The following is a 44,073-nucleotide window of genomic DNA, read 5'->3' as shown; positions in this document are numbered from 1 at the left end:
GGCTTTGTTGCGTAATTCGGACAGAAAAACAAACCGCCCGAAATTGTGCAATTCTTAAACAACAAACTGAGTTTCAGGCATACCAAGCCCTGTAAGCTTGTTCAGCGCTTTAATCATGGCGTAGGTTTCGCCAACCTGAGCATTGTAGTTTCGCAGGCTTAACCTCCCACCTAGCAACTGCTTCACTCGATACATGGCTGTTTCTGATAGTGAACGTTTGTGATAACCATACCGCTTTTTCCACTTCTTGTTGGAGCCGTAGAGCTTTTGGCAACCCACTGCTAAATTGCGAGGATGTCCTTGTTCCCAGAAGGCTGCCCCTTCTCTTGGTGGGATAAGCGGAATAGCTCGCTTAATCCGTATGGCATCATGGCAGTTCCTTGTGTCGTAAGCACCATCTCCAGATATCTCGATGATTTGTCGACGTGTTTGCTTGAGCAAATTAGGAAGGACTTCTGAATCAGTGACATTAGATAAACTCAGTTCTGCTGCTACTATCTCGTGAGTACTGGTGTCGACTGCTAAATGCAGCTTTCTCCAGACTCTACGCTTCCCGTCAGTACCGTGCTTCTTGACCTTCCATTCACCTTCGCCATAAACCTTGAGACCAGTGGCATCAATGGCCAGATGCTGTATCGCACCTCTGGTTTTAGTTTTAAATGAAACCTCAACCTGCTGGGCTCGACGGCTTATACAGGTGTAATGCGGACAAACAAGCGGTATGTTAGCCAGCTTAAATACTGAGTCTAGAAAACCTTGCAGCGCTCTCAATGGCATAGAGAAAACGCGTTTTACCATCAGTGCGGTAGTAATGGCTAGGTCGCTGAATCGACGAGGCCTGCCGCGCTTACTCTGTTTGCTTTGCTTCCACTCGCGTATGGCTTCCTCATCAATCCAGAAAGTGAGTGAACCACGGTTGATTAGGGCTTTGTTGTACTGTTTCCAGTTAGTTGTTTTGTAACGAGGTTTCGGCATAAGGCTACGATGATTAACTGATGTAGCCGATCAGATCGTAACTTCCTGATTTAGTTCCATCGAATTACGCAACAAAGCCCCTAAAACATCCAGAACTTCAGCGCCATCACTTGCATGAGACACTTGATAACCTTGCTTATTGAGCAAAATAGTAGTCAGTTGACGCATTGATACATTGTCATCGGCAATCAGAATCCGTTTGCCAACGCTCGTAGTTTTGCGAGGTATTTGCGTTCTATCAGCTTCACAACGGCCAAACATAAGCTTAGCAAAAACGTCACTGGTATGCTTCAAAACCTGTAATTTTTCAATCGCATAGATGGACAGAAAGCGGCTAAATTTGGTGTGATAGTGGCTATTCTTGTCATACAGAACGACCAGTTTCGCTTCCGTAAAGTGCAATTTTGACTCAAGTTTTAGGTACTCAGACTCGCTGCAGGTATCTAGGTCAATCAAAATTAAGTCATACTCAAATTCATACTCTTCTTTCTGATACGCTTGCTCTAGATTTATATCTGAAAGATCCGTACCCATATAGAAGGCAAACTCATTCAGTTTACGCTGCACCATTGGGTCACTGCCTATGTGCAGTATCGATTTAGTACGTAGAATTTCCTGTTTGATGACACTGATTGCTTGGGAATGTTTGTGAGGGAACTTGAGAGTAAACTGCGTCCACTCTCCTAATGCGGACTCACATTCAATCGAGCCTCCAAACGAATGCATCACTCGTTGGCAAAATGGTAGCCCCAAGCCATAACTGGATGCTTTGCCTGATGTATAAAAATCTTCAAAGATATAGTCAATCTTATCCGGCTCAATACCAACACCGTTATCTTCGAAATAGAGGTAGTTTGCCTTTTCGTCTGCATTAACAGTAATAGAGACCTTAAACGCATCATCATTTCGGTAGTACAACGCATTTTTCAGCAAATTATACAGTGCGTATTTCAATAAGGTATCACTACCAAAGTATTCAAAATCTTGACCAATGTTGAGCGTGACATACTTGCTAGCATCAGTGCCACGATAGGCGTAAGTCGCCAAAGACTCCTTCACTACTTCCCCTGCTGAGTGAAGTTTGAATGTTGACTGGGAGACTCGGTTCTCATCAATAGAAGTCAGTAGTAGGTCGATCGCTTCATTACCATTATGAATGACCTCATCTGCACTCGCGAGCACCTCTTTCATTCTCGTCAAATCTTGGCGCGGCAGTTGGACAGAATCACTCAGGTTAGACTTTTCTGAAGGCAACGAGGAACTCAATACGTCCAATGATGTTTGCAAAGCACTTAATGGGTTTCGCATTTCATGAGCAATCCCCGCCCCAAAAGATTTGGCGATGGATACCTTTGCTTCATGTTCAACCTGATTTCGGAAGTAAAAAAGGTTACCGAATATATAGGTGAAGAGGAAAATCGGGATGTATGGCCAAATGATAGGAACACCACCATCAAGCAGTCCATCATTGAGCCCATATGCAAACAAAAAACCTAGGACAATCGCCAACGTCGCTTGAGCAATCATGACCCGGGTTTGGTGAACTAATAGAATATGGAGGAAGATCGAGCTCATAAAGGACATCGCCCAAACGGTCGACCAGCCATTCATAAACATCATGAACGAAAAGAAGAACGGCAGACAAATCGTCACTGTCGCTAAATAGTAATATGGCAAAAAGCGTTTCAGTACCGTCGGGACGTAATGCCTTAGAGCCAACCCAAGCAACAGCAGAGCACAGAATACTCTTAGAGACGCATTCTCATAAGGCTGCGGATAGATCACTGTCCACACAAAATAGTAGGCAGGGAAACCAATACACCCCATCCAACCTACTAATGAAAGGTTAGGGTCTGCATACTGGTAAATCTTCTTAACTACATCCATTTACTACAGCCGTTATTGGTTTATCTATATTCTCTAAACTGCCTGCAAGGCTCATTACTGCAACCGCTGAAAAATAATATACTCATCATTACAATATGAGCAAAGCCATGTTAGGCGCTCAACTACGCTACTCATATCACGTATAAGAAACTTGCTGCATTTTGATAATTCTAGCCGCTAATCTAATCAGTGGACACCTGCTAGGCGAATTGTACTTCCCACTCTAGATGATTCCACATCTAACCGAAGTGACATTTGTTCTTTAAGCTCTGAAATATGCGAGATAACGCCTATTGTACGACCACTTTGTTGCAGATCTATCAAGATCTGCATCGCAAGGTCTAACGATTCAGGATCTAAGCTACCAAAGCCTTCGTCGATAAATAACGTATCAAGCCTAATCCCACCGCTGTATGACTGAACAACATCAGACAGACCTAGTGCCAAGGCCAAAGCAGCCATGAAAGACTCCCCGCCAGATAGAGTCGCGACGTCACGCACTTTACCTGTATAGCCATCTTCGACCGATAGATCTAAGCCTCGCCCTGCTGCCCCCTTAAACCCTTCGGTCTTACGTACAAGTTGGTATCGCCCGCGACTCATAATACTCAGTCGTTGCGAAGCTTGAATCAATACATCATCGAGTAAGACACCAAGTACAAAGCGATGCAGGCTTACACGGCTACCGGTTTTCCCGCTCGCCACATCGTAAAGTGTGCCATAAACCTTGTATTCAGCTTCTAACTTGTGGTTTTTCTCATGCAATTGAGCAATATCTTGAGCCACCTTTTCTAAGCGATGCAGGGTTGACTGAGCACTATCCAACGCCATTCTTGTTTGCTGATATTCACTTTCTTGCTGCTGTACAGACAGGTGTTCCTGTTCTAGATTTGGCGGCTGCATACCGACAAGTGCTTGCTCTAGGTCGTTGATCGTCTGCTCTAACTGAACACTGGTACGGTTAAATTGAGTTATCTCGTTTTGCCATACTTCTAGCTCTGAAGGTGTAGAACGAGATGCCAAAAACTCTTGCTCCGAAGCAATCGAGGTGGTTTGAAGCGCGCTGTGCCATGCTTGTTCATTAAGCTCGCGTTGCTTTACCGCTTGGCCAAGTAATTCACGGTGAGTCACCATTTGCGATTCTAGGTTCGACTGCCTCATCGCCGCTTGTTGTGCCTGACCCTGCGCGGTTTCTAACGCCTGCTTAAGCTGCGACATTACCTGTTGCGTTTGTATTCGTTTCGCTTCAACTTGCTCAACGCTATTGAACTCACCATTGATAGCCATCGTAAGTTTTTCGAGTTGTTCAATACTAAGCTTCAGCGCGGTATCATTGGCAGAGATTTCTTCTTTAAGCTGATTGATTTTCACTTCACCATCAATGCAACGTTGGTTTAGATCAACAACCATCTGTTCCATTTTAATTAAATCAATCGCCGAAAGGTGCTGCAAACGAAGCTGGTGTTGGCTAAGTAGCTCCTCAACCTCGGCAATATTAAACGTTGCCTTGTCACCCAACTCAGCTTCTGCTGACGTCACCATGGATTTCTTTTGCTCGCATAGCGCAAGATGTTGTTCAAGCACACTGCTCGCGTGATTAAACTGATCAAGTGCCGCACGTTCGACTTGGCGAGCGCTTTCTACCTGCTGCTTTGAAACTTCATTGCCAACAAAGCTCGCTGGCGACGGATGTGTGCAGCTACCACAAACCGGACAAGGTTGATCCTTTTCAAGCTTCTGAGCAAGCACTGCCGCCTGAGCATTATGCCAATCAAGCTCTGTTTGATCGGCGAATTTCTGTTTAGTAGCCAGTTCAACTTCAAGGGCTTGCTTTGTGGCTTGCTTCGCGTCAGTTTGTTTATCTAGAGTGGCTTGCTCACCCTTAGTTTTCGCCAGTTTACGCAGATCAGAGGCCAATCGTTGTTTGTTAGCAATCTCTGCTTCGAGCGTCACCTTTTCATTAATATCCTTACGCGCCTGCTCTAAATCTTGGCTACCTTTGAGAGCATCACTTTCGAGCTTTTGTTTGAAAGCGACGTATTTATCTAACGTTTGTTGCTGCTCGATTTTTTTTTGCTGTAAGGCATTAACATTAGATTGCTGTTGAGCGCGTTCCACCAGCTTCTGCTGAGTTTGGTCTAGCTTGAATAGTTGCTCATTCAAAGCAGGGAGCTGTTCGGCTTCTGAGGAAGCTTTTTGATGCTGAGCCTCACTCTGCTTTAGCATCACTTGCGCTTGCTCTTGTTCCGAGTTTAACGTAACAAGCTTTTGTTCAAATTCCGTGACTTGCTTTAAACTCGCTTGCCACTGCGAATATGGCGCTTCTAATTTGCTTGCTTGTGTGGCGCGCTCTAATGCTAGGTTACGCTCAGCGATAACAGCTTGCTGCTCTAAGTGAGCTTTTAAAGCCGCTTTACCCTGCTCTAATTTCACAAACTGTCCATTGAGTGCGATCATCTGCTGTAGCTTGGCTTTCGATTGGCTAAGCTTTTCTGAACTTATTTGCTCGGCCATTTTAGCTTGAGCTGACTGTTCATTCGCTTGAGTAAGCTTATCGCTCAACTCATGCTCAGTACTGACCTCACCCACCTGTAGGGCACCACGGATTTGGTTGTCGAACTCGTCTTTCGATTTACTGATTGAGAGCGCACGATCTTTTAGAGCAAATTCGATTTTTTTATAGATGTCAGTTTGAAACAGCTGGCCAAATATCGCTTCTCTATCTTTCGAACTGGCCAGCAGTAGTTCACGGAATTTACCCTGTGGCAATACCATCACCTGACGGAACTGACTTTCGTTCAGCCCTAATAGCGCCGTTACCTCTGTTTTGACTTGTGCTGTTTTACTGGTAATCAAACGCTCTTCATCAGTGATCTCATACAGTGAAGCCGTGTGTTTCTTTGTCGTTGTTCCTTCGCCGCGTGCTTTCGGTGCTTCTTGCTCAGGGGCTCGAGTCACACGGTACTGTTTATCGTGCAGAGCAAACTCAAAGATTATTTCAGTTGGTAAGTTAGCAGCAGACTGATCGCAGCGCATTTGTATGCCTTGGCGTTCATCTCCTGTGGTTTCACCATATAGCGCAAAGCAAATCGCATCTAAGATCGAGGTCTTACCGGAACCTGTTGGGCCGTTAATTAAGAACAGAGGATTACTACCAAGTTGAGTAAAGTCTACTTGTTCAGTCTTAGCAAAAGGACCAAATGCTTGCAGCGTAAGTTTTAATGGTTTCATTGCTGTTCCTATTGCTGACTTAGTTGCTTGATAATGTCGGTGATGGCTTTGTCTTGTTCCTCACTCAACTTAGCGTCTTGTGCCTCTAAGAAGAAATCTCGGAACATATCTGCTTCACTGCGAGCTAGCTTAGCCACCGCCATTTCTTGTTCTGTGCCAATCAGCATGCCTGGCTTTTCTAAATGCAAAACATTGGGGTAGACTGCTCGTAACTTATCCATTGGGTTTAAGATGGCGTGCTTGTCCATCAAACGAACCAAGAGGTAGTCTTCACTATTCGGGTCGGTTTTCCCTTGCAATAAGATGTCATCTAATTCACCTTCAATAATACGCATCAGATGAGGTGCCTTCAGGTCAATATGGGTGGCAGACTTAAAACCACTTTCATCTAACTCAACAAGCGTCATACCTTTCTTCTGATGTTGTTCTGAAAAGCTGTATTTCATCAGCGAGCCTGAGTAGCGAATGTGCTCCTCGCCTTTTTTTTGCGGCTGGTGCAAGTGACCAAGTGCCACGTAATCAAAGTCGATAAAATGTTCATGGCTAACACGATCCGAACCACCAATAGACAATGGACGTTCAGACTCTGATTCAATCGCGCCATCAACAAAACAGTGACTAATCAACACATTCTTAGCGCCATCCACGAAGGTCTTTTTGATCTCGTCACATAGATGCTGATGAGCTTCGTCATGCGTTGAAACTGGCTGTTTGAAATGGTGACGGACTCGCTCAGGATCGTTGTATGGCATGCCATAGAAAGCCACTGGGCCTATATCGCTATCCAAAACTATCGGTGTCACCATGTCTCTAAAATTTGAAATGATATGCAGGCCAGATTCTTTCATCTGCTTGGAAGCAAAACCCAATCGCTCAGCACCATCGTGGTTACCCGGGATCAGAATGACTGGAAGTTTGAGCTCACCACACACATGCTCAACAAAATGATTCATTAACTCAATCGCAGCAGTCGGCGGTACAGAGCGGTCATAGATATCCCCCGCAATCACTAGCGCATCGACAGGGTGCTGCTGCAAATAATCGGTTATCTGCTGCAATACAGCTTTTTGATCATCAAGTAGAGAAACATTGTGGAATTGGCGACCTAAGTGCCAATCAGATGTGTGAAGAAATTTCATGCTAGCCCAGCGGAGTTCTTATCGTAAGGCCAATATAATAATCTCAAAGGTAGGTGATAGATATAAAAAGTCGCACTTAAAGTGCGACTTAAATTGTTAATCTTTTCAATACGTGACGAGGTTATGCGCCTTTCTTGCAATGCTCAATAGCGTTAGCAAGTAATTCTAGCGCAGAGCTCTCACACTCAGGTAAAGCTGCGTCACTTTGGCCAAGAGCCGTTACTCGTTCGCCCCATTTGATATGACCAGCGCCCCACGTGAGACCAGCACCAAATGCAGCGAGTAATAGATCATCACCCGGCTTAACCTGACCTTGCTCAAGAGCTTCACAAAGAGCGATTGGCACTGTTGCAGCAGAGGTATTGCCGTAGTTTTGAATGTTCACGAATGCTTTATCTTGGCTAATGCCTGATAAATCACACAGAGTCTGGATGATACGAATGTTCGCCTGATGAGGAATCACCACATCAACGTCATCTGTCGAGAGTTCACTGCGTGCAAGCACACTTTGAGCAGCGGCACCCATACCTTTCACGGCACGCTTAAAGATCTCTTTACCAACAAAATTGAAATCCCAATGACCATTGTCAGCAGCAAAACGATCCATTGACGTACCAAATTTTGGTACTGCTAGAATATCGCGCCCCGCTGAGTCACAGCCTAGCTGAGCTTCTTGTAAACCAACTTGTTGCTCTGTACGGCTAAGAACAGCAGCTCCAGCGCCATCACCGAACAGCACAGCCGTATCACGCTTAGTCCAGTCGATAAAAAACGACAGGCGCTCTGCACCAATTACGATGGCATTTCGGTAATTGCCTGACTGTATTAGTCGAGTAGCGGTTTCTAATCCGTACAAGAATCCAGTACATGCCGCATTAAGATCAAAAGCAGCTGCCGCTTTGATACCTAGGTTTTGCGAGACTTTCGATGCCGTATTAGGAATCAGTGAGTCGGGCGAACAAGTCGCGACAATAATTAAATCAACTTCTTCAGCCGTAACACCAGCACATGCTAATGCGTGCTTTGCTGCTACCGTCGCCATGTCAGAGGTATTTACGTGACTAATACGGCGGTTTTCTATACCTGTACGAGTACGAATCCACTCATCAGAGGTATCTAAAAAGGTGCTTAGGTCTTCATTGGAGAGCGTCGCTGGAGGTAGGCATTTGCCCCAGCCGGTAATTTCCGCATAGAAATTTTTCATTTTGAGCCTTTGAATTAGTTATTTGTATCACTCGTTCGTTTCAGAGTATAACTATCTCCGGTAATCACTGTCACCTAATTGAAAAGAAAACAACGAGAGAAAAGTCATGTCTACCTTTAACACTCGATGCCCATCTTGCTCTGGCGTCAACCGTGTTCCAGCTGAACGCATTTCAGAATCCCCAAATTGTGGCAGATGCCAAACGTCGCTATTAGACGGCGCACCTATTGAAGGTACAGAAAATAATTTTGACGCGATTCTCAATAGCCCAGTCCCTGTTGTGGTCGACTTTTGGGCAACTTGGTGTAATCCATGTGTTGGCTTTGCCCCTGTGTTTTCAGACGTTGCTGCTGAGAGAGCAAAAAATGTTCGCTTTGTAAAAGTAGACACCGAGGCTCAGCAAAATCTTGCTGCCAAATACCAAATTAGAAGCATTCCAACTATCATGGTTTTCAAAAATGGTAAAAGAGTTGATGTTATCAATGGCGCCCTGCCAAAAGGGCAGTTTGATCAATGGCTTAATCAAGCATTATTGAAATAACCTTCTTAGTAAAATCACCCCAAAATTGCAGCAATTACCGATGTTTTTGCTGCAATTCACCTGCTCTTTCTCACCTCTCATCTGCATAAATAATTTTTGTCGTCATAAGAAAAACTTTTCGTTTTACCCGAAACCCATTTAGCTACATAGTCGCGCCCGAAATTGCTTACCATTTATTCACTTTAAGAGGCCACGACATTGGAAAATACCCTTGCACCAACACCGAAAGCTCGCATTTCTGTACCTGTAATTGCGTTAGCTCTATATGCGGTCGCATCAGGGTATTTAATGAGTCTGATCCCTTTAATGCTTGGCGAATACGGCCTAGATAATTCTCTTGCAAGCTGGCTTGCGAGCGTGTTTTACGCTGGTCTTCTTATCGGTGCGGTAGGCGTAGAGCCAATTGTTAAAAAAGTCGGACACCGTAATGCATTCGTCTGGTGTTTAGTGGCATTCATGGCAACCATCATGATTTTGCCTCTAGCGCCTTATTCAGCTGTGTGGATTATTGCGCGCTTAGTAGCGGGCATGGCAGTCGCTGGCGTGTTTGTTATCGTTGAATCTTGGTTGCTTCATGGTGATGAGTCTGCACGAGCAAAGCGCTTAGGTCTGTACATGGGCGCACTGTATGGTGGTAGCGCATTAGGACAACTGGGTATCGGCGTAATCGGCATTTCTGGTGGCGTTCCTTTTATCACCATCATTACCTTGTTGATTTTAGCTGTCGTAGTACTACTGTTTGGCGAAAGTGATCAGCCAGCAAGCGAGCACAGTGAGTCTTTATCACTAAAACAGATCAGTAAACTGAATCACGCAGCGATCATCGGTTGTATTGTTTCAGGTTTAACCTTAGGCGCTATCTACGGATTAATGCCAGTCGAACTGTTCGCTCGCGGTATTGCTCATAGCGACATTGGCGGCCTAATGGCAGTGGTTATCTTAGGTGGTATGGCGGTACAGCCTGTCGTTCCTTGGCTATCTAAATACTTAGGTCGCACCTTACTGATGGCACTGTTTTGCCTACTTGGCGTCGCTGCAATTACATTCACGACATTAGTCACTGGCATCCAAGCACTTGCGGCTGGGCTGTTTTTCTTAGGCGTTGCAACATTTGCGCTTTATCCTGTCGCAATCAACCTCGGTTGTGACAAGTTGGATGCGAGCTACATTGTTTCAGCTACTCAAGTTATGCTGTTTAGCTACAGTATCGGTTCTGTTGCTGGCCCTGTGGTGGCAGACAGTTTTATGTCAGGCGCACAAGGTTTGATGGGCTACTTATTTGCTGCTCTACTAGCAACGTGTATCTACATGTTGATAGCAAGTATTAAGACCAAGCGACAAGCAATCGCTGGAGAATAATCAAATAAAAGAGGCACACTAGGGAGTATACAGTAAAAACTATGTCTATTTGCGTGTGAGTGAGTGACAGACCTTTACTGGCAATGCTTCTTTGGGGTCTATAAAGCGTACATACTATGTATAATGGTGTGTACGCTTTTTTATCCCTGACGGTTTTAAGCTCAGTGCGTAACTTCCCTCGGAGAATGTCCGATACGATGACTTCACTCACTACGCAGACTCATTTGATATAACAGTAAATCCACTGTATCACTTATTGCGTCTTGAACTTTGGCATAAGTAAAGCCGAGTTTCGTTAACAGAGCTTGGCTAGCTAGGTTGTCTGAGGTTGTGATCGCGACCAACTCATCGATTTCGGGCTGTTGGCGCGCATATTCGATGACAGCTTGCCCCGGTTTAAAGCCGTAACCTATGTCGTAAGCCGAGAGCTCTGGGCGCTTTATCAAACCACATACGCCGAGTTTCTCTTTCGTGTCGCTACGCTCCACCAGCATAAGGCAAACACTGTATTTTTCGTGCATATCGAGAATGTTGTTTTGAATGTACAACTGAGCATCATCGACCGTTTTAATGCCTTTATCACCAACAAAGCGGATGAAGTCTTCACTGTTGTAGAGTCCGAGGATAAATTCGGCATCCTGTTGCTTCACCAACCTTAACGTTAGTCGCTTACTAGACAATCTGCGCATTGACCATTTCCATCTGTTTGTTTGGCTATGTGAGCTTAACATCTACACTTAACGTAGAACACATTATGATGATCCCCACCAAAGAGAGGAAGCTATGCGTTCCACATTGATATTCATTATTGCATTGCTATTTAGCGCAACGGCGTGGACATACCCGGCTTACTCATCACATTGGCAACACCGGAGTGTCATCTATTTCGCACCAACTAAGGATGATCACGTAAAACAGTTTTTGCTCGAAACATTAATCAACGACTGTGAGCTGCAAGAACGCGACTTGGTCACTTTAGTGGTGACAGAAGATGGCTTTACCGACCCTGTTTGGGTCAAATATGAGTTTAATTTGGGCGCTCTGTTTGATGTTTACAAGGTAAAACCCGGCAGACATACCGCGGTATTAATTGGTAAAGATGGGACAGAGAAACTACGTTGGGGGAAACAAACTAACTGGGAATTGATTAAAGAAACGATAGACACTATGCCAGTGCGACAATATGAGATGGAGACACAAGGAAGTCCGTGTTCGGCTTAGTGTTTGAATCTGTCGAATGGAGGCGCCTCCCGGAATCGAACCGAGGTCCACGGATTTGCAATCCGCTGCATAGCCACTCTGCCAAGGCGCCTTTATTTGTTGCTTGTCTCTTTTCTTGCAGTTTGAGGGATGGTGCCCCGGGCCGGACTTGAACCGGCACAGCGCGAACGCCGAGGGATTTTAAATCCCTTGTGTCTACCAATTCCACCACCAGGGCAACGCATAAAGCGATGGTACACCATCATTCTCGCCACAAGATCTGCGATAACGAGGGGTACTCTAACGGATAATAATCTTCGGTCAACTAATTAATTTCGTTTTCAGTTCAATTGGTTAAAAAGTCTACCTGTATGTTTAACATCTAGGCTAAACGCTCTGTTTCTGATCACTCATTCAACGTGACAATCACGTGCCTATCCTCAACTGAAACCAGATAGACGTGCAGCTTCACGTCGTCATTTTCGATACGCTGACCCGACACATACATGGCAGTAGTATCTGCGACGTGATACTCAATTGCCTCACTATACGCGTTTGCAATCAAACCCGTCACAGCATCCCAATTTGTTTCCTTAACTTTGGGATACAGAAGTCGAGATGGTATATCTAGACTCTCAGCCAACACCACAATATGGGCACGCGGTTATTGTACATTCCTTTGTCATCACAGCTCCTTAAAACAAAAAAGGAGCCGATTAAGCTCCTTTATTCATCTAACGTATCAGTGGCGTATTACCACTTTTTCATCAAACGTCCGACAAGATTTGGGTGATAAGCCCAGCTATGATCAAACATCGACATTAGCTCTGGATTACCATATTTAGACAGACTAATCGCATGGAAGCGGTTTTTACTCTTCTTAAGTTGCTCTACTTTTTCCAGCATATCTTCTGACTGCTTCGGAGCAATAAAGTCTGAAATCACCACCATATCCGCGTTGCGGTATTTATCACCACTCATAAGGTCAATCGACTTCATTAACACGGGTTCAAGATCGGTACCGCCGTGGAAACTGTAGGTGAGGAAATCACTCGCTTCACGAAGACCATCTTGCTTGGTTAGCTCATAGGTAATTTGCTCAGTAGAGAAGAGAATCACGTAGCAATCACGATCTTCCGCCAATGCAATTTGCATCAACGCATAGGCCATCGCTTTAGCACACTGCTCCGGGAAGCCACTCATTGAACCTGATGCATCAACACAAACAATAAACGGCCCTTTTTCAACATCTGCTTGGGCATTATCTGGGCGCTGGGCACTCACTTTACGTAAAGTCCGAGACTTACCTTGCATCTTGTAGTTCATTAAGCGCTTATCAACTAGGTGTTTGTAGAACACAACTTCAAGTTCTGGATAAGCCAAAAACATGGTTTCATTCGGTAGAAGCTTATTTAGGTCATCCCCTTCATGAATACCGACAATATCATCCGTCGCTTGGTCGGATTTCTCTTCAACAACTTGCGGCTCTTCTAACGGTGCTTTGTTTAGATCAGGGTCGTTGACCTGACTCGCCATGCGACCAAGTTTCTCAGCGATCTCTTGCAAGCCTTTGTTCTTAGATAAGAATTCAGCATGGCGCTTCATCACCGTCAAATCTGTCTTGCTTAACCTTGCCGAAGCCATATCCCACAAGCGACCAACACTATCTTCATCACCACTTTTCGTCACTTTATCCATGTTTTTCATGGTTTCCATGCGTTGATAAAGATCTTTAAGTACTTTCTCTTTGTTGGCTTCGAGTTCGGTAAGCTGCGCTTGGCGAATCGCATCTGAGAGGCTTTGATACCATTGATCGCAGAAGTAATGCGGGAACATAGGGTTATTTACCCCTTTGTTCTTCTCCATAAGCCGGCGCGCTTGTAGATAAAAAGCGGAGTGCCATTCAAGCTGCTTGATTACTTCGGAGATTTTGTCGAAGAACTCCGCTTCGTTCCAGTGAATGACTTCTTGGTACAGTGACAGTTCTTGCTTAAATCGATCAGTTTCGCACACCTTAGTAATGCGTTTTTTCACACTACCACGCCATTTTAGCAAATGATTCTTGACCGAGGACTTTACCCCTCTGTTTTCAGTCACCGCCATCATTTGTGAGCGCGCCATAAGATCATTGACCGCGGAGTCAATCATGCCAGAGTCGGCAATCATTAATACAAGGTTAAGTCCGTCAGCACCTAGCATTCACTTCTCCTATGCAAAGAATTGATCTAAGGTTTTGAAACGGAAAACAATGCGTTCACATTCCGCTTTGGTAGATTCAAGTACTTGCTGCAAGCTCTGCAGGCTAGACTCCATCGCGCGCGGCAACTCTTGATCGATAAACCCATGAGGGAGCGCACCATGGAAGTTAGAACGCACACGCAGTAAATGATGTTCTGCATGCTCAAGCTGAGCCATCGCTTGCTGAGATTTTGTTAGCCACTCTTGGTAAAGCTCTTCATCTAAGCCTTTGGTTGTCACAATTGAAACCAGTACAGCACGGTTAGCAATATCTTTGATGACTAGGTTATTTGCAGCATCCATGTCAAAACGTAGGCGAACCAATGTGGTATTGGTGTTCACGTAGCCATAAACGTCACCGTGACCTTCTTTGATCACTCTCTCTAGCTCGTTCTTAGGTACATAAACCCAGCGGCTATCGCCCTTCTCAGATTCAGTGACCGACATATTACTTTGTAGCAGTGCCAATTTAACCAAATCAAATGCACTGCCCACTTTGTAGCTCTTTGCATCAGAGAGATCGTAGCTGTGCACTTGCTTCTTGATCAGACCTGTCGTCGACTCCATCGACAGCATGGTGCCAAACTCTGACTCAAGCTCCTCTTGAATGTCAGTGAGTTCTTCACGACATAAGGTGATTTGCTGTTCAACTTCTTGCTGATCAAATGCATGATTAAGTGCAAAATCTTTGATCACTTTACGCACGATGTCGCGAGACTCGGGGCTGTTCCATAGACAGTCTTGTAAAAGCAAAATATCTAGTGGGTTAATTGAATCACGGCCATTAAAGAATGCGCTCGCTTTAAGCAGCTTAACAGCTTTCTTCCAACGACGGTCTGATACGTACATATCCGTATCTTCCGCATCTAAGCCACTTTCGGTAGTAACGGCAGATTCTAGTAACGTTTTTAATTCGTAGAGCTTTTCAAATACGTCATTGCTAAGTTCAAGTTGCTCAAGCTCTGACTGCCACTGGTGATACTCTTGATCGGTAATTGCCAGACCTTCAGGAATTGTCGCCTCTTGCGGTGTACCAACGGTCAGCATAGATTTGAAGTTTTGCTTGTCTTGAATTCGGTTAACAAACACGCGTACTAACATACGGTCATATAGCGCTTCTAAACCACTGTCTTCATCTGGTAGCTCGTTCGATGCTGACACCAATAGACGCATTGGAACACGCTCAATCTCATTACCATTTTTGAAGGTTTTCTCATTCACAACGGTCAATAACGTGTTTAGAATTGCAGGGCCTGCTTTCCAAATTTCATCAAGGAAAACAACCTGAGCTGTCGGTAGATAACCGTCGGTTAAACGAACGTAACGACCATTATCTTTTAATTCTTGGATACTAAGCGGACCAAACACCTCTTCTGGCGTCGAGAAACGCGTCATTAGGTATTCGAAATAAGATGAATTATCGAAAGCTTGGATAAGACGCTTAGCAATTAAGCTTTTTGCAATACCTGGAGGTCCCAGTAAGAAGACGCTTTCACCCGCAAGGGCTGCTAGCAAGCAGAGTTTGATTGTTTCTTCACGTTCATACACACCATCAGATAGGGCTTGAGCGAGTTTATTGATTCTCTCAGACAATAACGCTTTTTGTGAGTGAGTAACTCGACTCTGGTTTATCATCTATTGCGTTCTCCTAACGTGTTAAACAACATGCGCGTATGAATAGGTTTATACAATTGTTAGTACTTTGTTACAAGTACAATTTCAATTCTGACAGACTTTTATATCAGAAGACTTATTCACGTAACGCACTGAAAACAATGTTTGCACTTTTGAGATTTTCATCACTAATCGTACGAGGTAAAGTTATTCGCTTGTTACTGATATGCTTTAACTACAGGGGTATTGCCTGTAAGGTAATGAGTGTCAATTGTCAGGTCACTAATAATAACAATGAACTCCAAGATAAAAAAACTTCATAGCTGGAAGCGTATCTCTCTCATCGAAGAAGAGGTTGATTTACCAAATGGCAAAAAAATCACCCACACTACGATTTCCCACCCTGGTGCCGCGGTGATCCTACCTATCGAGGAAAATGGCAATATCATTGTTATCAATCAATTCAGACCATCACTTAAGAAATGGTTATTGGAATTACCTGCAGGAACTTTAGAAGATGGCGAAGCGGTCGAAGTCTGCGCCAATCGCGAGCTTGAAGAAGAGACTGGTTTCAGTGCTAACACCATGATATCTCTGGGACAAGTAACGCCTTTGGCTGGTTTTTGTGATGAATTACAACATCTCTACGTAGCTAAAGACCTGACGTTGACTCGTCGTTACGATTGTGATGAAGACGAGGTGATTGAAGTAGTTTCACTGTCTGTTAAACAACTTGAACAAAAAATAGTTAGTGGCGAAATCACAGATGCCAAAACCATCGCATGTTTAGGTAAAGCTAAGCTGTGCGGCTATATTTAGGAGAGAAGATTATGGATTTTCGTTCTGATACGGTAACCAAACCGACAGAAGCGATGCGCAAAGCAATGGCAGAAGCACCTGTCGGTGATGATGTCTATGGTGATGACCCAACAGTCAACGAATTAGAACAGTGGGCAGCAGAACGTCATGGCTTTGAATCAGCTCTGTTTACTACGTCTGGAACTCAAGCAAACCTGCTCGGCCTTATGGCTCACTGTGGTCGCGGTGACGAATACCTGTGTGGGCAGCAAGCTCATAACTATAAGTACGAAGCAGGTGGCGCGGCTGTGTTAGGCTCTATTCAGCCTCAACCTATCGAAAACAACCCTGATGGCTCGCTTGATTTTAGTAAGCTGAAAGCCGCGATTAAACCTGATGACAGTCATTTTGCACGAACTAAGCTACTCAGCCTTGAGAACACTATCAACGGTAAGGTTCTTCCTTTAAGCTATCTTGCACAAGCGCGTGAGTTTGTCGACCAACACAACCTACTGCTGCACCTAGACGGGGCACGTGTATACAATGCTGCGGCGGCTCTTGATGTTGACGTTACAGAAATTGCACAATATTTCGACTCAATGACAATCTGTCTATCAAAAGGCCTCGCAGCACCAATCGGTTCATTGCTATTAGGTGATAAGGCCTTTATCCAAAGAGCAAGACGTTTACGTAAAATGGTAGGCGGCGGTATGCGTCAAGCTGGTATACTGGCAGCTGCAGGCAAGCTTGCGTTGACGGAGCAAGTGCCTCAACTGAAAGTTGACCATGCGAACGCGAAGCTACTGGCTGAACGCTTGTCTGATCTTCCAGGTTTCAACGTCAATACCGACTTTGTTCAGACCAATATTGTATTTGCCAAGCTGGATGACAATGTCGATATCACAGCTATTGCAGGTAAGCTTGCTGATGATGGGATCACGATTACCCCAGGAAACCCAATCCGCTTCGTGACTCATAAAGACATTACGCAACAAGATATTCTGTTGTTTATTGAGAAGCTAGGAAAGCTGCTTTAACGATCAGTAAATTGATCTCGACCATTGAGCTTCCCCTTAGGGGAAGCTTTATTCTAATCCGTATCAAAGTTGGTAGATTTAGGTTTCTCTATGATACGCGTGCTCGTTTTTCTTGCTCTTATTCCTTCATTAGCTTTTGCTAACACTTCTTTTGGCGACGCTCAACTCGGCAAGGTAAAATCCCCTAGCTGTATCTTTTGCCATGGCAAAGATGGCACTGCAAGCAATCCAAGCTACCCGAACATTAAAGGGCAAAATGCTCAATATCTGTTTCAATCAATGAAAGACTACCAGAATGGTAACCGACAAGGCGCGCTGGCGGAAATGATGAAGGCTCAACTTTCACGTCTAAACGATCAAGACTTGAAAGACATAGCGGCGTACTTTTCTAGCCAAAATTAGTCGATACAAACAAAAAAGCCTTCGACATTGTCGAAGGCTTTTTCAATCGAATCCGATTAAGTGCGATATAGCACCTTCACTACGTGCCAACCAAACTTTGTCTTTACTAGGTGTGGTACTAGTGTTTCACCAGAGAAACACACTTTATCGAACTGAGGGACCATCTGGCCACGACGAAATTCACCAAGATCACCACCCTTTTTGCCTGATGGACAAGTGGAATATTTCTTAGCTAAAGTCTGAAACTTCGCGCCTTTCTTTAGCTGCTTGATGATATCTTCGGCTTGCTCTTTGTGCTTAACTAAAATGTGAAGAGCCGCTGCTGTGTTAGCCATGTTTGATGCCTCTTGAAATATGACTGAGTTGGCGCGGATTGTACCGGATAATCGCAAAATCTTCACCCAGCCAAATAATAAATCAAAAAACATCTAGTACTTATGTATTAACCTACCGAATTTGATCAACATTAATTGAACATCAACCCAATTCCGCTACCATTGAATTAAGACACCAAAGAGAACACCTTCATGGCAAAATCGGTAAGTAAAGCGAATCAATCCCAAGGTATGTTGATGTTTACATTAACTCAAAGTAAACAGCTATTTGCCATAGGTACGCTAAAGGTGAGAGAAATCGTTCCTTTTCAAGTAACGACGCAGATCCCCTACTCCCACCACCATGTCGTTGGCACCGTATCGTTACGTGGTAAAACCATTCCAGTGATAAATATGCCAGCTGCAATTGGCTTTCGTCCAATACAGCCAGATGAATACCAATCTTGCTATCTGATCGTTACCGACTGTCTACGAACTGTCGTTGCCTTTATGGTTCGCTCAATAGAAAAAATTATTGAGTGTGATTGGAAATCGATCGAGTCTGCACCTCAAACTGTTGGTAACAATGTGTTTGTCACAGGTATTACGCGCTTTGAAGAAAAAATCGTTCAAATGCTGGATGTCGAGTTACTACTCTCAAAGATCTACCCTCAATATGAGTCGACCAAAATCCCTATGTTGACAGATATAGAACGCGAGCGCTTAAAAGCACTGAGCATCCTATTGGTCGATGATTCCTCTATTGCTAGGAAACAACTTTCGGATGCGTTAGATAGCATCAATATCCCCTATCAGATATGTAATAACGGAATTGATGCCCTTCAATTGATGCGCCACGATGCACAGCAAGGTAGACCTATAGAACTACTTGTAAGTGATATCGAAATGCCAGGCTTAGATGGTTATGAATTGGCTTTTGAAACACAAAACGAACGTGACCTTAGCAATAGTTACATTATCCTACATACGTCTCTATCGAGTGAAATTTGTATTGATCGAGCTAAGCAAGTAGGTGCGCACGAAGCATTGGAAAAATTTAACGCCGGAGACTTAATCAAAGCTATGCTAAGAGGAGCAAACCAGCTTGAACATGGAGAACAACAAGCAACCGTTTTATGAGCCACCGGGATGACTGAACAATTTCCATACAGCGCCTAAGGTAAAGTTATGATATCTTGCGTAACCATTAATCAATTAATGGATATAAATTGATATAGAATCAAGCATCTACAGCTAAGATCCACTAATCTTATTTGTAGGATGTCTAAACAAGAATGTTTATAAGAAATGACAGACGACGACTTTAAAAAATCGACAGCTAACCTGAGAAAAGCTGTACCGCTCATGATGAAGCATCACGTAGCTGCAACACCAGCGAACTATGCGTTATGGTACACATACGTCGATAACGTAATCCCTCAATTAAATCGTGAACTTGACGGGGTTATTGAGAACTACGGAGTGTGTCCACCAGCCGCCGGAGAGCAGTTGTATAACAACCACATTGCGAGTCGAGCAGAAACTGATATGCACGATCTGCGTGCCAATATCGAAATTCTGGTCAACGAAGTCGCGAGCTCTGTCTCTGACACGCTAACCGACACTTCTCAATTTTCGCAAATGATCGATAAAAGCTTCGATAACTTAGAAAGAGTCGAAAACGAATCGATGTCACTAGAAGAAGTGATGAAGGTCATTCGCCAGTTAGTCGTCGAGTCACGTGAAATCAGACACTCTACCCGTTTTCTAAACAGTCAATTAGAGAATGCGACCAACGAGATCCAACAACTTAAAAGTCAGTTGGCAGAAGTTCAGCAAGATGCATTATTTGACTCTCTCACCAGTCTATACAACCGTAGGGCCTTTGATGGCGACCTAAATACCTTATGTCGTTCGGAACAAAAGATGTGCTTAATCTTAGCTGATATCGACCACTTTAAGTCCTTTAATGATACCTATGGCCATTTATTCGGTGATACCGTCATCAAGGCGATTGCACGACGTATCCAACTAAACTGCCGTGATGGCATTCATGCTTATCGTTTTGGTGGAGAAGAGTTTGCCTTGATCGTGCCCAATAAATCACTGCGAATCGCTCGTCAGTTCGCTGAGAGCTTACGCCGCGCGATTGAAAAATTATCGATCAAAGATCGACGAACGTCAGAGCAAATAGGCAATATCACTATCTCATTGGGTGTGGCTGAGCTACAACCCGGAGAGCCTGCCAACGCCTTAATCGAACGTGCTGATAAGTTGTTGTATGAGGCAAAAGAGCTTGGCCGCAACCGCGTAATGCCGCTTTAGACTATTCCACTCGATTGCATATTAAAAAGCCCCTGTAAGTGATTGCAGAGGCTTTTGCATTCGTTTAGGCGTTTTCAATTAGCCATCATTCGTAATGGCCGTGATCAGCTCTTGCTGTACTTGGTTAGCTTTATCATTGTCAATCTGACACGTCCCCGCCGCTTTATGGCCTCCGCCGCCATACTTTAGCATTAGCTCACCCACATTGGTCTTAGAGCTGCGATCAAAAATGGATTTACCCGTCGCAAATACCGTATTTTGCTTCTGGAACCCCCACATCTTGTGAATAGAGATATTGCAGTTTGGGTAGAGTGCATAAATGACAAATCGGTTACCAGCAAAGATCACCTCTTCATCAGTGAGATCCAAAAGGACCAAATTGTCATGGACGGTCGCGCATCGCTGAATCTGATCTTTGAACAAGTTTTCATGCTCACGGTACAGTTCAATACGCTCTTGCACATCAGGAAGGTCTAGAATCTCTTCAATTGAGTGGCTCTTACAGTACTCAATAAGATCCATCATTAAGTTGTAATTGGAGATACGAAACTCTCTAAAACGGCCAAGTCCAGTACGAGCATCCATCAAGAAGTTCAGTAGATTCCAACCAGTCGAATCCAGCACTTCATCACGGCTAAACTGAGCTGAATCGCCTTTATCCACCGCTTCCATCATACCTAACCAATCACTAGGGAAAGTATTTTCACCTCCGTAGTGTTCCCACACGACACGAGCAGCCGATGGCGCATCAGGATCGATAATGTGATTTTTCCTCTCACCTTGATTGCGAATCATTTCAGATAGGTGATGGTCAAACACCAAGTAGGCATCTTTTACATACGGCAAATTAGTAACAATATCATTAGAAGTAATCTCAATTACTCCGTCTTGCATATCTTTGGGGTGAACGAACTTGATATCATCGATTAGGTCAAGTTGCTTAAGCAAAACTGCACACACTAAACCATCAAAATCACTACGAGTTACAAGTCGATATTTTTGTTCCGACATCAGGCACTTCCTATGCTAAGTCTGACTAGGTTAAAGTATACGATACTTTATTATAACTAACGCAAACCTTTCAACGCTGTTCCATTACAATGTGAAATATCTCTTTATAATTTTAGACAGCAGCGACTTTTTGACAAACCTAACAGGGATCTTTTCATTACAGGACCTATAATCGATGAGTTAATGATTGATCCAAGTAAGGAAATTTTATGAAAAGAGCATATATCGTGATGTCTGTGATCAGTGCTGCTGTATTGGCTGGTTGTGCGAGTGAGCCTGATGAATACGAAGTAAAAGAGTACACTTCTATGGCTAACCCAGCAGCAGTTTACTGCGTTCAACAGGGCGGAGAGCTTGAAACGGTCAATGAAAACGAGATGCGTGTGACTTACTGTGTTCTATCTGCTGATGAACGCGTTGAGCAGTGGGAATACTACCGAAACAGCCAAAAGAATGAACAGCAGTCACAAGGCTAATCACCTATCGGACATCATTTAGGCAGTAATGGGTGACAACTGCCAAAGAGAAACTAAAAATCTCTTAGAGGAAGCGACGGAACTAATGGCTTATAGCCTTATTACATTCACGGCGATCAAGACTAACTTACTGGTCACCCGCGCTGACGCTCTGGGTCAAGATGACGATTCAGCCAAGTAAGATTGGCATCAAGTATGTCTAATTGTTCGATAAAAACTTGATCGCACACGCAAGGGGGAGTTTTCTCGACTGCCCTTTCTATTTTCTCTATCGCCAACGCACTCTCTACATCCAGTGGCATCGCTTTTAAACCCTCAAGTGCATCTAACGCGAATCGCAATGGCAGCTCCCTAACATCTGCTAACTCACGCTGAAACACCCTATTCTTTACCCCTTCTAAATACACGCGGTAAGTCGTCAGTTCATCGACCAATAAGAAAGCACGACCTGCCTCACCGAGATGAGGGTAAGCCACAGCGCAATGCTGGCGAAGATCAAGCGATATAGAAAGCAATAGCCCACTTTGCTCGCAGCGCTGGTTCAGCACTCTTAGCAGACCTTGTTCATCCATTAATGCCTGAATCTCAAATATTCGTTTTAGATGGTAATCGTTTGAGACAAAAGTGACATCTACCCTTTGACCAACACAGCAGAGTTGGCTTTCCACTAACTTATCCGCTGCATTTCGGATGTTTTCGATGGTATTGGTCGACTGACTTTCAATTAGGATATGAGGAGGCACCGTTTCACTAGCTGGAAGCAAGCACAAGAACTGCTGGTACATCGCTTCAGCTTCAGATGCCGTTTGACCGTCAGTGACACCACCGCAAAAAACAAATGCGGTTTCTTGTACGTTAACTTGTTCCAGCAGTTTCAAAAGTCCTTGCACACGGCTTACACCTTCCGGTGTTAGTCGGTTGCTTCTCAACCTCTTGCCTAGAATAAGTACCACGTTAGAAATGTTCATTATTTACTCATGTCTCAATTATTCCTACTGAATTACTCAGGTACTGTACATACATCGTCTTTGCCGCTAGCTTAGCATAGGTTAAAGTTTTGTTATTTTGGTTTTGATAAGTCGAAGTTTCGGTCAGATGCCATACTAGTAATTACAAGAGTCTGTCTGACGGGCCAATTCACAGGAAGTAAAGTTTATGCTGTCAATATTTGATATTTTTAAGATAGGCGTTGGGCCTTCCAGCTCTCACACTAATGGTCCGATGCTCGCAGGGTATCATTTTACCCGTTTACTGGCTGCATCGATAACTAAAGTACACCGTATTCAAGTCGACCTATACGGCTCCCTGTCTTTAACCGGCAAGGGTCACCATACCGACCGCGCAGTTATTCTCGGCCTCTTAGGTAATAAACCTGACACCATCAAAATGAATAGTGCCAAACAAGCGCTCGCCAATACCATTGATCAAGGTTACCTGGCTCTTGCTGGCGCTCATACGGTCAATTTCAGCTATGAGAGTGATATCTTATTTCAATCAGACAATCTTCCTCTGCATGAAAACGGTATGACCATCACCGCTTACGATTCGCTAGGCACGCAAATCGGGTTTGAAACCTACTACTCTATCGGTGGTGGATTCATTGCCACCGCGAAAGAGTTAGAAAACGGTGGTAATGAAAGCAACGTTGATGTTCCTTTCCCATTTTCTAGCGCTGACGAAATGCTCTCTATGGCGGAGAAGAACGGCCTTAGCCTAGGTGGGATGATCTTACAAAACGAGCAATGCTTCTTTAACGACGACGAGATCACTCGCAAAACAGAGCAAATTTGGAAAGTCATGTCACTATGTATGCAGCGCGGTTTTGAAACCGAAGGTGTACTGGAAGGAGGACTTGAAGTCACTAGACGCGCCCCTAACCTGCTTAAGAAACTCGAAGCCAACGCTGCGATTGAAAACGATCCAATGGAAATCATGGATTGGATCAACTTGTTTGCCTTTGCTGTCAGTGAAGAGAATGCAGCGGGGGGACAAGTGGTTACCTCTCCTACTAACGGAGCAGCAGGTGTTATCCCAGCGGTACTCATGTATTACCATCGCTTTATTAGAGAGCTCGATACCAAGCAGCTAAAAGACTTTATTGCCGTCGCTGGCGCAATTGGCATCCTATACAAAACCAACGCCTCTATTTCGGGAGCTGAAGTTGGCTGCCAAGGTGAAGTGGGTGTCTCATCGTCGATGGCTGCCGCAGGTCTTACGGCACTGCGTGGTGGCAGTAACGAACAAATCTGTATTGCCGCTGAAATCGCCATGGAGCACTCACTTGGGATGACCTGTGATCCGATTGGCGGCTTAGTTCAAGTACCGTGCATCGAGCGTAATGCCATGGGGGCGATGAAAGCGATTAACGCCTCACGAATGGCACTCAAACGTACAAGTAAGTGTCTAATATCGTTAGATAAAGTGATCGCAACCATGTATCAAACAGGTAAAGATATGAACCGGAAGTATCGCGAAACTTCTCTCGGTGGACTTGCCGTTATCCATATCTCTCCACCTTGTGAGTAAACATCGCCTACTTTAACCAAGTGACAGAGACTTCCGCACTCTCTTTTGCCGGATTATGACATGCGAGTGTACAATTAAAATTCTGCAGCATCGTTAAAAATACTAACGAAAAAGCGCGGGCAGTCCCGCGCTTTTTTTACTCTTAAAAATGATTAAACCTTATCAACCACAGCCAGCGTCGCGGCTAGCATATCATGACCAAATTTCACGCTACGCTCTGGTGACCAGCCGTACAATGGGTCAGGATAGTCATTGTTATCTTTAAACGGCATTTCAATCGTGTAAGAAAGGCACTTAAACTGCTCACCGACCCAGTTTGAACCGACAGTTAAGTTTGCTTTGCCTGGCTCATCTTTATCGTAACCATATTCATCTTGGAATTCTGGTGTCACCGTAAGCAGAGCTTGTTTAAACGCATTTTCCAAGCTAGCTAAACGCTCATCATATGACGGGATACCTTCAGAGCCTGCCGCAAAGTTATATGGAATCGCTTCGTCGCCGTGAATGTCTAAGAACATATCAACACCAATTTCTAGCATGCGTTCGCGAACTAAGAAAACTTCAGGGCTTCGCTCCATTGACGGCGTTTGCCATTCGCGATTCAAGTTCACGCCAACCGCATTACAGCGTAAGTGACCACGAATACCACCATCAGGGTTCATGTTTGGCACAACGTAAAGTACTGCATTTTCTAATAACGCACGTGCCGTAACATCATCTTCATCCAACAAGCGTTGAATTAGGCCTTCCATAAACCATTCTGCCATGGTTTCACCTGGATGCTGGCGAGCGATCAACCAGATTTTCTTCTTGCCTTCTTCCTCTTCACCAAATTTAAGAAGACTCATATCATTACCATCAAGTGTATGACCTAAGGTTTCTAGTTGGCAGTGGTGAGACGCTTGAGCCATATGAAGAAGATCAAGATGGCGGTCATAAGTATAAGGCGCGAAATAAGCGAAGTAGATTGAACCGCGTTCAGGGATCACGGTAAACGTCAGCGTATCACCATCAAACTCTGCAGGAATACGGAACCACTCTTCGCGATCATACGATGCAACTACATCGTAACCCTTCCATCCCTCAGGGTAAGCTGAACCTTTTAGATCCAACAAAGAGATAGTGTGTGATTGCTCAGCCTCAGTTTCTAAACGAAAGTGAAACCACTGATAAAATTCCGACTGATTATCGTTTGGAATCTTTAGTTCGATGTGATCTTTACTCTCAATACTGACGACTTCAATACTACCACTATCGAAATTACTAAAAATCTTCATTGCGTTACATTCCTTATACATTTGTACAGCATTGCGCGAGGCTAACACAAAGATAAACCTTAAAAAATCGATTTACCGCTTAGATTTGTCAGCATTGTTTAAAAGATATATCTAGCGCAAACGTTTTAGATCAAGTTCATTATAAAAATTCATGCGATATTGAGAAAAAATCGTGCATAAAAAACGATTTATGCGATAATTGTTTCAATTTATAACATACCACAAATGACATTATACATAGATGTTAATTCTGTGATAAATTAAAATAAAGAGACGATTATGTGGAATAAACTCAATAAATCAATGATGTTTTGCCAAGCGATGTTTGGCTTATCATTCTACGGCGTGATGGTAATTTTGACCCGTTTCTTCTTAGAAGATCTAGGGTATAGTGAAGCAGATACCATGATGGTTGTTGGTGCTTTCTCTTCTATTGGGCCTCTGTTTGCAATTGCCGGCGGCTTTATAGCAGATAAATTCCTTGGTGCCTACCGTTCTTTAACTATTGCCTACGGTACATTCGCAACAGGCTACACACTACTGGTTCTTGGCGCATCAGCCACTAACATACCTATGGCTTTAGTTGGTATCGCGCTGGCTAGCTACGCTCGCGGTTTGATGTCTCCTTCTTACCCAAGTCTTTACAAACGCACTTTTGCAACAGAAGAAGATTTTGAAAATGGCTACCCTGTAAACTATTCAGTAAACAATGTCGGCGCGCTATTAGGTCAATACCTGTTCCCTATGTTCGTTCTTGTTATTGGCTTTCACGGTAGCTTCATGCTATCTGGGGTCATGGCAACATTTGCCTTTGCAGTCCTTGTGATTTTCAACAAACAATTGGTCAATGTTGGTGCTGAGATCGACCAACAACCAGTCAGCGCAAAAAACTGGGTTGCTTTCCTCGGCCTTTCGGCAGCGATGGTTGGCTTGGTATTTTTCATGTTCTCTAACATGGATATTGGTCAAAACATCGTTTATGCGATTGGTGCAGCGGCGATCTTGTACTTCATTTCGTTGATGTTCAAATCTGGCAAGTCTGACGCACTTAAAATGGGGACTATCCTAATCATGACAGTGCTGACTACCTGTTTCTTCGTTTACTACGGTCAGATGATGACTTCGATGACGATGGTAACAATCAATACAATGCGTGGTGACCTATTTAACCTCATTCCAATTGCACCAGAAGCATCAATGGCGATGAACCCACTATGGTGTATTGTTGCTGGTCCAGTGATCGCTTACACATTCTCTTCTCTAGAGAAAAAAGGTATCAACTTCTCAACAGCAACTAAGATCGGCTTTGCCTTCATTTTCACAGCGATTGCCTTTGGTATTCTTACTATGGCGGTAATGAACATTGGTGAAGATGTGATTATTCGTCCAGAAGTTTTTCTAGCAATTCACTTCTTCCAAGCATTTGCCGAAGTAATTGTAGGTAGCTTAGTTGTAGCATTCATTCTATCGGTAACACCGAAGCATATTGAAGGCTTTTCAGTATCACTATTCTCTGTTGCGATGGCATTAAGTGGCATCGTTGGTGCTGTGTTCTCTACTTCTATCGCTTTAGAAAAAGGCCAAGAGATCACCCAAGAAGTGGTACAGACGGTATATGGTGGTTACTTCCAGTTGCTAACCATCCTTGCTGTCGTTATGGTCGCTATTGCACTGGTTTCCTCAGTTATCATTCGTAAGATGCTTGAAACTGCACGTGCAGAGCAACAGCCTGAGCTTGTTAATGCAGAAAGCTAAACTCGCCGACTAGCGGAAAATAGAAAACCCAAGCAAACGCTTGGGTTTTCATATTAATTGCTAGCAAAAACAGTTGTTCAATATAATTAATCGCGTTGACGAGCTTTATATTCGTAGCCCACATTAATCACTGGTTGATAAGCCTTCGTATCATATTAAAATTTGCCATCACCCTACAGAACTGTCAGCACCAAACCAGAAAAAATCATCCCCGAACCCAACAATCGCGTCATCGCAAGTTTTTCACCGAGCAAAGCCACTCCAAATACAAGCCCGAAGATGATACTGAGCTGACGCAACGCCACGATATAACTCACATTGGTCGTCATAGTCATCGCATAAAGCACCAAACCATAGGTGGTTAGCATCATCAAACCAGCCATTGCTGACGGCGTTCTAATTTGCCAGGCTTGGGAGAACTCTGTCCATTGGCGGGTCATCACCACATAAGCTGAGATCACTAGGAAGATGACCCAAAACTGGATACCTAAATAGAAGATCGCCGAATCTAGGCTAGTTACACCATTAAAAACACCCGCATTTAAAAGATTGAGCGCTTCCTTATCTAAAATGGAGTAACCCGTTGTCCCCAATGCGGCAATCACTGCCCAGATGACAGCAAGTGAACAGTATTCTTTGATACTAAGCTGACGCAATGAAGAAAGCGGAACAATCAAGCAACCCAACGTGATTAAAACGAACCCTAGCCAAACCTGCGTTGGCAATACTTGACCAATAATCGCGGTCCCAACTCCAACCATAAGAACAGGTAGTGCTCTGGCAATCGGATAGACAACCCCAATATCACCATGTTTATAGGCATGCCCTAACCCAATGAGGTAAACAACCTGCGCAGTACCACTAAACAGAAGGAACCAGTAAAATGTGGAAGGAAGCTGCGTCCAGCCAACTTGGAAAAAATACCAAGTCACAAACGGAGCTAGAATCAGTGAAGCTGCGGCGCTACTGGATAAAAAAAATGCAGTACCGGAAGATTTATTGCTTTTACTCAACAGGTTCCATCCTGCATGAATTAAGGCAGAAACAACTATCAGCCCAATCGCCCACAACGACATAGTGAGACCTTTTGTCTAAAGGTGAGAACAAAATGAACTCTAGGCTTGCTCTATCTTGCTAAGCCTAGAGGTGACATTAACGCTGAAGCTCTGCGATCGATTCAATACTAATGGCATCATGTCGCCAATACTCGATATCGCAATCAATCAACTCACCGTGTTGGTTGTAGTTGATGCGCTCCACCACCATCGCTGGCGTGCCGGCTGTCGCGCGCAGTGCCTGTGCCATTTCACCCAACAAAGTACTGGTTGAAATGCGGTAGCGAATCTTTTGATACGTCACGCCATAATGCTCGCGGTAAATATCCGTCAGTGAATTTGATAAATCGTAGTCCAACAGGTTCGGAAACAGCTCTGGACGAATGTAGTTTGTTACGAATACCACAGGTCTGTCTTCAAGGTATCGCACACGGTCGACTCGATACACATCCGAGAAAGGTTGCAAGTCCAGCAAGCGCGCCGCTTGTTTGTTTGCCAACGTCCCTTTTGCTGCGACCAACTCCGTTTTTGGCACGCGATTTTGCGCTTTCGCCATGTTCGGGAAGTTCAGCGTTTGGGTTGGGTCGTAACGCAATGGCTCGGGTGAAATAAACCAACCTCGGCGGTCTTCGCGATAGATTCGACCTTCCGCTTCCAGCAGTGATAAAGCTTCACGCAGAGTGACGCGTGTAGTATCGAACGACTCCGCCAACTTACGCTCTGCTGGCAGTTTTTGACGCGGCGATAGCATGCCCGCTTCAATCTGTTCAACAATCGAATCTTTAATTTTTACGTATTGCACGAAGTGTCCTTATCTTTTGCGCCAAGCTTGTGTGCGATTTTCTAACAATTTACCCAAAGTCATCTGAACAATCTTCGCAATTGCGGCAGCCATCATGATCATCACAGCCATTGCCGCTGCAGCGCCAGTTTGACCAGCATCGTCCATATTCAGAATCGAGACCGAAGCCGGAATCGTATCGGTTGAGTAAAGGAATACTACCGCAGAAGTGGTGGTCAATGCATTAACAAACAAGTAAGTCGCAATGTCCAAAATCGCAGGTAAACAAACAGGTAATGTCACTTTAAAGAACAACTTGTATTGAGGAAGCTTCACCGATGCCGCCGTGGCTTCAATCTCCGATGGCAACTGCTTTAGCGCTGTCAGGGCGGTCATGTGACCCACTGTGTAGTAATGCACTACCGTGTTAATTACCAAGAATGCCATGGTGCCATAAAGCACGTTCAGAGGATTGTTCGCATCATTGAAGTAAAAGATGTAACCCAAGCCAAGCACCATACCCGGAACTGCCATTGGCACCACGCTGAGCATTTGCATCACTTGGCGAATTGGACCAAACGCACGCCCTTTCTCAATGCAGTAAGCACCGACAAAGATGATGGCTGTACCAATAACTGCCGTCCAACCTGCCAGCGTTAGCGAGTTGAAGAATGGACTCCAACCGTAAGTGCTCATTTCAGCAAAGTTGTAGTTGTTTAGCGTCAACGCTTTGTTCCAAGGCCAGAACGTAACTAACGAGCCATACACCGCCATGCCAAGCACTGCCAACACTGCGATAGAAATGATGCTGCAGTAAAGCAAACAAATGCTGTCGCGCGCTTTGTTAGGTTCTGGCTGATAAGGCACCGAGCGAGTGTCAAATAAGCTCTTTTGCTTTTTCTGTACCCAGCGGTCTGCGCCGAACGCCATTACCGCAGGGAATAGAAGCATAATGCTGGTCACCGCCCCCATGGCAAAGTTTTGCTGTCCCACAACTTGCTTGAAGATGTCAGTCGCCAGAACGTTGTAGCTTCCACCAATCACTTTCGGCACACCAAAGTCAGTGATAACTAACGTAAAAACGACGATAAGCGTACTGATCAAACCGTATTTCGCCGCAGGTAACGTCACCATAAAGAAGGTTTTGATGGGTGAGGTTTTAAGTGCGCGAGCTGCTTCATACAAGCGGGCATCTGAAATGCGCAGCGAAGTGGTCAAAATCATCAATGCATGAGGAAAGGTCCAGAAAATCAAACCCATCGAGATACCAATCACGCCGTAAACCGAGTTTCCTAACAGCATCTCTTTGGCAATGCCTTGATTACCAAAAAGGAAGATCAAACTGATCGCCGGCAACAACGAAGGCGCAAGGATCGGCGCGGTACCTAGGATTTGAAACAAACCTTTAAACGGCATGCATGAACGAGTCAGCGCATAGGCATAACCAAACGCAAGCACACCCACTACCGAGGTCACTATCACGCCCAAAGTAAAAGTGTTGCCCACCGACACCCACAAGCTTGAAGAAGAAAAGTATGTCGCAAAGTTTGCCAATCCGACAAATTCGCCATTGGCATTTTGCACACTCTTGGTCAACATTGCCCAAAGCGGCATTAAGATGAACAGCACCATCATGGTCGACAAGCCAGCAAGAAAACCAAATAACACAAGGTTGTCGCGGCTGACACGTCCGAGTAGTGATTTTGCTTTGTCTTGTGTGGTCAGGCTATTCATCGTCATTGTCTTCGTATCCATGTTTACACCTACGCCGCTAGCGCTTTATCAACCGAGGGCACGGCGTAACCATGCAGCCCTTCTTCAGCAAACTGGATGTAACGTACATCGCCCGCCTTGATATTGAGTTTTTGAACCGTTTCCACAGGCACATCCACGACGATGGTTTTCGTTGAGCTGTCGTTTTGCAATACGCAATCAATGCGGAAAAACGCCCCCAAAAACTCGGTAGCCGTAACTCGCACTGGTAAAGAGTTGGTGTAGTTTTCAACGAACTTGATGCTTTCAGGACGCACCGCAAGGTCGAAGCGATCACCACGTTGGATCTTACGATTGGTCAAGCTGGGCGTTGGCATCAGGGTTTCAGCAATGCGCACTTGGGAGTCTGTTGCGACTGAGGTTTCAATAAAGTTCATGCTGCCGACAAACTCAGCAACAAAGCGCGTTGCTGGTTGTTGGTAGATCTCTTGAGGTGTACCGACTTGCTCAATCACACCATGGTTCATTACCACAATACGATCCGCCATCGACAACGCTTCGTCCTGATCGTGCGTAACCATGATGGTGGTGATGCCAAGCTTACGTTGCAGCTTACAAATCTCGTCACGTAAGTGAACACGTACTTTTGCATCTAGCGCTGACAGCGGCTCATCAAGTAACAGTAGACCCGGTGACAACGCCAATGCACGAGCCAAAGCAACACGCTGCTGCTGACCACCAGAAAGTTGGTTAGGAAATTTCTCGCCAGAGGTTGGAAGACCAATGGTTTCTAGCCAGTAGTCCACCTTCTCTAACGCTTCTTTGGTCGACATACCTTGGTTCTTCAAACCCACCGCAATGTTCTCTTGCACAGTTAGGTTCGGAAACAGCGCGTAAGATTGGAATACAATGCCGAAATCGCGCTTCTCTGGTGGCAGGAATGTGGTCTCTTGACCGTTTTGAAAGATTGCACCAGATGTTGGTAGGTCTAAACCTGCAATGGCACGTAGCAGAGTGGTTTTACCGCAGCCAGAAGGACCAAGAAAACAAACGAACTCGCCCTTTTCAATCGCTAACGAGATTTTCTTTAATGCAGTGAACTGTCCGAATTGCTTCACTACATTTTCGATATTTAGGTAATGTTGGTTAGTTGACATAACACACGCTCCAAATGGTATATACCAACCTTAGTTTTGGAGTGTTACGTTCCAATGACAAATTTATAGCCAGAAGATGACAAATAGATGAAGGACGGTGAGGTTTGTCCAAGTGGTAATGAGAGATTCCCATCTCGCTCCTTCGTCACTCTCGAGAATGACAAGGCTTCAATAATGAGGTTATTTCGAAAACAAAAAATCCACCTCAGCCGAGGTGGATTTCAATATTCAACACAAAGCAAATTCAATTAAGATTTTGGCTCTGATTTCGCATCGAACTTCTCAGACCATGCCGCTAGGATCTCTGCACGCTTGCTGCCCATTTGCGCGAAGTCCATCTTCGCCATGTTCTCTTGAACGTTCGGGAAGTTAGAAACCTTAGCTTTCACTTCTTTATGTGCAACCACTGGGTACATTTCTACGTAAAGCTCGTTTGCTGCTTTAGAGATTGACCAGTCGACAACGCGCTTCGCTGCATCAGACTCTTTTACTAGACCGACTGCTTCTGATTCCCAGCCGATGCCTTTTGGTGTGATAACCGCTAGTGGTGCGCCTTGTGTTTTCAGCTTCGCGCCGCGGCTTGCCATCGAAATACCGATGGCTACTTCACCCATACCCGCTTGAACACATGGCTTAGAGCCAGAGTGCGTGTAGTGTGCAATGTTCTTGTCTAAGTCACGCATGTAATTCCATGCCTGATCTTCACCCATGTTTTGTAGCCAAGCAGAAACTTGCATGTAGCCAGTGCCTGAAGACGCTGGGTTCGGCATTGCAATGTGACCTTTGTAAACCGGCTTTGTTAGGTCTTCCCAAGACGTTGGTTTCGGTAGGTTAAGTTGTTTCGCTACCGCTTCGTTAAAACAAACTGCGTTAAAGAACGCATCGTTACCGAACCAAGCTTGGTTTGATTGAGGGTCGTTTAGGTTCGCGTGCAGCTCTTCCAAACCTTTTGGTGTGTAAGGCTTAAGAAGACCTTCATCTTTAAGCAGTGCCATTGACGAGCCAGCAAGACCCCAAACCACTTCCGCTTGAGGGTTGTTCTTTTCTGCCAGCAACTTCGCCGTCATGATACCGGTTGAATCGCGAACCCACTTAATCTTGATATCTGGGTTATCTTTCTCAAACGCAGACTTGTATTTCGCAAGAATATCAGTTTCGAAAGCGGTGTAAACCGTGACTTCCTGTGCTGCCATTGCATTCGTAGCTAGCAGAGAGACAAGTGCAGCCAGCGATCCTTTCATCAAACGGTTTTTCATCATTTTCTCCAGTTAATTTGGCTAAGTTTTCATTTGGTCTGTACCAGTTGACGATAACCACCCTACTGAGCCTTTGTGACGAAATCATGACCATTAAATGGCAGTTTTACGAAAATTTGCGATGAATAATCGTTCAATTGATCCGCCATTTTCTGGATATTAAAGTTTTATGAAATTGGATATTCGCCTATTTACTGCCCTTTTCTTCCTCGCTAGAGTGAACTCGAAATTTGGTGTAGACCAACCAGCCTATTCTGATGGAAATCGAGATGAAAAACGAATACCTACTACTGACTCCAGGTCCTCTATCTACTTCTGAAACGGTACGTGAAGCCATGCTTAAAGACTGGTGTACTTGGGATGATGAATACAACAAAGACATTGTAGAGGTGATCCGCACTAAGCTTGTAAAACTGGCGACTCAACAAGACGGCTACACCAGCGTACTGATGCAAGGTAGCGGCACCGCATCAGTAGAAGCGACGATTGGCAGCGCCATTGGCAAAGATGGAAAGTTGTTGGTTGTCGACAACGGTGCTTACGGTGCGCGTATCGCTCAGATCGCTGATTGCCTAAATATTCCATGCCATGTAGTTTCCCCTGGCGAAACATCACAGCCACACTTGAACGAGGTGGAAACTGCATTGGCATCGGATCCTGCTATCACACACGTGGCAATTGTTCACTGTGAGACAACCACTGGCATGCTTAACCCAATTGAGGCATTTGCTTCTGCGGCAAAAGCACACGGTAAAGTCGTGATTCTCGATGCCATGTCGAGCTTTGGTGGCATTCCTATCGATATCGCAGAGCTAGGCATCGATTTTATGATCAGCTCTGCAAACAAATGTATTCAAGGCGTGCCGGGTTTTGGCTTTGTGATTGCGAAACAAACTGAGCTAGAAAAGTGCCAAGGTCAGGCACGTTCTTTGAGCCTTGATCTTTACGACCAATGGCATTGCATGGAAGTGAACCACGGCAAATGGCGTTTTACGTCTCCAACACACACGGTTCGCGCTTTCTACCAAGCATTACTAGAGCTGGAACAAGAAGGCGGCATTGAGGCTCGTCATCACCGTTACCAAACTAACCAGAAAACACTGGTTGCAGGTATGCGTTCTCTGGGTTTCGAGCCGCTACTGAGTGATGACCTTCACTCGCCAATCATCACTTCTTTCTACTCTCCAACGCACAGTGATTACCAATTCAAAGCGTTCTACACACGTTTGAAAGAGCAAGGCTTCGTGATTTATCCGGGTAAGGTGTCGAACGCAGATTGCTTCCGTATCGGCAACATTGGCGAAGTTTACCCAGCAGATATCGAGCGCTTAATCGGTGCGATTGAAAAAGCCATGTACTGGCAAATTGCGTAAAGCAGCCTTCTGATTGAGAGAGCGTTATGACTCAGAATATCAAACCGACCCATTTCCGCAGCGAAGGCGATGTCAACACGACACCAGCGCGCCAAGCTTGGAATGCATCGATGGACGACGAACGCACGCAAGCATTATTGAAGCGTGATTCGGAGGTCTTTCTTCATCAAGCCATGTCAACGCCTTGCTTAGATACCTTGGAAGCAGCAGAAGGCATCTACATCCAAGATGCTACCGGCAAAAAGTACATGGACTTCCATGGGAATAACGTCCACCAGTTGGGCTATGGTCATCCGCATGTGATTAAACGTGTGCAAGAGCAAATTGCCAAACTGCCGTTTTCACCACGTCGTTTTACCAACGAAACTGCGATTGAATGTGCCGAAAAACTCACCCAAATCTGCGGCGGCGAATTGAACCGCGTGTTGTTTGCTCCGGGTGGCACATCTGCGGTTGGCATGGCGCTTAAACTAGCGCGCCACATCACGGGCAACTACAAGGTGGTGTCTCTGTGGGATTCCTTCCACGGCGCATCATTGGATGCCATTTCAGTAGGTGGCGAAGCGTGTTTCCGCCAAGGCATGGGACCATTAATGGCAGGTGTTGAACGCATTCCACCAGCAGTGTCTTACCGTGGTGCTTTCCCAGTTGCCGACGGTAGCGATGTGCATTATGCCGACTACCTTGAATACGTGATTGAGAAAGAAGGCGGCGTGGGCGCGTTTATCGCAGAAGCAGTTCGTAATACCGACGTACAAGTGCCGAGCAAAGCCTACTGGAAACGCATCCGTGAAATCTGCGACAAACACAATGTCATGCTGATCATCGACGACATCCCTAACGGCATGGGTCGCAGCGGTGAATGGTTTACCTACCAAGCCTACGACATCGAGCCAGATATGCTCTGCATTGGTAAAGGTTTGGGCGGAGGCTTAGTGCCTATCGCAGCCATGGTAACCAAAGGCAAATACAACACCGCCGAGCAAATCTCCATGGGTCACTACACTCATGAGAAAAGCCCTATCGGTTGTGCTGCAGCACTGGCAACCATGGAAGCCATTGAGCAAGACGGCTTGCTAGATAAAGCCAAAGCCGACAGCCAGTTCATGCGTGAAAAGCTGCTAGAGATGAAAGCCAAGTTCCCAGTGATTGGTGATGTTCGTGGCATCGGCATGTTGTGGGGTATTGAACTGGTCACCGACCACGAGAGCAAAGCACGCGCGTATGACGAAGCGGAAGCTGTGCTTTACCAATGCCTCAACAACGGAGTGAGTTTCAAGGTATCGCAAGGCAATGTGATTCAACTCAGCCCACCGCTGATCATCACCCGCGAACAACTAACAGAAGCGTTGGCAATTTTCGAAGAAGCGATCGCCAAAGTGTGTAAAGACTTTAACTACTTCTAACCTCAACAAAAACCAATTTACCCAGAGCGCGGTTCCAACGTGTAGGCAAGCGCTCTGGCAAGCAAGAAAAAGGATTGAACATGAGCAACTCACCAATTCAAGCAGTGATCTTTGACTGGGCTGGCACTATCGTCGATTTCGGCTCTTTTGCACCGACCAGTATCTTTGTGGAAGCGTTCAAACAAGGCTTTGATTTCGATATCGACCTTGAAGAAGCGCGCGAACCAATGGGGCTTGGTAAGTGGGATCACATTCAAGCTGTGGGTCGCATCCCTGCGGTTGATAAGCGTTGGAATGAGAAGTTTGGTCGCTCAATGACCAGCGAAGACATCGACGCTATCTACGCAGCATTCATGCCTCTACAAAAAGCAAAAGTGGCTGACCATGCAGACCCAATCCTTAATGCGATTGAAGTTGTGAACGGTCTGAAAGACAAAGGCATCAAGATCGGTTCTTGTTCTGGTTACCCTCGCGAAGTGATGGACGTATTGATTCCGGTGGCTGCGGATTACGGCTACAAACCGGATTACGTAGTAGCAACGGATGACCTACCTCAAGGTGGTCGCCCTGCACCATTTATGGCACTGAAAAACGTGATTGAGCTGAATGTTACCGACGTTAATGCGTGTATCAAAGTGGATGACGCCGCACCGGGCATCGATGAAGGTCATAACGCCGGTATGTGGACCGTTGGCTTGCTGCTTTCTGGTAACGAAGCAGGTCTGACGTTTGAAGAATACCAAGCCGCGGACGAAGCAACACTTAATGCCGCTCGTGAAAAAGCGCGTGCAAAATTGCTCAAGAGCTCGCCGCACTACCTTATCGATACGATCGCAGACTTCCCTGAAGTGGTGGCAGATATCGAACGTCGCCTAGCAGCAGGTAAGCGTCCATAAAACAACAAGCGGTAACGCAAACAACAAAGGGCTCAAATGAGCCCTTTGTTGTTTGCAATGATGATTCTAAGTACGGAGACTATAAAGCACCTCTTGCAAGAAGAGCGCTCCCTCATTGGTCAAACTCCAGCAAAAGAACATAATATTCATGACAACCGTAGACCAAAACAAGAACTTAAACCCTAAGTCGTTATATTTGTGGTGCATGAAGGACTGAGCGAATAACGCGCCAATCCAGCCACCAAATAAATTCAATAGATGGAAAGAGACTTCAGGAATCCTCCATCCTCCTGTCATTAACGCATGCCTATCAAAAGCGTACACCACATACGTGACCGTACTGACAGCAAAATATAGAACACATGCCATAACCGGAAAATCAAGTAACACAACACTACCAAGCAAAGCACTAAAGAACCACACGGCGATTGCGAGGGAAAAATTAAACACTATCGGTCTTTCTACTTGAACCGCTCTCATCCCACCACTACTGTCAGAATCTAAACGAAACACGACCGGCTCACTGACACAGGGTGTCTGAGAAGCATTCGCTAAATCACTAATATGAAAGACAATTTGTGTGTCTTGATTTTCTACAGAAATATAACCGTAACCCTTGTTTGGGTCCCAGTGCGCTATTGTGCCCTGTATAGACATGTTGGTTTCCTTACCTAGCAGCTGACTCTTGCAAGTCATTAATTTTGTATGTTTTACAATACCTATAGCACACATATTCTACCACGCGCATAATGATAGGTATTTTTTGTCTATTTTTTGACCTTTAACACTACTGACACATTCTGACAGTCACTTTGAATATTCTTATTGCGACGTTAAGCAACACCCCACAACTCCAGATAAATAAGGAAATATGATGAAAAGTGTTATTGAAATTGTCCGCTTCAAATTGCAACAAGACGTAACCAACGAGCAACTGATTACTGCCATTGAAAAAAGCCAGAAATTTGTCTCATCGTTAAATGGTTTTGAATATCGCTCATTAAGTTTCGAGCAAGAGAGTGAGACTTGGACAGATGTTGTTTATTGGGACTCAATGGGCAATGCTAAAGCGGCTGGCGAGCAATTTATGTCGAGTAAAGAGTGTGCACCATTGATGGCTCTTATTGACCCTGAAAGTGTCATCATGCAACATCAAACCATCATGATGAGTGATTTAGCTGCGAAATACCGCTAATACTAATTGGAAAGAGGCCGAACTCGGCCTCTTTTTGTCACAGAGAAAGGAATCTGCGTGAGTAAGTCTGAACGTCTCTTTGAACTTTTGACCCTACTACGCTCAAAGCGATATGCGGTCACCGCCGCCCAACTCGCTGAACGTATGGAAGTGAGTGAACGCACCATCTATCGCGATATCCAGTCACTAATCGGCTCAGGGCTTCCGATTCAAGGAGAAGCTGGCATAGGCTATATGCTGCAAGATGGCTCTCACCTTCCACCACTGATGTTTACCGACAAAGAGATGCTAGCTCTAGAGCTAGGAATGCGCATGGTTCGTGCATGGTCTGATGATGAGTTGGCTCAAGCCTCTCAGTTAGCCTCTGCCAAGATCCTTTCAGTGTTGCCGGATAAACTCAAGCAACAGGTCGAGAGCTTCCCGATTTTTGTACCAGAAATTCACACCGCCTCTGAAACAGCAAGAAGAGGCAAGATGTTACGCCACGCGACTGATGACAAGCTAAAGATTGAAATACATTATTCAGATTATCAAGGCGCTGAAACAAAACGTTGCTTACAACCATTAGGCCAAATATTTTGGGGCAAAGTGTGGACCTTGGTTGCTTGGTGTGAATTAAGAGATGATTATCGCCACTTTCGTATCGATAGAATTAACAAGCTGACGATTTTGGATGAGAAGTTTGAGACGACCAAAACTAAAAATCTGGAGCACTACTTAAAACAGCACGCTCCAGACGCCTAACACACTACTTGCTAATTGATGGCGAAATATTTAAGGCAAGAAGGCAGCCGCTCAGGTCAGATTCAACATCGAACTCTACAAGTTCATTCACATGCGGCTTTATCTGTGACTTTTCCAAATCCCTAACGTGAAAGAAGATTTTAGCACTTTGGTTCTCTTCTTCGATAAAGCCATATCCATGACTCGCATCTAAATCTACAATTTTTCCAAGTATCGACATGAGCAACGCTCCTATTTACAGAACCTGTTGCTTCATACCAACAAGCACACTATTTGGATCACTATGCGATTAAGCAAGTAGAATATTTTTCAGTTCATGCAGTGAGTTTACTGTGTAGCTTGGTGAGATTGATGAATCCTGCTCGTCTCCCGCATGGTTTAACCAACAGGTTTCTATCCCAAAGTTGATCCCGCCTAAAATATCCGAATGCTGGTTATCACCAACCATAAGAATTTTACTCTTACATGGCATTCCCATCTTTTCTAAAGCATGACTAAAGATAGCTAGGTCAGGCTTGGCAACACCGACTTCTTCTGAAATGATGACATGCTCAAAGTATTGGCTCATACCCGTTCGCTCAAGTCGAATTGCCTGTAACTCAGTAAAGCCATTCGTGATGATGCCCATCTTTGCCTTGCCGTGCAGGCTATCCATCAGCTCTTTCGCCCCTGGCAACAAAGTACAAATATCGGCCATCGCTTCAAGAAACGCACTGTTTAGCTCTGAAGTGGTCGTTTCCAGTCTATCAGCCCACTCTTGAAAGCGAGTATGTTTCAGTTCATGCGCGGTTATCGTTCCATTTTGGTAATCCACCCATAAAGGCTTGTTAACGGTCTGATAGTGGTTAAAGTCTTGCTCGGTAAAGTCCACTCCCTTGCGCGAAAACATCAGTTGCATGCCTTTAAAAGCATCAAAGTGAAACAAGGTTTCATCGGCGTCAAACAAGATCCAATCGTATTTCATTCTTATCTCCTCAAAAATACGCGCTTAGTGTAGATTGTTTTCTTTTAGATGATAATCTATTAATACAGAAACTCATTGTTCACTATATATCAACTATGCAAGCTTTCTCCGCTATTCCAGTCTTCGTTTCCGTTGTCGAAAACGGCAGTTTCTCTGTCGCAGCGAGAAAACTCAATATCACTAAATCAGCAGTCAGTAAACGAATTACTCAACTGGAAGATGAACTTGGTATCCGGCTACTCAATCGTACCACTCGAAAAATCAGTTTGACTGAAGCCGGGCAACGTTACTACGACTACGTTGTGCAATCTTTAAGCTTGGCTCAGCAAGGGATTGATGCCGTGTCAGAGCTACAAGGGACACCGCGTGGAAAACTGAAAATCACGACACCAATGACATTTGGTGTTTTGCATGTCTCTCCTTTGATTGCCGAGTTCTTATCCTTATATCCAGAAATCGAAATCGATCTGCAACTTGAGGACCGAATGGTCGACCTGGTGGAAGAAGGATTTGATTTGGGAATTCGAATTGGACACTTACCGGAATCGAACTTAATTGCCAAGAGGCTGGCTCCTTGCCTAAGCGTGTTATGCGCAACACAATACTATTTAGACACACATGGTACGCCTAGCAAACCCTCTGATCTTTCTGATCATAATTGTTTACTTTATACCTATTACCGAGGCGGCACAGAATGGACCTTCACTAACGGAGGCCAAGAACACAAAGTGATTCCGAAAGGACGTTTATCTGTTAACAATAGTGAAGTGATTAGAAAGACATTACTTAACCACGGTGGTGTGGCGAAACTGCCAACTTTCATCGTTGGAAAAGAGCTAGCTGCGGGCAATCTAAAAATCGTTCTACCCGACTACTCCTTACCTCAGCACGCTGTGTATGCCGTTTATTCAGCGCGAAAACATATGCCGCTTAAGGTTAGAGCATTCATCGATTTCTTAGACGATAAACTTGGTACAGATACGCCATACTGGGATAAAGAATTAGGGCTTTAGTGGCTATACCCATTTGAGCACATTCAGTTGATGTGACACCAAGCTCATAAATAGCGTGCATTCGCTGTTGTTCGGCGATTGTATGACCTAAGACAATAATGGCCATTAACTAGCGAGACACAATCATTACGTACCCTCTGTTCTAGGAGATAATGATATGAAACGCTTTTTTCCATCCAGTGTCATGTTGACACCATTTGTTGTTAAACACTATGCGTCCGATGAACGTGAAGATGCTATTGAAGAAGAACTGCAAGAAGAGTTAGTACTAGAATCAGACCAAGAGTCGATTGATTCAGAAAATCGATAGTCTATCTTAAGCTCCTTATAGCTACTGGCAAAATACCTGCCCTTACATCTCACTATAGGGATTTTATTTTATGGCGTGTTTATCCAATTATGTTGAGTAAACGATTGCGCTAACTCTTTAATATTTAGCACATTTATTGTAAAACAGCCTTTAATGTGACACAGATCGCGAACCATTTTTAGCATACCACTTTTGGGCAGTTTAATTGCCTAAGATCAATTTTATGCTCGGGTTATATATGCAAATCTAAATGCAGTTATTAATTATGGAGTTATCCAATGACAAGTGCATTCTTTATCCCTACAGTGAACCTAATGGGCGCTGGCTGCCTTAAAGATGCTACCGACAGCATCCAATCTCAAGGCTTCAAAAAAGGTCTTATCGTAACCGACAAAATCTTGAGCCAAATTGGCATGGTAAAACAAGTTCAAGATCTGTTGTCTGAGCGAGATGTTGAGACTGTAGTATTTGATGGCACTCAACCAAACCCTACTATCAGCAACGTTAACGACGGCTTAGCACTTCTAACAGCTAACAACTGTGATTTTGTAATTTCTTTGGGCGGCGGTTCACCACACGACTGTGCTAAAGGTATCGCACTGGTTGCGTCTAATGGCGGCCAAATTGCCGACTACGAAGGCGTTGATCAATCGGCGAAACCTATGTTACCGCTTATCGCAATCAACACCACAGCAGGTACAGCCTCTGAAATGACTCGCTTCTGCATTATTACTGATGAAGAGCGTCATATTAAGATGGCGATTGTCGATAAACACACTACGCCGCTAATCTCTGTCAACGATCCTGAGCTAATGCTAGCAAAACCAGCATCACTTACGGCTGCAACGGGTATGGATGCGCTAACCCACGCCATTGAAGCGTATGTTTCAATTGCGGCGACGCCAATTACTGACGCGGTGGCAATCAAAGCCATCGAACTGATTCAATCACATCTACGTACAGCGGTAGAAAACGGTGATGATATCGAAGCGCGTGAACAAATGGCTTACGCTCAGTTTATGGCTGGTATGGCATTTAACAACGCTTCACTAGGTTACGTTCATGCAATGGCGCACCAACTAGGTGGTTTCTATGATCTACCACACGGCGTGTGTAACGCAATCTTGCTACCGCATGTACAGCGCTACAACGCGCAAGTCTGCCCTGAGCGTCTTCGTGACGTTGCAAAAGCAATGGGAGTAGATGTAGAAGGCATGACGGCAGAACAAGGTGCTAGTGCCGCTATTGACGCGATCGTTGCCCTAGCGAAGGATGTAGGCATCCCTGCTGGCATTAAGGAGCTAGGTGCGAAATCAGACGATATCCCAACTTTAGCAGATAACGCGCTAAAAGATGCTTGTGGCTTTACTAACCCGAAACAAGCAACCCACGAAGAGATTTCTGCAATCTTCGAAGCAGCGATGTAACGAGTTCTTTTCCTTGTAATCCAAGCCTCCCTCGGGAGTAATGCCAGTCAGTTAAGCTGACTGGCATTTTTTCTATTTGTTGCGTACTTCTTGGGTTTCAACTTCACCCATCGAGGATAACTTCTATCTTCTCTTCGAGGCGGTAAGATAAACATGGATACATGCTCTAGTAATACCTCATAGTGTTTAGGGAGCTTTCCTGGGCTTGTTAAAGGCAACGCTGCAAAGTATTGCGTCACAGCCATAGCGCTACTCGTAAAGCTCAGTTGATTTGGCCAGACGCTATCTAACCTACTTGCCGCTTTTGTCATAACCTGCCTGATAAGGTTATAGGCGAGTAAAATACCCCAGAGCTCCTGCTTAACCATATCTGGACGCTTGCTTCGCAATGTATACTCACTGTCAAGTAAGGTCTGCTTCATTTCCCGATAGCCTAATTCGATTTCCCAGCGATAACGATAGAGCTCTACGATTTCTTCGCCAGGAAAACGTAACCCATCACGCATTGATGTAAGCACCTGATACTCCTTACCTTTAATGATTTTTGAGACTAACCTTGCTTCAACTACATCAGGAAGTTCACTAAACTTCTTTCTTGCCTGAGGTGTTGTTTTAATCGCAACGATTGCATCACTCTTGCTGTACCTATGAACGACTTCATACTGGAAGTCTTTTCTCACAGGGAGCATCCAATGCCTCTCTTGGCCGACTTTGTTCCATCGGTTAAGCAGTCCCAGAGAGTAATATCCTTTGTCAAAAATAGTCAGAGAATGGTCTGGCGTTTGTTCTATGAGTTCTTCTGCAAGCCGCATTTCGTTGGTTCGATAGTCAGAGAATGCACTATCGATGAGCTGATGACTTGTAAGCTCCATCAAGCAAACCATGCGTATCTTAGGGTAAATATTTTCAGATGACTGATTACGCTGTGCTTTAAACTCTTGATGATTTTCAGGTGTATCTGCCGTTCTCCAAACGACACCATCGACAGATAGAAGATTGAGTCCACACCAAGTTTCAAACTTAGAAGATTGATAACTCTGAGCCGCCATCGTCTTAAAGACTTGTTTAACACCTTCTTCGCCTAATCTCTGCCTCGCTTGGACAACAGCACTTGGCGCAACAAAGCGCTGTTTGTCTGGTAGGACAATATCAAGTTGGTTAGCGATATCCCAAACAGATTGTTGCCGAAAAAGACTCATTCCTACAACGGACCAAAGTACTGCTTCCAAGGGTAAGCGTCTTCTTCTCACTGTTGCTACACCAGCTTTTTCAAAACCTTGCTGGATAAGCTCTGGACTAAGGATCTCAGAGTATTTGTCAAAGTGATGGAAGGTATTGCATGAGCGAAAAGTATTCGCAAGTTGGCTTTCTAAAGACATGAAAAATCCGATATTAGTTTCCTAATATCGGATTTTGAAGCCTTTTGAGGATCGGTCAAATGATCTCAAAAATTTTTCTTAACTGATCGGCATTA

40 protein-coding genes and 2 tRNA genes are annotated in these 44,073 nt (G+C 44.7%); 19 read left to right on the top strand and 23 right to left on the bottom strand.

Annotated elements, in window-relative coordinates; genetic code table 11:
• Positions 1 to 54: 54 nt before the first annotated feature.
• From ACU01J_RS19845 to ACU01J_RS19825, 5 genes are all read right to left on the bottom strand, one after another.
• The gene (locus tag ACU01J_RS19845; RefSeq protein WP_481085133.1) at positions 55 to 975 is read right to left on the bottom strand and encodes an IS5 family transposase; all 921 of its coding nucleotides are present in this window, start codon (positions 973 to 975) and stop codon (positions 55 to 57) included.
• 30 nt (positions 976 to 1,005) lie between these two features.
• Complete coding sequence (locus ACU01J_RS19840) at positions 1,006 to 2,862, bottom strand: ATP-binding response regulator (RefSeq protein ID WP_481087238.1); 1,857 nt, start codon at positions 2,860 to 2,862, stop codon at positions 1,006 to 1,008.
• A gap of 186 nt (positions 2,863 to 3,048) precedes the next feature.
• Positions 3,049 to 6,093 (bottom strand): AAA family ATPase, encoded by a 3,045-nt coding sequence (locus ACU01J_RS19835; protein WP_481087237.1) that lies wholly within the window; start codon positions 6,091 to 6,093, stop codon positions 3,049 to 3,051.
• 8 nt (positions 6,094 to 6,101) lie between these two features.
• Complete coding sequence (locus ACU01J_RS19830) at positions 6,102 to 7,232, bottom strand: exonuclease SbcCD subunit D (RefSeq protein WP_481087236.1); 1,131 nt, start codon at positions 7,230 to 7,232, stop codon at positions 6,102 to 6,104.
• A 121-nt stretch (positions 7,233 to 7,353) separates the two neighbouring features.
• On the bottom strand, positions 7,354 to 8,436 hold the full coding sequence (locus tag ACU01J_RS19825) for a beta-ketoacyl-ACP synthase 3 (protein ID WP_481087235.1): 1,083 nt from the start codon (positions 8,434 to 8,436) through the stop codon (positions 7,354 to 7,356).
• A 106-nt stretch (positions 8,437 to 8,542) separates the two neighbouring features.
• On the opposite strand from ACU01J_RS19825, the gene trxC reads away from it, so the two are divergent.
• Both trxC and ACU01J_RS19815 read left to right on the top strand, forming a co-directional pair.
• On the top strand, positions 8,543 to 8,977 hold the full coding sequence (trxC, locus tag ACU01J_RS19820; RefSeq protein WP_481087234.1) for a thioredoxin TrxC: 435 nt from the start codon (positions 8,543 to 8,545) through the stop codon (positions 8,975 to 8,977).
• A 198-nt stretch (positions 8,978 to 9,175) separates the two neighbouring features.
• Entirely contained in the window at positions 9,176 to 10,336 is a 1,161-nt protein-coding gene (locus tag ACU01J_RS19815) for an MFS transporter (RefSeq protein WP_481087233.1), read from the top strand.
• 203 nt (positions 10,337 to 10,539) lie between these two features.
• Here ACU01J_RS19815 and ACU01J_RS19810 read toward each other — a convergent pair whose 3' ends face one another.
• On the bottom strand, positions 10,540 to 11,025 hold the full coding sequence (locus ACU01J_RS19810; protein ID WP_481087232.1) for a GNAT family N-acetyltransferase: 486 nt from the start codon (positions 11,023 to 11,025) through the stop codon (positions 10,540 to 10,542).
• A gap of 94 nt (positions 11,026 to 11,119) precedes the next feature.
• Between ACU01J_RS19810 and ACU01J_RS19805 the strand changes: the two genes are divergently transcribed.
• Positions 11,120 to 11,557 carry a DUF4174 domain-containing protein gene (locus ACU01J_RS19805; RefSeq protein ID WP_481087231.1) on the top strand — a complete coding sequence of 146 codons (438 nt, stop codon included), beginning with the start codon at positions 11,120 to 11,122 and terminating at the stop codon, positions 11,555 to 11,557.
• 17 nt (positions 11,558 to 11,574) lie between these two features.
• Here ACU01J_RS19805 and ACU01J_RS19800 read toward each other — a convergent pair.
• The 4 genes from ACU01J_RS19800 to ACU01J_RS19785 form a co-directional block, all read right to left on the bottom strand.
• Positions 11,575 to 11,648: transfer RNA gene (locus ACU01J_RS19800), tRNA-Cys, on the bottom strand.
• A gap of 39 nt (positions 11,649 to 11,687) precedes the next feature.
• Positions 11,688 to 11,774, bottom strand: a tRNA-Leu gene (locus ACU01J_RS19795).
• Between the two features lie 515 nt (positions 11,775 to 12,289).
• Positions 12,290 to 13,735, bottom strand: coding sequence for an ATPase RavA stimulator ViaA (viaA, locus tag ACU01J_RS19790; protein ID WP_481087230.1), 1,446 nt, complete (start codon positions 13,733 to 13,735; stop codon positions 12,290 to 12,292).
• A 9-nt stretch (positions 13,736 to 13,744) separates the two neighbouring features.
• Positions 13,745 to 15,409, bottom strand: a complete 1,665-nt coding sequence (locus tag ACU01J_RS19785; RefSeq protein ID WP_481087229.1) for an ATPase RavA domain-containing protein — start codon at positions 15,407 to 15,409, stop codon at positions 13,745 to 13,747.
• Positions 15,410 to 15,682: 273 nt separating this feature from the next.
• Between ACU01J_RS19785 and ACU01J_RS19780 the strand changes: the two genes are divergently transcribed.
• From ACU01J_RS19780 to ACU01J_RS19770, 3 genes are all read left to right on the top strand, one after another.
• Positions 15,683 to 16,207 (top strand): NUDIX hydrolase, encoded by a 525-nt coding sequence (locus tag ACU01J_RS19780; protein ID WP_481087228.1) that lies wholly within the window; start codon positions 15,683 to 15,685, stop codon positions 16,205 to 16,207.
• Positions 16,208 to 16,218: 11 nt separating this feature from the next.
• A complete protein-coding gene (ltaE, locus tag ACU01J_RS19775; RefSeq protein WP_481087227.1) occupies positions 16,219 to 17,223 on the top strand; it encodes a low-specificity L-threonine aldolase in 1,005 nt (334 codons plus the stop codon).
• Positions 17,224 to 17,313: 90 nt separating this feature from the next.
• Positions 17,314 to 17,625 carry a c-type cytochrome gene (locus ACU01J_RS19770; RefSeq protein WP_481087226.1) on the top strand — a complete coding sequence of 104 codons (312 nt, stop codon included), beginning with the start codon at positions 17,314 to 17,316 and terminating at the stop codon, positions 17,623 to 17,625.
• A 56-nt stretch (positions 17,626 to 17,681) separates the two neighbouring features.
• Here ACU01J_RS19770 and ppiC read toward each other — a convergent pair whose 3' ends face one another.
• Positions 17,682 to 17,960 (bottom strand): peptidylprolyl isomerase PpiC, encoded by a 279-nt coding sequence (gene ppiC, locus ACU01J_RS19765; protein WP_005472248.1) that lies wholly within the window; start codon positions 17,958 to 17,960, stop codon positions 17,682 to 17,684.
• 192 nt (positions 17,961 to 18,152) lie between these two features.
• On the opposite strand from ppiC, the gene ACU01J_RS19760 reads away from it, so the two are divergent.
• The gene (locus ACU01J_RS19760; protein WP_481087225.1) at positions 18,153 to 19,079 is read left to right on the top strand and encodes a chemotaxis protein; all 927 of its coding nucleotides are present in this window, start codon (positions 18,153 to 18,155) and stop codon (positions 19,077 to 19,079) included.
• 168 nt (positions 19,080 to 19,247) lie between these two features.
• Complete coding sequence (locus ACU01J_RS19755; protein WP_481087224.1) at positions 19,248 to 20,264, top strand: GGDEF domain-containing protein; 1,017 nt, start codon at positions 19,248 to 19,250, stop codon at positions 20,262 to 20,264.
• Positions 20,265 to 20,342: 78 nt separating this feature from the next.
• Here the strand turns inward: ACU01J_RS19755 and ACU01J_RS19750 are convergent, their stop codons facing one another.
• Entirely contained in the window at positions 20,343 to 21,275 is a 933-nt protein-coding gene (locus ACU01J_RS19750) for an exopolyphosphatase (protein ID WP_481087223.1), read from the bottom strand.
• 209 nt (positions 21,276 to 21,484) lie between these two features.
• On the opposite strand from ACU01J_RS19750, the gene ACU01J_RS19745 reads away from it, so the two are divergent.
• On the top strand, positions 21,485 to 21,751 hold the full coding sequence (locus tag ACU01J_RS19745; protein WP_481087222.1) for a putative hemolysin: 267 nt from the start codon (positions 21,485 to 21,487) through the stop codon (positions 21,749 to 21,751).
• 134 nt (positions 21,752 to 21,885) lie between these two features.
• Here the strand turns inward: ACU01J_RS19745 and ACU01J_RS19740 are convergent, their stop codons facing one another.
• The gene (locus ACU01J_RS19740) at positions 21,886 to 22,719 is read right to left on the bottom strand and encodes a YdcF family protein (protein ID WP_481087221.1); all 834 of its coding nucleotides are present in this window, start codon (positions 22,717 to 22,719) and stop codon (positions 21,886 to 21,888) included.
• Between the two features lie 187 nt (positions 22,720 to 22,906).
• Here ACU01J_RS19740 and ACU01J_RS19735 point away from each other — a divergent pair, with 187 nt between their 5' ends.
• The gene (locus ACU01J_RS19735) at positions 22,907 to 24,277 is read left to right on the top strand and encodes an L-serine ammonia-lyase (RefSeq protein WP_481087220.1); all 1,371 of its coding nucleotides are present in this window, start codon (positions 22,907 to 22,909) and stop codon (positions 24,275 to 24,277) included.
• A gap of 152 nt (positions 24,278 to 24,429) precedes the next feature.
• Here ACU01J_RS19735 and ACU01J_RS19730 read toward each other — a convergent pair whose 3' ends face one another.
• Positions 24,430 to 25,554 (bottom strand): M14 family metallopeptidase, encoded by a 1,125-nt coding sequence (locus tag ACU01J_RS19730; RefSeq protein WP_481087219.1) that lies wholly within the window; start codon positions 25,552 to 25,554, stop codon positions 24,430 to 24,432.
• A gap of 279 nt (positions 25,555 to 25,833) precedes the next feature.
• On the opposite strand from ACU01J_RS19730, the gene ACU01J_RS19725 reads away from it, so the two are divergent.
• Positions 25,834 to 27,309 carry a peptide MFS transporter gene (locus tag ACU01J_RS19725; RefSeq protein WP_481087218.1) on the top strand — a complete coding sequence of 492 codons (1,476 nt, stop codon included), beginning with the start codon at positions 25,834 to 25,836 and terminating at the stop codon, positions 27,307 to 27,309.
• A 173-nt stretch (positions 27,310 to 27,482) separates the two neighbouring features.
• On the opposite strand, the gene ACU01J_RS19720 is transcribed toward ACU01J_RS19725, so the two are convergent.
• The 5 genes from ACU01J_RS19720 to ACU01J_RS19700 form a co-directional block, all read right to left on the bottom strand.
• Positions 27,483 to 28,385, bottom strand: coding sequence for an EamA family transporter (locus ACU01J_RS19720; RefSeq protein ID WP_481087217.1), 903 nt, complete (start codon positions 28,383 to 28,385; stop codon positions 27,483 to 27,485).
• Positions 28,386 to 28,461: 76 nt separating this feature from the next.
• Positions 28,462 to 29,166 (bottom strand): phosphonate utilization transcriptional regulator PhnR, encoded by a 705-nt coding sequence (gene phnR / locus ACU01J_RS19715; RefSeq protein WP_481087216.1) that lies wholly within the window; start codon positions 29,164 to 29,166, stop codon positions 28,462 to 28,464.
• A gap of 9 nt (positions 29,167 to 29,175) precedes the next feature.
• Entirely contained in the window at positions 29,176 to 30,900 is a 1,725-nt protein-coding gene (locus ACU01J_RS19710; protein ID WP_481087215.1) for a putative 2-aminoethylphosphonate ABC transporter permease subunit, read from the bottom strand.
• An 8-nt stretch (positions 30,901 to 30,908) separates the two neighbouring features.
• Positions 30,909 to 32,015 carry a putative 2-aminoethylphosphonate ABC transporter ATP-binding protein gene (locus ACU01J_RS19705; RefSeq protein WP_054866913.1) on the bottom strand — a complete coding sequence of 369 codons (1,107 nt, stop codon included), beginning with the start codon at positions 32,013 to 32,015 and terminating at the stop codon, positions 30,909 to 30,911.
• A 248-nt stretch (positions 32,016 to 32,263) separates the two neighbouring features.
• Entirely contained in the window at positions 32,264 to 33,274 is a 1,011-nt protein-coding gene (locus ACU01J_RS19700; protein ID WP_038890633.1) for a putative 2-aminoethylphosphonate ABC transporter substrate-binding protein, read from the bottom strand.
• 266 nt (positions 33,275 to 33,540) lie between these two features.
• Here ACU01J_RS19700 and phnW point away from each other — a divergent pair, with 266 nt between their 5' ends.
• From phnW to phnX, 3 genes are all read left to right on the top strand, one after another.
• Positions 33,541 to 34,644 (top strand): 2-aminoethylphosphonate--pyruvate transaminase, encoded by a 1,104-nt coding sequence (gene phnW, locus ACU01J_RS19695; protein WP_481087214.1) that lies wholly within the window; start codon positions 33,541 to 33,543, stop codon positions 34,642 to 34,644.
• Positions 34,645 to 34,670: 26 nt separating this feature from the next.
• Entirely contained in the window at positions 34,671 to 36,050 is a 1,380-nt protein-coding gene (locus ACU01J_RS19690) for an aspartate aminotransferase family protein (RefSeq protein WP_047478368.1), read from the top strand.
• Between the two features lie 80 nt (positions 36,051 to 36,130).
• On the top strand, positions 36,131 to 36,946 hold the full coding sequence (phnX, locus tag ACU01J_RS19685) for a phosphonoacetaldehyde hydrolase (RefSeq protein ID WP_481087213.1): 816 nt from the start codon (positions 36,131 to 36,133) through the stop codon (positions 36,944 to 36,946).
• Between the two features lie 66 nt (positions 36,947 to 37,012).
• Here phnX and ACU01J_RS19680 read toward each other — a convergent pair whose 3' ends face one another.
• Positions 37,013 to 37,603 carry a DUF1294 domain-containing protein gene (locus ACU01J_RS19680; RefSeq protein WP_481087212.1) on the bottom strand — a complete coding sequence of 197 codons (591 nt, stop codon included), beginning with the start codon at positions 37,601 to 37,603 and terminating at the stop codon, positions 37,013 to 37,015.
• 217 nt (positions 37,604 to 37,820) lie between these two features.
• Between ACU01J_RS19680 and ACU01J_RS19675 the strand changes: the two genes are divergently transcribed.
• Both ACU01J_RS19675 and ACU01J_RS19670 read left to right on the top strand, forming a co-directional pair.
• The gene (locus ACU01J_RS19675; protein WP_481087211.1) at positions 37,821 to 38,141 is read left to right on the top strand and encodes a hypothetical protein; all 321 of its coding nucleotides are present in this window, start codon (positions 37,821 to 37,823) and stop codon (positions 38,139 to 38,141) included.
• A 57-nt stretch (positions 38,142 to 38,198) separates the two neighbouring features.
• Positions 38,199 to 38,885, top strand: coding sequence for a helix-turn-helix transcriptional regulator (locus ACU01J_RS19670; RefSeq protein ID WP_481087210.1), 687 nt, complete (start codon positions 38,199 to 38,201; stop codon positions 38,883 to 38,885).
• Positions 38,886 to 38,889: 4 nt separating this feature from the next.
• Here ACU01J_RS19670 and ACU01J_RS19665 read toward each other — a convergent pair whose 3' ends face one another.
• Positions 38,890 to 39,105, bottom strand: coding sequence for a cold shock domain-containing protein (locus ACU01J_RS19665; protein WP_481087209.1), 216 nt, complete (start codon positions 39,103 to 39,105; stop codon positions 38,890 to 38,892).
• 69 nt (positions 39,106 to 39,174) lie between these two features.
• Positions 39,175 to 39,849 (bottom strand): pyrimidine 5'-nucleotidase, encoded by a 675-nt coding sequence (gene yjjG / locus ACU01J_RS19660; protein WP_481087208.1) that lies wholly within the window; start codon positions 39,847 to 39,849, stop codon positions 39,175 to 39,177.
• Positions 39,850 to 39,944: 95 nt separating this feature from the next.
• On the opposite strand from yjjG, the gene ACU01J_RS19655 reads away from it, so the two are divergent.
• From ACU01J_RS19655 to yiaY, 3 genes are all read left to right on the top strand, one after another.
• Positions 39,945 to 40,862 carry a LysR family transcriptional regulator gene (locus tag ACU01J_RS19655; RefSeq protein ID WP_481087207.1) on the top strand — a complete coding sequence of 306 codons (918 nt, stop codon included), beginning with the start codon at positions 39,945 to 39,947 and terminating at the stop codon, positions 40,860 to 40,862.
• Between the two features lie 157 nt (positions 40,863 to 41,019).
• A complete protein-coding gene (locus ACU01J_RS19650; RefSeq protein WP_481087206.1) occupies positions 41,020 to 41,172 on the top strand; it encodes a hypothetical protein in 153 nt (50 codons plus the stop codon).
• Positions 41,173 to 41,450: 278 nt separating this feature from the next.
• Entirely contained in the window at positions 41,451 to 42,599 is a 1,149-nt protein-coding gene (yiaY, locus tag ACU01J_RS19645) for an L-threonine dehydrogenase (protein WP_481087205.1), read from the top strand.
• A gap of 47 nt (positions 42,600 to 42,646) precedes the next feature.
• Here the strand turns inward: yiaY and ACU01J_RS19640 are convergent, their stop codons facing one another.
• On the bottom strand, positions 42,647 to 43,978 hold the full coding sequence (locus tag ACU01J_RS19640) for an IS4 family transposase (RefSeq protein WP_481084253.1): 1,332 nt from the start codon (positions 43,976 to 43,978) through the stop codon (positions 42,647 to 42,649).
• Positions 43,979 to 44,073: the final 95 nt, after the last annotated feature.

Source organism: Vibrio sp. 2433-A1 (genome assembly GCF_056726085.1).
The sequence above is the reverse complement of the archived record's forward strand: the minus strand, read 5'-3'. Positions and strand labels throughout refer to the sequence as shown.

What these genes read in the sequence shown, in the direction of transcription:
- ACU01J_RS19810 (WP_481087232.1), bottom strand. Translation starts at nt 11,025, where the DNA reads ATGCGCAGATTGTCTAGTAAGCGACTAACGTTAAGGTTGGTGAAGCAA.
- ACU01J_RS19655 (WP_481087207.1), top strand. Translation starts at nt 39,945, where the DNA reads ATGCAAGCTTTCTCCGCTATTCCAGTCTTCGTTTCCGTTGTCGAAAAC.
- ACU01J_RS19720 (WP_481087217.1), bottom strand. Translation starts at nt 28,385, where the DNA reads ATGTCGTTGTGGGCGATTGGGCTGATAGTTGTTTCTGCCTTAATTCAT.
- ACU01J_RS19785 (WP_481087229.1), bottom strand. Translation starts at nt 15,409, where the DNA reads ATGATAAACCAGAGTCGAGTTACTCACTCACAAAAAGCGTTATTGTCT.
- phnX (WP_481087213.1), top strand. Translation starts at nt 36,131, where the DNA reads ATGAGCAACTCACCAATTCAAGCAGTGATCTTTGACTGGGCTGGCACT.
- yiaY (WP_481087205.1), top strand. Translation starts at nt 41,451, where the DNA reads ATGACAAGTGCATTCTTTATCCCTACAGTGAACCTAATGGGCGCTGGC.
- ACU01J_RS19700 (WP_038890633.1), bottom strand. Translation starts at nt 33,274, where the DNA reads ATGATGAAAAACCGTTTGATGAAAGGATCGCTGGCTGCACTTGTCTCT.
- trxC (WP_481087234.1), top strand. Translation starts at nt 8,543, where the DNA reads ATGTCTACCTTTAACACTCGATGCCCATCTTGCTCTGGCGTCAACCGT.
- ACU01J_RS19665 (WP_481087209.1), bottom strand. Translation starts at nt 39,105, where the DNA reads ATGTCGATACTTGGAAAAATTGTAGATTTAGATGCGAGTCATGGATAT.
- ppiC (WP_005472248.1), bottom strand. Translation starts at nt 17,960, where the DNA reads ATGGCTAACACAGCAGCGGCTCTTCACATTTTAGTTAAGCACAAAGAG.
- ACU01J_RS19840 (WP_481087238.1), bottom strand. Translation starts at nt 2,862, where the DNA reads ATGGATGTAGTTAAGAAGATTTACCAGTATGCAGACCCTAACCTTTCA.
- ACU01J_RS19705 (WP_054866913.1), bottom strand. Translation starts at nt 32,015, where the DNA reads ATGTCAACTAACCAACATTACCTAAATATCGAAAATGTAGTGAAGCAA.
- ACU01J_RS19830 (WP_481087236.1), bottom strand. Translation starts at nt 7,232, where the DNA reads ATGAAATTTCTTCACACATCTGATTGGCACTTAGGTCGCCAATTCCAC.
- ACU01J_RS19680 (WP_481087212.1), bottom strand. Translation starts at nt 37,603, where the DNA reads ATGTCTATACAGGGCACAATAGCGCACTGGGACCCAAACAAGGGTTAC.
- ltaE (WP_481087227.1), top strand. Translation starts at nt 16,219, where the DNA reads ATGGATTTTCGTTCTGATACGGTAACCAAACCGACAGAAGCGATGCGC.
- ACU01J_RS19845 (WP_481085133.1), bottom strand. Translation starts at nt 975, where the DNA reads ATGCCGAAACCTCGTTACAAAACAACTAACTGGAAACAGTACAACAAA.
- viaA (WP_481087230.1), bottom strand. Translation starts at nt 13,735, where the DNA reads ATGCTAGGTGCTGACGGACTTAACCTTGTATTAATGATTGCCGACTCT.
- ACU01J_RS19725 (WP_481087218.1), top strand. Translation starts at nt 25,834, where the DNA reads ATGTGGAATAAACTCAATAAATCAATGATGTTTTGCCAAGCGATGTTT.
- ACU01J_RS19640 (WP_481084253.1), bottom strand. Translation starts at nt 43,978, where the DNA reads ATGTCTTTAGAAAGCCAACTTGCGAATACTTTTCGCTCATGCAATACC.
- ACU01J_RS19740 (WP_481087221.1), bottom strand. Translation starts at nt 22,719, where the DNA reads ATGAACATTTCTAACGTGGTACTTATTCTAGGCAAGAGGTTGAGAAGC.
- ACU01J_RS19770 (WP_481087226.1), top strand. Translation starts at nt 17,314, where the DNA reads ATGATACGCGTGCTCGTTTTTCTTGCTCTTATTCCTTCATTAGCTTTT.
- ACU01J_RS19780 (WP_481087228.1), top strand. Translation starts at nt 15,683, where the DNA reads ATGAACTCCAAGATAAAAAAACTTCATAGCTGGAAGCGTATCTCTCTC.
- ACU01J_RS19805 (WP_481087231.1), top strand. Translation starts at nt 11,120, where the DNA reads ATGCGTTCCACATTGATATTCATTATTGCATTGCTATTTAGCGCAACG.
- ACU01J_RS19825 (WP_481087235.1), bottom strand. Translation starts at nt 8,436, where the DNA reads ATGAAAAATTTCTATGCGGAAATTACCGGCTGGGGCAAATGCCTACCT.
- ACU01J_RS19690 (WP_047478368.1), top strand. Translation starts at nt 34,671, where the DNA reads ATGACTCAGAATATCAAACCGACCCATTTCCGCAGCGAAGGCGATGTC.
- ACU01J_RS19735 (WP_481087220.1), top strand. Translation starts at nt 22,907, where the DNA reads ATGCTGTCAATATTTGATATTTTTAAGATAGGCGTTGGGCCTTCCAGC.
- ACU01J_RS19760 (WP_481087225.1), top strand. Translation starts at nt 18,153, where the DNA reads ATGGCAAAATCGGTAAGTAAAGCGAATCAATCCCAAGGTATGTTGATG.
- yjjG (WP_481087208.1), bottom strand. Translation starts at nt 39,849, where the DNA reads ATGAAATACGATTGGATCTTGTTTGACGCCGATGAAACCTTGTTTCAC.
- ACU01J_RS19745 (WP_481087222.1), top strand. Translation starts at nt 21,485, where the DNA reads ATGAAAAGAGCATATATCGTGATGTCTGTGATCAGTGCTGCTGTATTG.
- ACU01J_RS19835 (WP_481087237.1), bottom strand. Translation starts at nt 6,093, where the DNA reads ATGAAACCATTAAAACTTACGCTGCAAGCATTTGGTCCTTTTGCTAAG.
- ACU01J_RS19650 (WP_481087206.1), top strand. Translation starts at nt 41,020, where the DNA reads ATGAAACGCTTTTTTCCATCCAGTGTCATGTTGACACCATTTGTTGTT.
- ACU01J_RS19710 (WP_481087215.1), bottom strand. Translation starts at nt 30,900, where the DNA reads ATGGATACGAAGACAATGACGATGAATAGCCTGACCACACAAGACAAA.
- ACU01J_RS19755 (WP_481087224.1), top strand. Translation starts at nt 19,248, where the DNA reads ATGACAGACGACGACTTTAAAAAATCGACAGCTAACCTGAGAAAAGCT.
- ACU01J_RS19750 (WP_481087223.1), bottom strand. Translation starts at nt 21,275, where the DNA reads ATGTCGGAACAAAAATATCGACTTGTAACTCGTAGTGATTTTGATGGT.
- ACU01J_RS19675 (WP_481087211.1), top strand. Translation starts at nt 37,821, where the DNA reads ATGAAAAGTGTTATTGAAATTGTCCGCTTCAAATTGCAACAAGACGTA.
- ACU01J_RS19730 (WP_481087219.1), bottom strand. Translation starts at nt 25,554, where the DNA reads ATGAAGATTTTTAGTAATTTCGATAGTGGTAGTATTGAAGTCGTCAGT.
- phnW (WP_481087214.1), top strand. Translation starts at nt 33,541, where the DNA reads ATGAAAAACGAATACCTACTACTGACTCCAGGTCCTCTATCTACTTCT.